Origin of the sequence: Naasia sp., from assembly GCF_025465545.1 — a bacterium.
Lineage (GTDB): Bacteria > Actinomycetota > Actinomycetes > Actinomycetales > Microbacteriaceae > Naasia.
The window spans coordinates 1-54,732 of record NZ_JAODMK010000012.1 but is presented as its reverse complement, the minus strand read 5'-3'; the positions used below and the strand labels follow the sequence as shown (position 1 = coordinate 54,732).

41 protein-coding genes are annotated in these 54,732 nt (G+C 68.5%); 18 read left to right on the top strand and 23 right to left on the bottom strand.

All coding sequences use genetic code 11. The features are described 5' to 3' along the window. Both JWR33_RS03745 and JWR33_RS03740 read right to left on the bottom strand, forming a co-directional pair. Window positions 1-534: acyltransferase family protein (locus tag JWR33_RS03745; RefSeq protein WP_297409591.1), on the bottom strand; the 534-nt coding region annotated here is incomplete at its 3' end. A 4-nt stretch (window positions 535-538) separates the two neighbouring features. Beyond that, window positions 539-1,948: a sugar transferase gene (locus JWR33_RS03740; protein WP_297409590.1), complete on the bottom strand. Its 1,410-nt coding sequence runs from the start codon at window positions 1,946-1,948 to the stop codon at window positions 539-541. Between the two features lie 301 nt (window positions 1,949-2,249). Here JWR33_RS03740 and JWR33_RS03735 point away from each other — a divergent pair, with 301 nt between their 5' ends. The 5 genes from JWR33_RS03735 to JWR33_RS03715 all read left to right on the top strand — a co-directional run bounded on the left by JWR33_RS03735 (window position 2,250) and on the right by JWR33_RS03715 (window position 10,362). Next, window positions 2,250-3,668, top strand: a complete 1,419-nt coding sequence (locus JWR33_RS03735; RefSeq protein WP_297409589.1) for an O-antigen ligase family protein — start codon at window positions 2,250-2,252, stop codon at window positions 3,666-3,668. 184 nt (window positions 3,669-3,852) lie between these two features. Continuing rightward, window positions 3,853-4,302 carry an adenylyltransferase/cytidyltransferase family protein gene (locus JWR33_RS03730; protein ID WP_297409587.1) on the top strand — a complete coding sequence of 150 codons (450 nt, stop codon included), beginning with the start codon at window positions 3,853-3,855 and terminating at the stop codon, window positions 4,300-4,302. A 426-nt stretch (window positions 4,303-4,728) separates the two neighbouring features. Continuing rightward, window positions 4,729-5,925 carry a DUF1972 domain-containing protein gene (locus JWR33_RS03725; protein ID WP_297409592.1) on the top strand — a complete coding sequence of 399 codons (1,197 nt, stop codon included), beginning with the start codon at window positions 4,729-4,731 and terminating at the stop codon, window positions 5,923-5,925. Window positions 5,926-5,960: 35 nt separating this feature from the next. Next, window positions 5,961-6,986, top strand: coding sequence for a DUF6492 family protein (locus JWR33_RS03720; protein ID WP_297409585.1), 1,026 nt, complete (start codon window positions 5,961-5,963; stop codon window positions 6,984-6,986). Between the two features lie 139 nt (window positions 6,987-7,125). Further along, on the top strand, window positions 7,126-10,362 hold the full coding sequence (locus tag JWR33_RS03715; protein ID WP_297409584.1) for a LamG-like jellyroll fold domain-containing protein: 3,237 nt from the start codon (window positions 7,126-7,128) through the stop codon (window positions 10,360-10,362). Between the two features lie 128 nt (window positions 10,363-10,490). Here JWR33_RS03715 and JWR33_RS03710 read toward each other — a convergent pair whose 3' ends face one another. Beyond that, window positions 10,491-12,605: an acyltransferase family protein gene (locus tag JWR33_RS03710; RefSeq protein ID WP_297409582.1), complete on the bottom strand. Its 2,115-nt coding sequence runs from the start codon at window positions 12,603-12,605 to the stop codon at window positions 10,491-10,493. Window positions 12,606-12,746: 141 nt separating this feature from the next. Here JWR33_RS03710 and JWR33_RS03705 point away from each other — a divergent pair, with 141 nt between their 5' ends. The 3 genes from JWR33_RS03705 to JWR33_RS03695 all read left to right on the top strand — a co-directional run bounded on the left by JWR33_RS03705 (window position 12,747) and on the right by JWR33_RS03695 (window position 19,610). After that, window positions 12,747-13,427 (top strand): hypothetical protein, encoded by a 681-nt coding sequence (locus JWR33_RS03705; protein WP_297409581.1) that lies wholly within the window; start codon window positions 12,747-12,749, stop codon window positions 13,425-13,427. A 133-nt stretch (window positions 13,428-13,560) separates the two neighbouring features. Continuing rightward, entirely contained in the window at window positions 13,561-18,657 is a 5,097-nt protein-coding gene (locus tag JWR33_RS03700; protein ID WP_297409580.1) for a PKD domain-containing protein, read from the top strand. Continuing rightward, a complete protein-coding gene (locus JWR33_RS03695) occupies window positions 18,654-19,610 on the top strand; it encodes a glycosyltransferase (protein ID WP_297409578.1) in 957 nt (318 codons plus the stop codon). The genes JWR33_RS03700 and JWR33_RS03695 overlap by 4 nt, the downstream gene beginning before the upstream one ends. Here JWR33_RS03695 and JWR33_RS03690 read toward each other — a convergent pair. Continuing rightward, window positions 19,583-20,755 (bottom strand): glycosyltransferase family 4 protein, encoded by a 1,173-nt coding sequence (locus JWR33_RS03690; protein ID WP_297409576.1) that lies wholly within the window; start codon window positions 20,753-20,755, stop codon window positions 19,583-19,585. The two genes, JWR33_RS03695 and JWR33_RS03690, sit on opposite strands and share 28 nt — an antisense overlap. Before the next feature lie 460 nt (window positions 20,756-21,215). Here JWR33_RS03690 and JWR33_RS03685 point away from each other — a divergent pair, with 460 nt between their 5' ends. After that, window positions 21,216-22,874 carry a hypothetical protein gene (locus JWR33_RS03685; RefSeq protein ID WP_297409575.1) on the top strand — a complete coding sequence of 553 codons (1,659 nt, stop codon included), beginning with the start codon at window positions 21,216-21,218 and terminating at the stop codon, window positions 22,872-22,874. Window positions 22,875-22,908: 34 nt separating this feature from the next. Here JWR33_RS03685 and JWR33_RS03680 read toward each other — a convergent pair whose 3' ends face one another. The 3 genes from JWR33_RS03680 to JWR33_RS03670 are packed head-to-tail and all read right to left on the bottom strand — an operon-like array spanning window position 22,909 to window position 27,783. Then, window positions 22,909-24,354 (bottom strand): polysaccharide biosynthesis tyrosine autokinase, encoded by a 1,446-nt coding sequence (locus JWR33_RS03680; protein WP_297409574.1) that lies wholly within the window; start codon window positions 24,352-24,354, stop codon window positions 22,909-22,911. Continuing rightward, entirely contained in the window at window positions 24,354-25,757 is a 1,404-nt protein-coding gene (locus JWR33_RS03675) for an O-antigen ligase family protein (RefSeq protein ID WP_297409572.1), read from the bottom strand. The genes JWR33_RS03680 and JWR33_RS03675 overlap by 1 nt, the downstream gene beginning before the upstream one ends. Beyond that, window positions 25,744-27,783, bottom strand: coding sequence for a glycosyltransferase (locus tag JWR33_RS03670; protein ID WP_297409571.1), 2,040 nt, complete (start codon window positions 27,781-27,783; stop codon window positions 25,744-25,746). Before JWR33_RS03670 ends, JWR33_RS03675 begins: the two co-directional genes overlap by 14 nt. Before the next feature lie 110 nt (window positions 27,784-27,893). On the opposite strand from JWR33_RS03670, the gene JWR33_RS03665 reads away from it, so the two are divergent. Continuing rightward, window positions 27,894-28,976 carry a polysaccharide pyruvyl transferase family protein gene (locus tag JWR33_RS03665; RefSeq protein ID WP_297409569.1) on the top strand — a complete coding sequence of 361 codons (1,083 nt, stop codon included), beginning with the start codon at window positions 27,894-27,896 and terminating at the stop codon, window positions 28,974-28,976. Here the strand turns inward: JWR33_RS03665 and JWR33_RS03660 are convergent. Both JWR33_RS03660 and JWR33_RS03655 read right to left on the bottom strand, forming a co-directional pair. Next, window positions 28,921-30,423 carry a lipopolysaccharide biosynthesis protein gene (locus tag JWR33_RS03660; protein ID WP_297409568.1) on the bottom strand — a complete coding sequence of 501 codons (1,503 nt, stop codon included), beginning with the start codon at window positions 30,421-30,423 and terminating at the stop codon, window positions 28,921-28,923. The genes JWR33_RS03665 and JWR33_RS03660 overlap by 56 nt on opposite strands. A gap of 272 nt (window positions 30,424-30,695) precedes the next feature. After that, on the bottom strand, window positions 30,696-31,490 hold the full coding sequence (locus JWR33_RS03655; protein WP_297409564.1) for a CDP-alcohol phosphatidyltransferase family protein: 795 nt from the start codon (window positions 31,488-31,490) through the stop codon (window positions 30,696-30,698). Between the two features lie 252 nt (window positions 31,491-31,742). On the opposite strand from JWR33_RS03655, the gene JWR33_RS03650 reads away from it, so the two are divergent. The 5 genes from JWR33_RS03650 (at window position 31,743) to JWR33_RS03630 (ending at window position 36,422) form a co-directional block, all read left to right on the top strand. Continuing rightward, a complete protein-coding gene (locus JWR33_RS03650; protein WP_297409563.1) occupies window positions 31,743-32,873 on the top strand; it encodes an acyltransferase in 1,131 nt (376 codons plus the stop codon). A gap of 87 nt (window positions 32,874-32,960) precedes the next feature. After that, window positions 32,961-33,161 (top strand): CopG family transcriptional regulator, encoded by a 201-nt coding sequence (locus JWR33_RS03645; protein WP_297409561.1) that lies wholly within the window; start codon window positions 32,961-32,963, stop codon window positions 33,159-33,161. A gap of 2 nt (window positions 33,162-33,163) precedes the next feature. Next, window positions 33,164-33,610, top strand: a complete 447-nt coding sequence (locus JWR33_RS03640) for a Fic family protein (RefSeq protein WP_297409559.1) — start codon at window positions 33,164-33,166, stop codon at window positions 33,608-33,610. Between the two features lie 62 nt (window positions 33,611-33,672). Beyond that, a complete protein-coding gene (locus JWR33_RS03635; protein WP_297409557.1) occupies window positions 33,673-34,788 on the top strand; it encodes an acyltransferase in 1,116 nt (371 codons plus the stop codon). Between the two features lie 146 nt (window positions 34,789-34,934). Continuing rightward, a complete protein-coding gene (locus JWR33_RS03630; RefSeq protein ID WP_297409555.1) occupies window positions 34,935-36,422 on the top strand; it encodes a hypothetical protein in 1,488 nt (495 codons plus the stop codon). A gap of 31 nt (window positions 36,423-36,453) precedes the next feature. Here JWR33_RS03630 and JWR33_RS03625 read toward each other — a convergent pair whose 3' ends face one another. From JWR33_RS03625 to JWR33_RS03585, 9 genes are all read right to left on the bottom strand, one after another. Continuing rightward, window positions 36,454-37,461, bottom strand: coding sequence for a glycosyltransferase (locus JWR33_RS03625; protein WP_297409553.1), 1,008 nt, complete (start codon window positions 37,459-37,461; stop codon window positions 36,454-36,456). Continuing rightward, a complete protein-coding gene (locus JWR33_RS03620) occupies window positions 37,458-38,279 on the bottom strand; it encodes a WecB/TagA/CpsF family glycosyltransferase (protein WP_297409551.1) in 822 nt (273 codons plus the stop codon). Before JWR33_RS03620 ends, JWR33_RS03625 begins: the two co-directional genes overlap by 4 nt. Window positions 38,280-38,368: 89 nt before the next feature. Continuing rightward, a complete protein-coding gene (locus tag JWR33_RS03615; RefSeq protein ID WP_297409549.1) occupies window positions 38,369-39,562 on the bottom strand; it encodes a hypothetical protein in 1,194 nt (397 codons plus the stop codon). An 8-nt stretch (window positions 39,563-39,570) separates the two neighbouring features. Next, the gene (locus tag JWR33_RS03610; RefSeq protein WP_297409547.1) at window positions 39,571-40,785 is read right to left on the bottom strand and encodes a polysaccharide pyruvyl transferase family protein; all 1,215 of its coding nucleotides are present in this window, start codon (window positions 40,783-40,785) and stop codon (window positions 39,571-39,573) included. A 186-nt stretch (window positions 40,786-40,971) separates the two neighbouring features. Continuing rightward, complete coding sequence (locus JWR33_RS03605; RefSeq protein ID WP_297409545.1) at window positions 40,972-42,477, bottom strand: sugar transferase; 1,506 nt, start codon at window positions 42,475-42,477, stop codon at window positions 40,972-40,974. 155 nt (window positions 42,478-42,632) lie between these two features. Further along, a complete protein-coding gene (locus JWR33_RS03600; RefSeq protein WP_297409543.1) occupies window positions 42,633-44,036 on the bottom strand; it encodes a bifunctional dTDP-4-dehydrorhamnose 3,5-epimerase family protein/NAD(P)-dependent oxidoreductase in 1,404 nt (467 codons plus the stop codon). Continuing rightward, window positions 44,036-45,034 (bottom strand): dTDP-glucose 4,6-dehydratase, encoded by a 999-nt coding sequence (rfbB, locus tag JWR33_RS03595; protein WP_297409541.1) that lies wholly within the window; start codon window positions 45,032-45,034, stop codon window positions 44,036-44,038. The genes JWR33_RS03600 and rfbB overlap by 1 nt, the downstream gene beginning before the upstream one ends. Continuing rightward, window positions 45,034-45,909, bottom strand: coding sequence for a glucose-1-phosphate thymidylyltransferase RfbA (gene rfbA / locus JWR33_RS03590; RefSeq protein WP_297409539.1), 876 nt, complete (start codon window positions 45,907-45,909; stop codon window positions 45,034-45,036). Before rfbA ends, rfbB begins: the two co-directional genes overlap by 1 nt. Window positions 45,910-45,977: 68 nt before the next feature. Next, window positions 45,978-47,513 carry a hypothetical protein gene (locus tag JWR33_RS03585; protein WP_297409537.1) on the bottom strand — a complete coding sequence of 512 codons (1,536 nt, stop codon included), beginning with the start codon at window positions 47,511-47,513 and terminating at the stop codon, window positions 45,978-45,980. Window positions 47,514-47,753: 240 nt separating this feature from the next. Here JWR33_RS03585 and JWR33_RS03580 point away from each other — a divergent pair, with 240 nt between their 5' ends. Next, window positions 47,754-49,025, top strand: a complete 1,272-nt coding sequence (locus tag JWR33_RS03580; RefSeq protein WP_297409535.1) for an O-antigen ligase family protein — start codon at window positions 47,754-47,756, stop codon at window positions 49,023-49,025. A 25-nt stretch (window positions 49,026-49,050) separates the two neighbouring features. On the opposite strand, the gene JWR33_RS03575 is transcribed toward JWR33_RS03580, so the two are convergent. Further along, window positions 49,051-49,722, bottom strand: coding sequence for a GDSL-type esterase/lipase family protein (locus JWR33_RS03575; RefSeq protein WP_297409533.1), 672 nt, complete (start codon window positions 49,720-49,722; stop codon window positions 49,051-49,053). Window positions 49,723-49,824: 102 nt separating this feature from the next. On the opposite strand from JWR33_RS03575, the gene JWR33_RS03570 reads away from it, so the two are divergent. Then, a complete protein-coding gene (locus JWR33_RS03570) occupies window positions 49,825-51,108 on the top strand; it encodes an acyltransferase (RefSeq protein ID WP_297409531.1) in 1,284 nt (427 codons plus the stop codon). Here JWR33_RS03570 and JWR33_RS03565 read toward each other — a convergent pair. Both JWR33_RS03565 and JWR33_RS03560 read right to left on the bottom strand, forming a co-directional pair. Then, on the bottom strand, window positions 51,087-51,857 hold the full coding sequence (locus tag JWR33_RS03565) for an ABC transporter ATP-binding protein (RefSeq protein ID WP_297409529.1): 771 nt from the start codon (window positions 51,855-51,857) through the stop codon (window positions 51,087-51,089). The two genes, JWR33_RS03570 and JWR33_RS03565, sit on opposite strands and share 22 nt — an antisense overlap. Next, complete coding sequence (locus JWR33_RS03560; RefSeq protein WP_297409528.1) at window positions 51,850-52,704, bottom strand: ABC transporter permease; 855 nt, start codon at window positions 52,702-52,704, stop codon at window positions 51,850-51,852. The genes JWR33_RS03565 and JWR33_RS03560 overlap by 8 nt, the downstream gene beginning before the upstream one ends. Before the next feature lie 156 nt (window positions 52,705-52,860). Here JWR33_RS03560 and JWR33_RS03555 point away from each other — a divergent pair, with 156 nt between their 5' ends. Then, a complete protein-coding gene (locus JWR33_RS03555; protein ID WP_297409526.1) occupies window positions 52,861-54,258 on the top strand; it encodes a bifunctional cytidylyltransferase/SDR family oxidoreductase in 1,398 nt (465 codons plus the stop codon). Window positions 54,259-54,297: 39 nt separating this feature from the next. On the opposite strand, the gene JWR33_RS03550 is transcribed toward JWR33_RS03555, so the two are convergent. Together JWR33_RS03550 and JWR33_RS03545 are read right to left on the bottom strand one after the other, a co-directional pair. Then, on the bottom strand, window positions 54,298-54,534 hold the full coding sequence (locus JWR33_RS03550; RefSeq protein WP_297409525.1) for a DUF6752 domain-containing protein: 237 nt from the start codon (window positions 54,532-54,534) through the stop codon (window positions 54,298-54,300). A gap of 9 nt (window positions 54,535-54,543) precedes the next feature. Next, the coding region (locus JWR33_RS03545; RefSeq protein ID WP_297409523.1) for a hypothetical protein at window positions 54,544-54,732 on the bottom strand (189 nt) is incomplete at its 5' end.

Below are 54,732 nucleotides of genomic sequence, written 5' to 3'. Positions count from 1 at the left end.
ACCGCTTCGGGCGACACCGTTACCCGCAAAGAAGAAAGCTGCGAAGAATAGGAAGTATTTAGGGAGCCCATCCGCCAGTGGAGTTGAGATAAGGAGGAGCGCGATGCAGATAGTCCCCGCGTTCACTCGCGAGACGAGAGGGGCGAGGAGGTAGTAGCAAAGAAGGAAGAAAATATACCAAAGGTACCCGGCCGCGACCCATGCCAGTGGGTCCCAAATAGGTCGTACTCCTTCTCCGAGCAGAAGAAAAAGGAGACACCATACGAGGTAGGGCCAAGCGATATTACGGACCTTACCCGAATAATACCTCCTTAGCCCCTTGGCAAGAGAAGGCGGAAGTAGCATGCCGGAAAGGAACATCAGGGTGGGCATCCGAAACGGCGCAAAGAACTGATTGAAGACGCGAAGTGCTTCAGGAGTGGGAATCGATGACTGGTGGGCCACGTCCTGCACATGTAAGAGGACCACCAGGAGTACCGCCCCCCCTCGAAGGAGGTCCATCCAGTGGACGCGCACGCGCTCCTCACCCGACATCACGCTAGATTGCGTCCGCGCCAGGGGCAACTACGGCTCGAGCGGTTTTCCATAGGATAATCAGGTCCCCGGTTATCGACCAGTTCTCCACGTAGTAGAGGTCAAGTCGAATCGCGTCTTCCCAGGAGAGGGAGGAGCGACCGCTAACCTGCCACAGCCCGCTCATTCCCGGTTTCAGCAGAAGTCGACGTTCGGCGGCAGTGTCGTAGAGAGCGACCTCGCCAGCGATCTGTGGACGGGGCCCCACCAAGCTCATGTCGCCCCAAACTACGTTGAGTAGCTGAGGCAGCTCATCCAGCGAGTACTTCCTCAGTACACGACCGATCGGGGTGATGCGCGGATCGTTCTGGATCTTGAACAGCGGCTTTTCGCTCGTGCCCTGGGCCGCGAGCAGTGCCGCCAGTTCCTTGTCGGCGTTCGGCCGCATGGAACGGAACTTCATCATGCCGAAGGGCTGGCCGTTCTGACCGATCCGCTCCTGCCGGTAAAAGACCGGTCCGGGGCTCGTCAGCTTCACGAGCGCGGCAAGGCCGAGCAGGATCGGGGACAGCAGGAGGACGAGGACTCCCGAAACGACGAGGTCGAAGACGCGCTTCGCCACCACCTTTCCGCCCTCGAATCGGGGCGTCTCGACATGCAGCAGCGGGAGCCCGGCTACAGGGCGCGTGTGGATGCGAGGACCCGCGATGTCCGTCAGGCTCGGGGCGACGACGATGTGCTGGCGGCCCGCCTCGAGGCTCCAGCTCAACTGTCGAACCCGGTATGGCGGCAACTCATCGCTGCTCGTGATCGCCACGGTGTCCGCGCCGGACTCGGCGACGATCGACACGATGTCATCCAGATCCGACCAGACCGGAACCGCCGAGCCGGCAAGGACCGCAGAGGGCGACGCATTCGGTATGCAGGCGCCCACGACCCGGTAGCCGGCGTCGGGCTGACGGGCGAGTTCCGTGGCGAGGTGCGCAGCACTCACTGCCGACCCCACGATCAGAACGTTGAACGAGTACCCTCCCGACCGGCGCTGGACGCGCAGCCACTGCCGCCACATCCAGCGCGAGGCGAAAATCACGATGAGACCCAGCGGAAGGGCCGTGAGGAAGTAGCCGCGTGCCAGGTCGATCTCCAACAGGTATGCGCCGATCGCGATCGCCCCGAACACCGAGAAGCTCGCCCGGACCACTCGCCGGTACTCCGTGAACTCCGTGCCAATGACTCGGTGGTCACGGGTCCCCGACCACTTGAGCGCCGCAAGCCATAGACAGGCGATGAGGATCGAGACGAAGGTGTAGTTCACCGCGAGCCGAGTGGTCCCGTCGACGGCCGCCTGGCCGGCATCGAAGCCGAACCAGATGAATTCGGTGCCGATGACGGCCCAGATCACAGCGAGCACGTCCGTGATTCGGAGGCGGTTCATGTAGGCCACTCGCCAGTCGTCGCGAGGAGGAACGCGGGCCGGTGGGCGCTTTCGGCGCTCACGATCGGTACGCGTATCCTGCACTGAACTGCTCCCCTGCTTCTTGTGGCGCCAGTGCCGTTGCGGTCTTGCTGCCTGTGACGCTAACGAGTGGGATGACTAGGAGCGGCCGATGTCACACAGAATTTACACAGTCGCCCTGTGGCAGCGGATTATGTTCCTTTCCTCACGCTAATACACCACGAGCCCCCGAACGAGGGTGTCCCTCACGACGGGGGCAGGACGCTCCTACGCTGGGGACATGCTGACGCGCCGCCCGTTCCTGCACGGGTACGCCGTGGTGGCCCTGTTCTCGCTGTTCGCCGGGGAGGCGCTGCGGAACACACTGAGCTGGTACGGGTTCGCGGTGTGGGACGCGGCGGTGCTCCTGGTGTCGATTGCGGTGTTCGTCGGGCTCCTGAGGGAACGGGCCTCGCAGGGGGGAGTTTCGAGACGCCCGTTGCGCGGACTCGTCAAGCCCCGTGCGGGCGCTGTGGCGCCCGCATTGGCGCTCGGCCTCTTCGTCGTGTGGTGCGCGCTGTCGCTGGGGTGGACGCACTATCTGCCGGCCACTCTCCTGGCGGTGTTTGCCGTGGTCACGACAATGTTTGCCGGGCTCACCATCCTGCTCGCGCTCGGGTGGGAAGGGTTCGTGCGGGCGCTGTCCATCGCGCTGGTCGCGATCCTCGCGATGTCCCTGCTGTTCGAGCTGTTCGTCTCGCTCATCGTCCGGCATCCCGTGCTGCCCGTCTTCCCGATCAACGTGGTGCCCGGCGAGAAGGTGCCCGACGCCTTCTACTGGAGTCGCGCGCTGCTCTTCGAAGGCGGACGCATCCAGGGAATCCTCGGCAACGCCAACCTCCTCGGCTTCGTGGCGCTGCTCGCGCTGATCGTGGTCGGATGCCAGATCGCCAGCAGAACCGTCACACGTCGCTACGGGTACGGCGCGCTGGCTCTTGCCGCCCTCATCTATTCGCTCAGCCAGTCGTCCACCGTGACGGTGGCCACCGCAGTGACCGTCGTCGTGCTGGTGCTGATGCTGCTCGCCCATCAACGGCGTCGGCCGGCACTGATCGGGGTCGGCACACTTCTCGTCCTCGGGGTCATCGGTGCGGTCGCGGCGTATCCCTTCTTATTGACGCTGCTGGGCAAGAGCGAAGACCTGACCGGGCGGCTCGACATCTGGAGCATCGTCGCGGGCCTGTTCGTGCAGCACCCGGTGCTCGGGTGGGGGTGGACCAGTTACTGGCAGCCGTGGGTGGAGCCGTTCTCGCATCTGGCCACCCGGAATGGCGTGGTGTATCTGCAGGCACACAACGCCTACCTCGATGTCGCGTTCCAGCTGGGGATCATCGGGCTGGCGATCTTCGTCGCGTTCCTCGCATCAACCGGCGTCGCGGTGGGGAGGCGGGGGGTTATCTCTCCGACCTGGTTTCGAGACGTTGCGGGCTCCTCGACCACCCGGGTAGGCGGTGCCGGCTCCTCGATCGCGGAGGGGAGCGCCGTCGCCGGCTCCGCCGCAGCTTCATGGGTGCTGGGCAAGGTGCTGCCCGGACTGCTGCTGGCCGCCCTTCTCACGCAGGCGCTGGCCGAGAGCCGGCTGCTGGTCGAGGGGAACTGGGCGCTGCTCGTCGTCATCGCCCTCAGCGCCAGCGGCGCGGGGAAGCTGACCGGGCGGTAACTCCACCCCCCGATTGGGTCGCAGACTTCCGAAATCGTGTCCGCTATCTTGAGGACACGGTTCGTTGCTGACTTACCCGCTGCACCCCGAGCGAACCGAACGCCCGCTTACCCGAGCACCCTCGTTTACCCGAACGGAGGTCTGGGCGTCAATGCAGCCATAGTGAAAGCTGTGGTCTTTCCCGATGACCCGAATCGGTTATGCCGCCGGTGCGTTCGACCTGTTCCATGTCGGCCACCTCAACATCCTCAAGCACGCCAAAAGCCAGTGCGATTACCTGATCGCCGGCGTCGTGAGCGACGAGATGCTCCGTGAGACGAAGGGCATCACGCCCGTCATCCCCCTCTCCGAGCGTCTCGAGATCGTGCGCAACATCCGCTTCGTCGATGAGGCGCGCGCCGAAGTCGTCCCGGACAAGCTCGACACATGGCGCGAAGTCCAGTTCAACGTCTTCTTCAAAGGCGACGACTGGCGCGGCACCGAGATGGGCGTCCGCCTCGAACGCGAGTTCGCCGCAGTAGGAGTCGAGGTCGTGTACTTCCCGTACACGATGTCGACCTCCAGCACCCAGCTGCGACGAGCGCTCGATGCGATCACCAACACCGCCGCAGCTCGCCAGGTCTCCAACGCCTGAGCCGCCCTCCCCGCAACACCTGACACACCTGACACACCTGACACACAGCACCTGACAAGTGCAGGCGCCCGGTCCCCACCCAGGACCGGGCGCCACACACCGGAGTCCCCCGCTCCGGCTTACCCGAACACCTGTACCCCCGAAACAGGAACCCACAGTGAAGACGCCTCTGGCGTCCCGGTCGCCCCGCCGGAACGCACCCCGCACCCTCTCCGTCAGCACCGCCCCCCAGGCGGGAACCCGATGAGCGAGCTCCGCGACGACTCGATCGAGCCCAGCCGGCACGACCGCCGCCTGCGCGCTGACCGCAACCTCGCCCGTCTGCGCGCCGTGGACCCGTTCGAGGAACTGCTGCGCGACGCCGCCGCGTTCAACGAGCCGCAGCCTGCCGCCCAGGCGGAGCCTCTCAAGCGCCTGCGCATCGCGATGGTGGGCACCCGCGGAGTTCCCGCCGCCTACGGCGGGTTCGAGACCGCGGTGGAAGAGATCGGGCAGCGCCTCGCTGCTCGCGGCCACGAGATCACCGTCTACTGTCGCACTGCCGACACGAACCGGCCGGCCGAGCATCTCGGCATGAAGCTCGTGCACCTTCCTGCGCTCAAGAAGAAGACTCTGGAGACGCTCAGCCACTCCGCCCTGTCAGCGCTGCACATGCTCTTCCACCGCCGTCAGGACATGGCCTTCGTCTTCAACGCGGCCAACGCCCCGTTCGTGCCGATCATCAAGGCGAAGGGCGTCCCCGTCGCGGTGCACGTGGACGGGCTCGAGTGGAAGCGCGGCAAGTGGGGCAAGTGGGGCCGCCGGTACTACCGGATGGCGGAGGAGTTCTCCGTGCAGACCGCCGACGCGCTGATCAGCGACGCGCGGGGCATCGCCGAGTACTACGAGACGGAGTTCGGAATCCCCACCGAGCTGCTCACCTACGGATCGTCGCAGCTCACCGACGTCGCCACCGACAAGCTCGCCAAGCACGGCCTCACCCCGGGCAAGTTCCATCTCGTGGTCGCTCGCTTCGAGCCGGAGAACCACGTGGATGTCATCATCCAGGGCTACTCCGCCTCGCGTGCCCGGTACCCGCTGGTCGTCGTCGGTTCCGCTCCCTATTCGGCCGAGTACACCGACCGCATCGCCCGGATGGCCGAGGCCGACCCGCGGATCAAGATGATCGGCGGCGTCTGGGATCAGGATGAGCTCAACCAGCTCTACGCCCACGCCCGCACCTACCTGCACGGTCACTCGGTGGGCGGCACCAACCCGTCGCTGCTGCGTGCCATGGGTGCCGGCACCGCCGTTGTGGCGTACGACGTCGTCTTCAACCGGGAGGTGACCGGGTCGGATGGTCTGTACTTCTCGGACGCGGCCTCGCTGATTCCGACTCTCGAGCGCATCGAATCCGCCGAGTGGAAGCACATCGCCGTGGGGGCCGCTCTGCAGCAGCGCGCCGAGGAGATGTACGACTGGGACAAGGTCGCACTCGGCTACGAGGAGCTCGCCATGCGTCTCGCCGAGGGAGAGAGCATCCATGGCATGTCCAACGGCCGCCGGCGCAAGCGGGGCTGGGAGTCCACCGCGCAGGAGATCCTGCCGCAGGCGGTGCCGGCCGGCGCTCGCGACGGCCGGTGAGAATGGACAGCACAAGTCAGACGGGAAGGGCGGACGTGAGGACAGGCCCTCCCACCTTCGTCAGCCTGGTGTACGAAGCCGAGTATCCCCTGCTGCTGCTGCAGGCTCGGTCGATGAGCAGATTCCTGCCCGAGCACCTCGTGGCAGAGCTCCTCGTCATCGACAACTCGGCGCGCGCGATGCCGGCGAGCGTGCGGGAGAAGCTCCTCTCCAGCTACGGGGCTCTCGCGCCCCGGGTGCGCATCCTCCGGCCAACCGAGATCAGCACCGTTCCTGCCGCGACCGGCTGGCGCAGCCAGCAGGTTCTCAAACTCGCGGTCGCCGAACTGGTTCGAAGCGACAGGTATGTCGTGCTCGACGCGAAGAACCACCTGGTCGCTCCTGCAGAGGCGTCCTACTTCTTCGCCTCCGACGGTCGACCGCGGCTTCGCGCCTACAGCTTCGCCAGCCACCCGCTTCGGCGGGACCTGGAGCGCGTCCTCGACTACCTCGGGCTCGACCCCGCTGCGCACGTCGAGCACTTCCCCGCAACGGTGACGCCGTTCCCCTTCGACACCGCCCTCGTCCGGGCGATGATGAGCGACATCGAACGCCGTGCCGGGCGGAGCTTCGCGCGCGAGTTCGTCCGTGCAGACCTCACCGAGTTCTTCCTCTACACCGGCTGGATCCTGTCTTCCGGCACGCCCATCGGCACCGTGTACGAGCTGCACGAGGACCCGAATCCCACGGTGTGGCCGCGCGGCGCTCACACGGCCGGCGTCAGGGCGGCTGTCGACGCCGCGGCAAGCGGACGCTCCCCGTTCTTCACCGTGCACCGGCGCGCCTTTCCCCTGTTGGACGCAGCCGCCAGGGGGCAGCTCGCCGACTTCTGGTCCGACCGCGGATTGTTCGACTCAGCCGACGACGCAGCTGTGTTCCTCCGCCGCTACGGCCGTCAGGTGGCGCGCAGCAGCAGGGCCCAGCGAGTCCGGGAACTCCCCCTGAAAGTGCTCTCGCTGCCTCGCAAAGTCCGGGAGCGACTGCTGCGAAGGAGGACCGCTTCTCCAGCCCGACAGGGCTAGATCACCCTCTGCATGGGCGGAGCGCGCCCCAATTCCGCCCTATCACCCCCATTTTCCTAGCGAAACCCCTCGGCCTTCCCCTACAGTCGCCGCCAACCGGCTTACCCGATCCGCCGTTCTTACCCGAAAAGGCTTACCCGTGGCCAAATCCAATTCTTTCCGTTTCCGCTCCCTGACTGTCGCGGCCGCCATCTCGGCGCTCGTGCTCGGCGCGATCTCCGGCGCGCCCGCTGTGGCGGATACCGCGCCCGCGTCAGGGACCCCGGAGACGGTGTCCAGCGACCCGTTGCCCACGGTTCAGATCGACGGCATCGTCTGGTCGCAGGTGATCGTGGGCAACACCGTCTATGCGGGTGGCAAGTTCGCCAACGCTCGCCCGGCCGGCGCCGCTGCAGGCACCAACCTGACGCCCAGGAGCAACCTGCTCGCATACAACCTGACCACGGGTGCACTCATCACCAGCTTCGCGCCGACCGTGAACGGCGAGGTGAAGTCGGTCGCCGCCTCGCCCGACGGCACCCGCCTGTACATCGGCGGACTGTTCACCGTGGTGAACGGCCTGAGCCGCAGCCGGGTGGCCGCGTTCAACATCGCCACCGGCGCCCTCGTCTCCAACTTCAGGCCCGTCGCGAACACCACCGTCGAGACCGTGAAGGCGACCAACTCGACCGTCTACCTGGGCGGCAACTTCACCGCGATCGGCAGCACCGGCCGCATCCGCAGCGCCGCGATCTCCGCGAGCACCGGTGCGGTCCTTCCCTTTGCGCCCGTCGCCGACAAGCGGGTTCGGGCCATCACCATCTCGCCGGACGGCAGCAAGGTCGTACTCGGCGGAAACTTCACCACCCTCAACGGCTCCGGCAACCCGGGCTACGGACTGGCCGCGGTGGACGCCGTCACGGGTGCCCTGCTGCCCTGGGCTGTCAACAGCAAGGTCCGCGACGCCGGCGACGACGCGGCCATCTGGAGCCTCAACTCGGACAGCGACAGCGTGTACGGCACCGGGTACCACTTCGGCGCCGGCGGCAACCTCGAGGGAACGTTCCGCTCCGACTGGTCGGGCAACCTGATCTGGGTCGAGGACTGCCACGGCGACACCTACTCGTCGGCGGTGAGCAACGGCGTCGTCTACATCGCGGGCCACCCGCACTACTGCGGCACGTCCGGCGGGTTCCCCCAGACGACCCCCACCTGGACCGTCCAGCGGGCGATGGCCTGGACGAAGGCCCTGTCCGGAAGGACCGCCAACAACAACACCCTCGGCTACGCGAGCTGGGTGGGCACCCCCCTTCCCTCGATGCTCAACTGGTGGCCGGACTTCATCACTGGCAAGGTCAGCGGTTCCGGCCAGGCCGCCTGGAGCGTCGCGGCGAACTCGCAGTACGTGGTGTACGGCGGGGAGTTCCCCGGCGTCAACAGCCGCGCCCAGCAGGGACTGGTCCGCTTCGCCGTCAAGTCGATCGCGCCGAACGACGATGGCCCCCGCCTGAAGGCAGCTGCCTTCGTGCCCACCCTGAAGTCGCCGGGTGCGGGAACGGTGGAGGTGTCCTGGCTGGCCAACTACGACCGCGACAACCAGGTCCTCAGCTATGACCTCATCCGCGACGGAAGCGTCCTTCGCACCGTCTCGCAGGCTTCTCGCATCTGGTGGGATCGCCCGCAGATGACCTATCTGGACACCGCAGTGGCGGCAGGAAGCACGCACACCTACCAGCTCCGAGCTACCGATCCATTCGGAAACACGGCGCTCGGCGACCCGGTGAGCATCACCGTGGCCACCGGCGCTGCGCTCAGCAACTATGCGAAGGCAGTCTTGAGTGACGGCGCCGCGCACTTCTGGCGCCTCAACGAGAAGAGTGGCACCGCCCTCACCGACACTGCGGGCACCAACGATGCTGTGGCAGGGTCCGGTGTCGTCCTCAACCGGCCGGGTGCGATCTCGGGCGACAGCAACACGGCGGCCACCTTCTCCGGTACGAGTGCCGGGGTGGCGGTGGCCCAGAGGTTGGTCCAGGCTCCCGACACCTTCTCGGTGGAGGCCTGGTTCTCCACGGTCAGCAAGACGGGCGGCAAGATCGTCGGCTTCGGCGAGAAGCTCTCCGGCGACTCCACGTTCTACGACCGTCACGTCTACCTGGACGGAACCGGCCGCATCTACTTCGGCGTCCTGAACCCGGCGAAGAGCACGGTTCAGAGCGCGTCCGGATTCAACGACGGCAAGTGGCACCACGTGGTCGCCACGCTCAGCTCCGCCGGGATGCGGCTCTACGTGGACGGCGCGCAAGCCGCATCGCGCACCGATGTCACCTATGGGCAGAACCTCGCCGGCTACTGGCGGATCGGCGGGGACAGCACCTGGACCGGCGCCAAGTACCTGGCTGGCGGCATCGACGAGGTCGCCGTCTACAACAAGGAGATCTCGGCGGCCACCGTGAATGCCCACTACGTGACGGGCAAGGGCAGCACGCCTCCTCCCGTGGTGAACCTTCCGCCCGCCGCCTCGTTCACCACCTCGGTGAGCGGCGCGTCGGTAGCGGTGGACGGTTCCGCTTCAACTGATGCCGACGGCACCATCACGAAGTACGCATGGGAATTCGGTGACGGCGGCACTGGGCTCGGCGCCACCACGGATCACACCTACGCCGCGTCGGGCACCTACACGGTGAAGCTCACCGTGACCGACGACAGCGCCGCGACCGGCAGCACCACGCAATCGGTGACGGTCACGGTGCCGCCTCCTCCTGCCGACGACGTGCTGGCGGCCGACGACTTCAACCGCACGACGAGCTCCGGCTGGGGCTCCGCTACACGAGGCGGCCCCTGGACATTCAACGCCGCCTCCACTCCGTACTCCACCGACGGCAGCACGGGCAACATCTCGACCTCGACGGCCGGCCGGACCCTGGAGGCGTACCTCCAGGGAGTCTCGTCCTCGAGCTCCGACGTCCAGGCGACCTTCACCCTCGGGGCGGTGCCTGCGGGCGGCAACGCGCAGGTGTCGGTCATCGCCCGCCGGGTGACCGGATCGGGGGACTACCGGGTGCGGGCCACGGTGACTCCCGCGGGGGCAGTCAGCCTCCAGCTGCAGGGGCCCGGGATGACCTCCCCCGCTGCGGCGAGCGGCATCACCTACACCAGCGATATGAAGCTCCGGATCCGGATCCAGGCGGAAGGGGTCAACCCCACTCTCCTCCGGGCGAAGATCTGGGTGGCAGGAACCGCTGAGCCGGCGAACTGGCTCACCTCCAAGTCGGACACGACGGCGGCTCTGCAGGTCGCGGGGTTCGTGGGGCTCATGAACTACCTCGGCGGTGGCGTCACCACCGTGCCGGCGGTCATCAGGTTCGATGACTTCACGGCGAACCAGCTCCCGTAGGGTCTGAGACGGCAGCCGCCTCTGTGGCGGCTGCCGTCTCTGTGCGTGGAAGCCGGCGGCGATGTCCGGTCGGGCACGGATTCCCTGCCCGGTGGGCCTGCCCGGGCGCCGGCCGGGCCGCGGTTCGGTCAGCCGGCCAGCGCGTCAGCCAGCGCCTCGTCGAGGAAGGGCGCCAGCGTCGTGATGTAGAGGGCGCTCACGTGGTGCCCGTCGCGATACACGAGGACATCTCCGATCACCGGAGCGCAGGTGTCCCGTGAGCAGAACCTGTCGGTGAGATCCAGCACGGCCACGTTCCCGTTCACCCGAGCGGCCTCCACCTCGGGATCAGGCACCAGGCCCTTGGCGCGCGTGAAGGAACAGGCGATGAGGTAGTCAGGGGTTCCCGCGACGCACCTCGGCGCGTCGGGGATCCCCGCGCTCACGGGCTGAGGAGTGTCGCGGATCGCGACGATCCGGGCGCCCGAGGACTGGACCGCCCGCCAGCTGGTGTCGATCTCGGAGACGTTTCGGGCGAGATCCGCGTCAGTCTTGGCCGCCCCACCCACGATGCTGCTGCGCATGGAGACCACGACGACGTCGTAGTGGCCGTCGACGAGCTGCTGCAGAGCCTGGTCGTTCCACTCGACGCATCGGGATACGACCCCGAGGCCGCCGGCAGGAATGGTGGAGAGGCCGCAGCCGGACCTGAGGTACGTGTCGAGGTGCCAGCCGTTCCGCAGGGCAAGGACCCGCATCGCGGACATCCACTGTGCGGCGTGCGAGTCGCCGACGAGCGCGTATCGCGGAGCCGCCGGGTCCTTGGAGCCGAAGGAGCAGACGATGACCTCGGTTCCCGAGCTGGACTGCTGGCACGGCGGGTCCCGCCGATCGCCGGTGTCGAGCGCCGCGACGATGGGATCCGGGTAGATCGCTCCTGTGCCCTGTTGCGCACACTTCACGGGATCGGCGAGCGCCGCCGCGCCGAAGCACGGGACCGTCAGTGGGTCAGGCAGGGCGTCGAGTACAGCCTGGGCTTGGCTGGCCTTCGCCGAGCTGACCGCCCACCCCGCGCCGCCGACGACGCTCACCAGCACCATCCCGGCAGCGGCGAGGGTGAAGATCCGCCGCCGGCTCACCGCCTTCTTCGGCTTGTCAGCCGTGCCGGGCCGGTCGATGCGGAACGGGTCCTCGATGAACCGCTTGCTGGCCCAGGCCAGCACGAGCGTGACGACGAGGATGAGTGCCTTGAGCGGATTGGAGAGGGGAAGCCCCAGTCCCAGCGGCAGCAGAACGATGAGCGGCCAGTGCCAGAGGTACACGGAGTAGGAGATGTCGCCCAGGAACTGCACCGGCCGGAGCGCGAACAGCGGGGCCGGGGAGGCGGGCCCGCGTCTTCCCCGCCCTGCGATCACCATCGCAGTGCCGAGGACCGGCACGAGAGCCAGATAGCCGGGGAACGCGGAGGCGTCAGTGTAGGTGAGTGCGGCGGCGAGGATCGCGGCCAGCCCCAGCCAGGTGACGGGGACACCCCACGCTCCCACTTTGGGCGCCTTCGCCAGCCAGATGGCGAGGAGGGTGCCCGCGCCGAACTCCCACACGCGAGTGCCGGTGTTGAAGTACGCGCTGGCCTGGTCCACGGCCGTGGACACAGCCGAGTAGGCGAGCGAGACCACCACGACGATCCCCACCAGGACCGCGAGCACGCGGCGCACCGGCCAGCCGCGCCGTGCGGCGAGGGTGCAGCCGAGAAGAAGGAAGACGGGCCAGACGAGGTAGAACTGCTCCTCCACCGACAGCGACCAGAAGTGCTGCGAGGGGATCACGTCGGCCGACGCGCCCAAGTAGTCCACCGCGTTGAAGAGAAGGGACCAGTTCTCCACGTAGAACGCACTGGCGACGATGTTCTTGCCGGTGTCGATCCAGTGCAGCTGCGGCGCCCAGACAAGTGTCGCGATGCCCGCTGCCAGGAGCACCGTCAACGACGCAGGGAGCAGCCGGCGAATGCGGCGGGCGTAGAAGTCGCTGAGGGTGAATCGCCCGCGCTCAAGAGAACGAATCACATGAGCACTGATCAGGTAGCCGGAGATAACGAAGAAGACGTCGACACCGACATAACCGCCCCGGAGATATGCGGGCCAGAGGTGATAGAGAACGACGAGGAGCACCGCGATCGCGCGGAGGGCCTGAATCTCGACCAGAAAGCCGCCATTCGGCGTCGCCGCTTCCGCACGGCGCGGCGAAGCAGCGAGTGTTCGGGTCACTCCGCAAGTGTAGGGAGCGGCCCTCTGGGAGGCATTCCCCCAATAGAAGGGGAACGAATGCTGCGCGATCCTCGCCCCGCGAACGAGCGGCGGAGACTATATTTGCTCTCCCGGAGCAACTATCCAGATTGCGAGCTCATCGTGACCGACGACGATCCAGCAACGCCTGAGCGGACGTCGCGACGCCGCACTTGGGTGATCGTCGGTGTCGCCGTCGTCGCCCTCCTCGCTCTCACCGGCTTCATCCTCAGCGCAGTTCTCGGCGGAGCGAAGCCCGGGCCCACCTCCAGCCCCAGTGGCGCCACGACCTCTTCACCGACGGCGACCGCGCTTGCCTCACCCACGGCCTCCCCCTCCGTGTCCCCGTCCCCGTCCGCGTCAGCGGCGCCCGCCCCGGATTCGACGCCCGTCGGCAAGCCGATGGAAGAGGTCCCTGCCCCGTTCGAGAGCACTCCGGCCGTCGAGCCGGGACTCACCGTGGCCGTCACCTCGATCAAGGCGATCAAGGGAACCGCAGACGCCCCCGGTGAGATCGCCGGCCCCGCTCTGCAGTTCGTCGTGGAATTCACGAACTCCACGAAGAAGAAGATGTCGCTGCAACAGGTCGCCGTGAATGCGGATTACGGAAAGGACCGCACTCCCGCAATCGAACTCGAGCAGGAGGAGAGCTCCATGGTCCCGGCCGAAGTGGGTGCCGGAAAGACCGTGAAGGGCTCGTACGTGTACAACGTTCCGCTCGAGGAGCGCGACCTCGTGCGGCTCCTGGTGTTCACCAGTGTCGACGCTCCGATCATCGCCTTCGAGGGCGAAGGCCCCCGCTGAACCCAGCCCTGCCGCACGATTCCGGGGATGGCCCCCTAACGCGGGGCTATCCGACCCCCGCGAATCCTCGCTTATACTTCGGGCTACTGGCGCTTTACCCGAAAGCAGCCGATACCCACCCGAAGGCTTACCCGTGGCCATTTCTGTTCCTGCGCGCGTTCGCGCGCTGACGTCGTTTCTGACCGCTTCCGTGGTCCTCGCAGCAGGGCTGTCCTTCGTGGCGCCCGCCTATGCGGACACCGCTCCCCTGGCGGGAGTGCCGGAGACGGTCGCCTCCGACGTTCTGCCCACCGTGCAGATCAACAAGTCCGGAATCGTCTGGACTCAGAAGATCGTCGGCAACACCGTCTACGTCGGAGGGTCGTTCACCAGCGCCCGCCCCGCCGGGGTCGGCGAGGGCGGAGCCGGTCAGGTCGCGCGAGCCAATCTCCTCGCCTACGACATCAGGACGGGCGTGCTGAACACCTCGTTCGCTCCCACCACCAACGGTGAGATCAAGACCATCGAGGTGTCCCCTGACAAGACCCGCCTCTACATCGGCGGAAACTTCACGCAGGTCAACGGCGTGGTCCGCAACCGCATCGCCGCCGTGAACATCGCGGACGGCTCGCTGATCACCACGTTCAAGCCTTCGGTCAACAAGATCGTGGACGCCATCGGTGTGCACGGCAGCACCGTCTACCTGGCCGGCGACTTCACGGCCATCGGGTCCTCGGCACGGCTGCGGGGCGGCGCGGTCTCGGCCACCAACGGAGCCCTGCTCCCGTTCGCTCCCGCCATGGACCGCCGTGCGCGCGCCATGGTCGTCAGCCCTGACGGAAGCAAGGTGGTCTTCGGGGGCCACTTCACGACCCTCAACAGCCAGGGTGGCCCGAATGTCGGCGATGACGCCGGCTACGGCCTCGGCGCCGTGGACTCGGTCACCGGTCAGAACCTGGCCTGGAGCGTCGCCAAGCGCGTGAAGAACGCTGGCGCCGACGCCGCCATCTGGAGCCTCAGCAGCGACTCCGACAGCATCTACGGCACCGGCTACCACTTCGGCGGCGGCGGCAACCTGGAGGGCACCTTCCGCGCCGACTGGAGCACCGGCGACCTGATCTGGGTCGAAGACTGCCACGGCGACACCTACAGCGCTGCGCAGGGCAATGGCGTGGTCTACATCGCCGGGCACCCCCACTACTGCGGCACGTCGGGCGGCTACCCCCAGACCGAGCCGTGGACCGTGCAGCGTGGTCTCGCCTGGTCCAAGGCGCCCTCCTCGAACGTCGCCAACGGCAACACGCTCGGCTACCCCAGCTGGGAAGGCACAACCATCCCGAGCCTGCTCACCTGGTACCCGGACTTCTACACCGGCCCCAGCGGCCAGGCTGCCTGGAGCGTCGCGGCGAACGACCAGTACGTGGTCTACGGCGGCGACTTCCCGGGAGTGAACCAGCGCGCGCAGATGGGCCTCGTCCGGTTCGCGGTCAAGAGCATCGCACCCAACAAGGACGCCCCTCGCCTCGCCGGCGCGGACTGGACCCCCACCGTGAGCTCCTACGCCAAGGGCACCGCCCGCATCGGCTGGCTCGCCAACTACGACCGCGACAACGAGCTCCTCACGTACGAGCTCCGCCGCGACGGGCAGCTCATCTACACGACCAGCGCCGGCTCCAAGGCCTGGTGGCAGCGACCGCACCTCGGCTACCTCGACACCGGCCTCGATGCCGGGAGCACCCACACCTACCAGGTGAAGGCGATCGACCCGTACCTCAACTCCAAGCTGAGCGCTGCGGTCAGCGTCACGATCTCCGCCACCGGCGAGGTCAGCGACTACGCGCAGGCTGTGCTCGACGACCACGCCAGCACCTTCTGGCGCCTCGGTGACCCGTCCGGCTCCACCTCGGTGGTCGACTGGGCCGGCTTCAACGACGGAACAGCCGGCAGCGGCGTCGGCTTCGGCCAGAGCGGCGCCATCAACGGCGACTCCAACGCTGCGGCGACCTTCTCCGGCGACGGGACCGGCCTCGTGGCCAGCACCACCCCCATCGACGGCCCGCAGACGTTCGCCCTGGAGAGCTGGTTCAACACGACCAGCACGACAGGCGGCAAGATCGTCGGCTTCGGCAACAGCAACACCGGCAACTCCAGCGCCTACGACCGACACATCTACATGGACGGCAGCGGCACCGTGTACTTCGGGGTGTACCCCGGGTTCACGGCCACCGTGCAGAGCAAGGCGGGTCTCAACGACGGCCAGTGGCACCAGGCGGTCGCCATGATGGACGCGTCCGGCATGCAGCTCTACATCGACGGTGCGCGAGTCGACCGGCGCAGCGACGTGACCTCGGCCCAGGGCTACTCGGGCTACTGGCGAGTCGGCGGTGACAGCGCGTGGAATGGCGACAACTACTTCGACGGCAAGATCGACGACGTCTCGATCTACGACGGAGCGCTGACCCGCGACCAGGTCCGTGAGCACTACACGCTCTCCGGCCGCACCCTTGCGGGCGCCGTCGTCCCGACCGATGCCTACGGCAGCACCGTCTATGCCGCACAGCCGGACCTCTACTACCGTCTGGGCGAGACCTCCGGCACGACCGCGGTGGACTCGAGCGGCAACGGCAACGACGGCACGTACGCCAACGGGGTCACGCACGGGGCCGCCGGCGCCGTGGTCGGCACCACCGACACTGCCGGCTCCTTCGACGGCAACGACGACACCGTCTACACCAACCGCCGGTTCAGCAACCCCACCACCTACTCGCTGGAGGGCTGGTTCAAGACGGACTCGACCTCGGGCGGAAAGCTGATCGGCTTCGGCGGCAACCAGACGGGGAACTCCGGCAGCCACGATCGCGACGTCTTCCTCAGGGCGGACGGCACCATCGTCTTCGGAACGTGGACGGGCGGAACAAATCTCGCCACAACGGCCCCGGGATACAACGACAACAAGTGGCACTACGTGGTCGCCACGCAGTCCTCCGCCGGCATGAAGCTCTACGTCGACGGCTCTCTGGCCGGCCAGAACGGCCAGACGGGCGCCGAGAACTCCGTCAATTACTGGCGCATCGGCGGCGACACCACGTGGGAGAGCTGGTTCTACCTCCGCGGCTCCATCGATGAGATCGCCGTCTACGGGTACGCGCTGAGCGCCTCCGACGTCCTCAGCCACTACAACGCCGGCAGCTCCGGCACTCCCGCGAATGTCGCCCCGACCGCCGCGTTCACCTCGACCTCGACCGGCCTCACCCTGTCGGTCGACGGAAGCGGCTCGACCGACTCCGACGGCACCGTGAGCTCCTACGCCTGGAACTTCGGGGACGGAGGCACGGCGACCGGGTCGACCGCGGGCCACACCTACACGACCGCGGGCGACCACATCGTGACCCTCACGGTGACGGACGACGACGGCGCGAGCGACAGCGTCACCCACACGGTCACGGTTGCCGCTGCCAACGCACCGCCGGTGGCAGCCTTCAGCTCCAGCTCGGCCGACCTGGTGGCCACCATGGACGCCAGCGGATCCAGCGACTCCGACGGCACCGTGGCCAGCTACTCCTGGAACTTCGGAGACAGCACCAGCGGAACCGGCGCAAAGACCGAGCACACGTACGCGGCGGCCGGTACCTACGACGTGATCCTCACGGTCACCGACGACAAGGGAGCGACCGATTCAGTCACCCATCCGGTGACAGTCACCGCCGCTCCCCCGGCCACCGGTGACCTGGCTCGCGACGCATTCGACCGCACCCTCTCCGCCGGTCTCGGCAACGCCGACCTCGGCGGGGCATGGACTGCGACAGGCTCCGCGACGAGGTACTCGGTCAACGGCACCGGCAACGTCACCTCGGTGGCGGGCAGCACGCTGACCGCCACCCTCGGCTCGGCCTCCTCGACCGACACCGAAGTGCAGGTGACTGCGTCGATGACGCAGGCAGCCACCGGTGGGAACCACTACATCGCCGTCATCGGCCGCCGGATCGGCGTCAATGACTACCGGGTTCGCCTCGCGATCGGCACAACTGGCGCCGTGACGATGCAGCTGCAGCGCAACGGCACGACGCTCACGAGCGGTGTGGTCGCCGGGCTGACGATGGCCCCGGCTGACAAGGTCCGGATCCGGCTGCAGGTCACCGGAACGTCCCCGACCACGATCCAGGCGAAGGTCTGGAAGGTGGGCGGCACGGAGCCGGCCGCCTGGCGCCTCACCACCACGGACAGCACTGACGGCTACCAGAGTGCGGGCGGAGTGGGTATCGCGACCTACCTCAACGGCGCTGCAACCGCATCGGTCACGACCCGGTTCGACGACTTCTGGGCAGGGCCGACCGCGTCTGCTCCCCCGGCGCCGACGAATGCCGCCCCGACCGCCGCCTTCTCCTTCACCACGACCGACCTGGCCGCCAGCTTCAACGGCTCCGGGTCGAGCGACGTCGACGGCACGGTGGACGGCTACGCGTGGACCTTCGGAGACGGCGGCGTCGGCACCGGCGCCACCCCGAACCACGACTATGGTTCGGCCGGCACCTACTCGGTGAAGCTCACCGTGACGGACAACAAGGGCGCGACGGACTCCATCACGAAGTCCGTCACCGTCGCCGCTCCGGTCACTCCTCCCGCCGGGCCCCTGGCCACTGACGACTTCGGTCGCGCCGTGACCGGCGGCTGGGGCACCGCCACCACCGGCGGCACCTGGACGCTGAAGGCCGGGGGGTCGTACTTCTCGGTCGACGGCGCGGGCAAGATCACGACCCCGGCAGCCGGCAAGACGATCGAGGCGTACCTCAACGGCGTCTCCTCGACGGCGACCGAGGTCAAGGTCAGCGTCGGCTTCGGACCGCTCCCGGTGGGCGGAAACGTCTACGCCGCTGTCGTCGGTCGGCGCACGGCAACCGAGGACTACCGGGTGCGTGTCACGCTCACGCCGGCGGGTCAGGTGCAGCTCGCGCTGTACCGCACCGGCGCGGCGGCGCTCAAGACCGTGACGCTGTCGAACCTCACGATGGCGGCGGACGAGCGACTGCAGGTCCGCTTCCAGGTCACGGGCAGCGGGGCGACCACCCTCAATGCCAAGGCGTGGAAGGTCGGCGCCACGGAGCCGGCCGCGTGGCAGGCGACCGCGACCGACAGCACCTCCTCGCTGCAGGTCGCGGGCGGGGTGGGCCTTGGCGCCTACTTCGGCGGTGGCGTAACGTCGCTGCCGAGCGTCGTCTCCTTCGATGACCTGCTCGTCACGGAGGTGAAGTGACCGCGGCGCGACTTCGCGGAACGGCCGGCTCGGGCTCCCCGCTCGTGGTGATCGCCGCACTGACCTACCGGCGGCCGGACGACCTGGCTCAGCTCCTGCCGAGCCTGGTCGCCCAGGCCGAGTCGGTGCCCGAGCAGGTCGAGATCCTCATCGTCGACAACGACCCCGAGGCGGGCGCCGAGGGCCAGGTGCGTGACTTCGGTCAGCAGGTGCGCTACCACCACGCGGCGATCCCAGGAATCGCAGCCGCCAGGAACGCCGCACTGGATGCGTCCGGCGATGCGGACATCCTCGTCTTCATCGACGACGACGAGCGGCCCGTCGAGGGCTGGCTGCGAGACCTGCTGTCCACCTGGAAGAAGTTCGAGTGCGCAGCAGTGGTGGGACCGGTCATCTCGGAGTTCGGTGCGGAACCCGAGGAGTGGGTTCGTGCAGGGCGATTCTTCGACCGGCGCCGACTCCCCACCGGAACCGTGACCGGTGTTGCCGCGACCAACAACCTCCTCCTCGAACTCTCCGCGGTCCGGCCCCTGGGTCTCCGCTTCGACGAGCGATTCGGCCTCACGGGCGGGTCGGACACGCTCTTCACGAAGCAGCTGCACGCGGCAGGCGGCACCATCGTCTGGTGCGACGAGGCGATCGTGCTCGACATCGTTCCCGCTGAGCGGGCCACACGGCAGTGGGTTCTGAGGCGCGCGTACCGTACCGGCAACAGCTGGATCCTCACCTCGCTCGCCCTCGAGGCCTCGGCGGCCGGCCGGCTCCGGGTCCGAGCGCGTCTGCTCGCCCAGGGTCTGGCCCGCCTTGCGGGAGGTGCGGGGAAGGCCCTCGCCGGGCTCCTGCTCCGCCGTCTCGACCTTCGCGCGCGCGGGATGCGCACCGCGGCTCGCGGTGCCGGCCTGGTGGCCGGAATCGCGGGCGGCGTCTACACGGAGTACCGGCGCTCGGCCTGACCCGACTCGCGGAGCAGCGGACGCCACACGGCTTCGAAGTCCTCGCGGTACCGATTCAGGGAGTAGCGCCTCTCGAACTCCTCGCGCGCCCGCCGGCCCATCGTTCGGGCATCTTCGCGGCTGAGGGAGTCCAGGACACGTCGCAGGGCCCGGGCGTCCCCCAACGGGAACAGCCTGCCGGTCACGCCGTCCTCGACGATGTCGCGAAGCCCTCCACCGTCGCTGCCGACGACCGCTCTGCCTCTGCTGAACGCTTCGATGGCGACCAGACCGAACGGCTCCGGGGAATCCGACGGGACCACGAGGAAGTCCGACTCATCGATCGCGGGCGTTGTTGAGGCGACCTCTCCGCGCACCTCCACCGACTCAGGAGCGAGAAGGCCTCCGACCATCGCCGGCACATCGACCGACTCACCGGCAGGGGGCGGGCCGCCCAGGATCGTGAGGAGACCGGGCGGCGGGCCGTCGTTCCAGGCGGCGAGCAGGGTGCCGTGCCCCTTCCAGGCGTTCCAGCGGCTCGCCATCACATAGCGCAGGCGCGCCTCCCCCGCCGGCAGGGGAACGGGCGGGAGTGGCGGATCTTCGACCGCGTTCACGATGACCCGCGACCGCCGCCCCAATGGCCCGCGGACCGACTCGGACACGGCCGTGGATATGCAGATCGCTGCGTGCGCCGACCGCCCCAACAACCCGAGAACCTGCCCCTCGACCCCGGACCAGATCTCCTGCACATGCACGAGCACGGGAGCGCACCCGGCGAGCCGGGCGACAGGCCCGGCGACCAGCAGCGCTGACGTCGCCAGGTAGACAGCCGGCGCACCCGAGCGTCGCAGCAGGGCGAAGAGGGTGAAGGACCGCGCTATCAGGCGCAGGAGCCCAAGAGGACTCTTCAGATAGCGACGCCGGAGCACCGGAAGCTGCTCAACCCGCCAGGAGATCCCGCGCGCGTCGAGCTGCGCGACCAGGCCGTGCTCGGCGAGAGGCACGTCATGCGGCAGCCACACCTCAGGTGTGAGTGCAGGAGGAAGGGTGTCCAGCACGTTGAGGAGCATGCGATCCGAGCCGTAGAGCTCAGTAGACGAGTGCAGGAACACGACCGTCGGGGTGACGCCGGTGCGCCCCGGATGCCTCACGCTGCGCTTCACACCGTCAACGGTATCCCCCGTCGGCCTCGCGGCGACGCCCGCCGCGGCGAGGGAAGAGCGCGCCCCAGTCTCCTTCTGTTCGGGGGACAGATGGTTGAGGGTTTCGTCGTCCTCTGCCTGTGGAGAACCGGTGCTGCCGGCTCAGCATTACGGGACCGGCCCTGGGGAGAACTCTCTGTCCCCCATCGCCGGGCGCCCTCGCAACACGCCCACTCCCCTGCCTGCCCCCCTTTCGAGGGGTGTTAGGTTGGCACCTGTTCGAGCGTCGGTCAACCCCTTTCTTCGGGCTTGACAGCGCTTCTCGCATCGACTGATGGACCGCACGGGTATGCGGTTTCTTCGTCATGCCTGACGACAAGGTTGGTACATGCACGCTCATCGGGGAAAAGCGTCTGTCGCAAGCATCCTGAGTCCTGGACGACGGGCCAAGGCGCTCGTCGGCGGCGCGACGGCCCTTGGGGTGGTCGGCGCGCTGTCACTGGCCGCGATCGTCTTTGCCGAGCCGCGATTCGTCGCCGTCTGCGCAGCGGAGACGTCGGAGTGCGCGACGTCGCCACTCGCCGCCGACGGGAGCCCCAGCGTGGAGCCGACCGTCGCCGTGCTCCCGCTGACCACGGCGTCGGGGAACCGCCTCCGGCTGGTCAACGAGAACGCGCGAGGGGCGACGGTCCTGAGCATTGTGGGCTTCTTCACGGGAGTCTCCGCCGATGCCGAGTACGACGACTATGTCGCCGCACCGGTGGACATGGATCTCACGGTCACGCTGAACGCGAACGAGAGCAAGCCGCTCCCCCTGCGGGGGGCACCTGAGCAGGTGCGCGCAGTGCTCGTGCAGCTCCATGGCTTGACCAGCGCGGGAGACAAGCACGGCGCCCGGTCCGTCCCCTCGGCGGAAGCGACGACGAGCGCGTCCCCCGAGGTCGATGCGGGAACGGCCACGCCGACCGCCGACGACGCGCCGGCCCCTTCGCAGGAGGAAGAGGCCACCACCGTCGTGTCGGTCACCACTTCACGTCAGGACATCTCCACCGAGGAGCTCCGGGACGCCCTGACCAAGCATGTGCAGGCCACTCCTTCCCCGGCTGGTCCGTCCGCCGCTCCGGTCGCCAGCGTGGTGGACACGATCGTGGACGACGTGGCCGACGAGGTCGCCAATGGCAGCGGGAACAATGGCGCCGCCCCCGCGCCTGCTCCCTCGCCCACCGGCACCGCCGCGGAGGAGGCTCCCCGCCCCAAGCCGACGAAGACCAGCACTGCTGCCCCTCAGCCCCGTCCCGCGGTCCAGCCGCCGTCGCCGGAGGCCGAGCCGGCTCCGGCACCGGCTCCCCCTCCAGTGACGGTCCCCGCCCCCGCGCCGGAGCCCACCGAGAGCAACCCCAGCAACGACGCCTTGAAGGTCGTGCAGGGCAACATCACCATCACCAAGGCCGGCACGGTGCTGGACTCTGTGGACCTGCACGGCAGGGTCATCGTGAAAGCCGCGGACGTCACGATCCGGAACTCCATCATCCGTGGCGCCGACGGCGGGGAACGCGGCGCTCTGGTCAACGCGCTCGCCGGGGCCCCCCGGTTGAAGATCCTCGACACCGAGATCGCCGCGACCGTCCCCAACTACTACGTGAACGGCATCATGGGGTTCAACTTCGAACTCCGCCGAGTCAACATCCACAGCGTCATCGACCAGGTCCACCTGACCGGGGGAAACGTGACCATCGACGACTCCTGGCTGCACGGCAACTTGCACTATTCGCCGGACCCGAACCACTCGGACAACAAGAGCCACGACGACAACGTGCAGATTCAGGCCGGCAGCAACATCCGGATCACCAACAGCATCCTGTCCGGGTCGCACAATGCCGCCATCATGATCACTCAGGGTTCCGGCGTTGTCTCCGACGTGCTGGTATCCGGCAACAGGTTCGCCGACGGGGGGTGCACGGTGAACATCGCGCAGGGCCCTCGCGGCCCTCTGAGCGGCATCACACTCAAGGACAACGTCTTCGAACTCACGATGCAGTTCCGTCGATGCGCCCTCGTGATCGACTCGGATGGGACCACGCCGACGCTCGACAACGACAAGTTCACGGACGGGTCCTCCATCGGGATCACCCGGCATTGACTGTGGCGCTGCCCGCATGACGGCAGCGCCCCAGTCAGGAGCCTGAGATGCGCAGCGCGCCTCCGGCCCTCGCCTTGATCCGGGCGGCTCGGCCGATCTTCGGCTTCTTCGCGGTGGCCTCCGCGTAGTGGTAGCTGTGGCCGTACCCTCCGAAGCCGGCCGCGTCCGGGCCTTTGGCGGGCAGCATGGTGACCAGAATTCCCAGGACTCGGGCGTCGACAGCGTCGACGACGTCGATCGCCGCTTTCAGCATGGTGCTGTTCGTGCGCCGCGCCGCCGCCACCACGATCGCCCCGTCGGTGAGCCGGCTGAGCACTGCCGCGTCACTGACAGGCAGCAGCGGCGGCGCGTCGAAGAGGACGACTTCGAAGCGGTCGAGGAGCTTGCTCACCAGGTCGGCCATGGCCTCCGACTGGAGCAGCTCGCTCGGGTTCGGGGGAATCGGGCCGGCCGGGAGGACGGCCATGCCGTGCGCTCCCCATTCCTGCAGGACCTCATCCAGCTCGAACCGACCGATGAGGACATCCGTCAGGCCTACCGCACCCTCGAGATCCAGGGCGGTCGAGAGTCGCGGCTTGCGAAGGTCCGCCTCCACGATCACGGTGGAGAGGCCCGCCTCGGCCATCGCGATGCCCAGGTTGGCTGCGGAGGTCGTCTTTCCCTCGTTCTCCACCGAGGAGGTCATCACAACGCTGCGAACCCCTCGACCGCCGTCGAGGAACTGCAGATTCGTCCGCAGCGACCGGAAGGATTCCGCGCGCGGACCGCGGGGGTCATGCTGGACGACGAGCGGATTGGTCTTCGAGTCGCGGTCATAGGTGATCCCCCCGAGCACGGGCAGCTCCGTGACCAGCCGGATATCCTCGAGCGTCCGGATGCGGGTGTCGAGGACCTCGCGGGCAACCGCGATGGCCAGGGCGAGTGCGAGACCCACGAGCAGGCCGAGCGCGATGTTGACCGCGGTGCGCGGCACGACCGGAGAGGTGGATGGGACGGCCGGCTGCAACACGGTGATCTTGACCTGAGGGGCAGTGCCCGCGGTGGTCGGGCTGAGCTCCGGGACTACCGCGACGAGACTCCTGGTCACCGAGTTCGCGATCTTCGCCGCCAGCGCAGGAGACGGATCGACCGCCGAGATCTCGAGCAGGACCGTGTTCAGGGGCGCGGACGCGGACAGCTTGCCGGCCAGTGCGGCAGGTGTCATCTGGAGGCCCAGCTCCTCGATGACCGGGGCGAGCACGATCGCCTTCGTCACCACGTCGGCGTAGCTCTGCACCACCTGCTGGGTGTATGTGCTTCCCTGACTCAGTTCGGACACGGTGTTCGCCGACTGAGTCGTCACGAACACGGAAGCCGTCGATTGATAAAGCGGGGTCTGAATAGCGGAGTAGCCGGCGCCGGCGCCGGCCGCGAGAACGGATAGGCCGATCAGGATCAACACGTTTCGCCGCAGAATGCGGGGGAAGTCGCTGAATTGCACTAGGGAAGCCTCTCGGTTTTCGTTCTGACCCGGGCTGCTGATGCGTCCAGATTAAGTCGCTCGGGCAGGCGACCATCGGGAGGGAGCAGAACTGACTCCAACGGTGATTCTTCCGGCAATTGTTCCTGTTTCTCAGCCCCCGTTCGGGGCCTCACCATAGCGGCGATTCCCGCTCCGAGAAGGACTTCCCAGAACGCGCCCATCGAACTCCAGACGTGCAGCGCCAGGAAGAACCCGGACAGGGTGGTGAGAAGCAGAACGACGGCGAGCGCCTGCCCCTCGCCGCCCCGAGTGACAAAGCGAACGGCGATCCAGAGGACGCCGAAGAACAGAGCAAGTCCGATGATCCCGCCCTGAATGACGAGCAGCATGAGCTCAGAGTCCACGGTGTTGGCCACGTCGAGCGCCGGGCCATTGTGGTTGAGGAACAGTTCGCCGGCGGGGACCTCGCCCACGCCGTAACCGAAGAAGTGGGTGGAGATGATCCGGGGAATCAAGGCGTAGAGGGCGAAGCGGTATTGCGTGCTCGCGTCCGCCCCGGCCCGCTGGTCGACGACGGGCGACCACACGAGGACGGTCAGCGCGAGGAAGACGGCGACTCCAGCCAGGTAGAGCCAGCCTGTTGCCGCTGCCCCCAGCAGCGAGCGTCCCCGACGAGAGGAGGGCAGGAGCAGGCCGATGAGCAGAGCGGCGACCGCCAAGCCGAGCGGACCGACGCTGCCGGTGGCGAAGATGCCGGCGATCAGCACAACCGCCTCAACGACTCCGAGCAGCGATCGCCGCCGAAGTGAGAGAGGAAGGGCCGCGGCCAGCAGGGCCGCGAGGATCAGCGGGTGCTCGGTCGCGACCAGCGCCCGGATTCCCCCGCCCGGCAGCGAATCCACGTTCACGGTCTGGAATTTGCGCAGGGCCAGTTCGGAGACGTTTCCCGGAAACAGGAACCCTCCGCGGAGGTATTCGACCACGGCGAGGACGGCGGTGAGCAGGGCGAAGATGCGGAGCAGGTTGAGGAAGAGCGGAAGAAGAGAATCCCGCAGCAGCAATGCGCCCGCCATGATCGCGACCGGCGGAACGAGCAGGTACTCACGGATCACGCCGGGCAGCACACCGAGCGGGGCGGTGAGCACGTCGGGCAGGGAGTACACGAAATACGCGGCGGCGACGAGAAGCGCGGGGAACAGGATGGCCGAGGCCAGCCGGATGCCGGCTCCTTCCCTTCTCAGCAGAGCGAGGACCGAGTAGAGCCACAGCGCCCCGAACATCAGGTAGGACAGCTGAAGCGCGGCGCCCACCAGGTACGGGAAGAAGGTTCCGGCGAGGAGCGCTGCCAGGGCCACAACCCTCAGGCCGTCCATCAGCCACTCGGAGCGCCGACTCGGGAACCCCACGTCAGATCGAGCCATGGTCGCGTCCCTCCCCCGCCACGGTGCCCACGCGGTTCGGGCGCCAGGCTAGAGCCCGGAGGAGTGCAAGTCGGACCTGACGCGGGTCCGGCCCGCGCTTTTCCCCCTGCACTGGGGGGTGGACCGCCCCTCGGCGCCACGCGCGCCGCCCCTTGACGGCCTCCCGGTAGACGTCCACGTGCTGTGCGCCGATCGTCGGCCACTCGCGCCCGGCGAGCGGGGCCGCCTCTGACCCCCGGCCCGCAACCGCGACCCGCGCTGCCGCGAGAACCTCCGAGGTGAGCGGCGGCGCATACGGCAGCACCCACTCCGCCCCGACCTCGTCCTGAAGCCAGCGGACCACCACGTCATCCGGCATCAGCACCGGCCGGTCGAGCGACAGGGCGAGGAGTGCGGAACCGGAGTTGTGGACGGCCCTATACGGGAGCACGACCAGCTCGGCCTCCCCCAACTCGCGCGCGAGGGCCGCGTCGTCCGCATAGCCGAGGGAGAGCACCACCCGCGGGTCTGCCTCGGCGAGGGCGCGGAGGTGAGGCTCCCGCCTGCCCGCCTTTCCCACGACGTGCAGGGAGGCCCTCGGATCCTCGAGGCCTGCGAAAGCGGCGAGGAGCTCGTCCACTCCCTTGTAGCCGCGGATGAGACCGAAATGGAGGATGCGACCCGGCACCCTGTCCGGGCGGGGGTGCGCAGCGAACCACGAGCGGTAGTCCCCGTGCTTGATGGTCGAGACAGGAGCGTCCACCGGGACCGGGGTGAAGGGGTTGAGTCGGATCCACCTCGCCGTCAGGCGGTCGAGGGCTGCGACGAGCAGCTGCTCGGTCCGTCGCCCCTCCTCGTGGCTGGCCAGGTTGTGCACGGTCCGCACCACGACGGCGCGGGTCAGTGCGATCCGCACGAGGAGCAGCGCGAACAGCACCGGTCGAAGGCGGGCAGCGAGGGGTCTCTCGCTGCGGATGAGCCGCTCCGGCCAGTGCACATGCAGCACGTCGTACCTGCCGAGCAGGGCGTAGGCCCAGGAGAAGTACCGCACGTCGGCGGCGGCGGAGACCGAGGACGCGAGTTCGATCAGGTAGGGGTTCGTCTCCCGGCCCACGCCAGGGAAGGACTGAAGCACCACGAGTCGCCGGCCCGCGGCGCGAGCACGGCGCAGCAGCTTCAGGCCGGCCAGTGTGCCGCGCACTGCGGCGCCGGTCAGCGGAAGGGCATGGGCGAGGAAGTCCCTGCGCCCGCCGCGTTGCGCCACCGCACGGGCGTATCGGAAGCTCCGCCGGGCCCAGTTGCGCTGCTGGGCGTGGTTCAGATGACGGGCGGCGAAGAGCAGCCGGTTCCGGCAGTTGTAGTAGACGTAGGTCGGAGACTTGCCGCGGGAGTGCTGAGTGCCGCCCACCGAGTGCACGACGGTGAGATCCTCCCGCACCGCGAGCCTGCCCCCGGCGGCGACGAACCGCCAGGAGAGGTCGACGTCCTCCCAGTACAGGAAGTAGTCGTCGTCGAAGCCCCCTGACCGGTCCCACAGTTCCGTATGCACGGCCAGGCAGGCTCCGGAGAGCCAACCGTCGGGCTCATCGCTGCGCACGCCCGGACGCGTTGACGTCCGTCCCTCATCCACGAGCACCGTGCCGCCCGAGAACCAGACTGCACCCGTGTCCCGGACCACCCTCGGGCTGAGCGCGGTGAGGGGCTCCTGACGGCACGACCGCACCAGCTCCTCAAGAACCGCGCTCTCCAGCCTGAGATCCGGATTGGCGAGCACGACCACGTCGCAGCCGAGCGCCTGCGCAGACGCCACACCCGCATTCATCGCCGCTCCGAAGCCCTCGTTGGTCTCGTTGACCAGCAGGTCCCATCCGTGCCGCGCGCAGAGTTCGGTGATCGCCGCGGTGGCGTCCGCGCTCTTGCGGTTGTCGACGACGACGAGGCTTCCTCCCAGTCGGTCGAAGGGAACGGAGGCGTAATTGCGGTCGATCAGATCCGCCGAGTCGTAGTTGACGACGACGACGGCGAAAGCCCGGCGGGTGCCGCTCATCGAGCAACTCCCCGTGCTGAGCGGTCGATCGTCGACGATCGGGGCTCCTCGAGGGGTCGGCTAGGCTCGGTCGCGCTCTGTGCCGAGGGCACGAGAAAAGGGGGGCAATCGTGCGCGTGCTGGTGCTGTGGGCGGATGACCGATCCGCCAATCTGGGAGTCCGAGCGCTGGCTCGAGGAGCGGAATCGCTGGCGCGGGCCGCGCTCGGCGAGGACATCAGCATCGATTTCCAGGACCTTGGCCCGAATGCCGCCGGATTCTCCCCCTCTATGGGACTGATCAGGCGCGATGCGATCTCCCGCCGTGGCCCGGTCACCGAATGGCTCCGGCAGTACGACCTCGTCATCGACACGGGAGCCGGCGACAGCTTCGCGGACATCTATGGACCGCGAAGGATCACCCGGATGATGTACGTCCAGCACGCGGCGCGCAAGCTGAAGATCCCGGTGGTCATGTCCCCGCAGACGATCGGCCCATTCTCGACTCGACGCTTCCGCGTGGGCGCCCGGTACACGCTGCGACGGGCCGCCTTCGTCGCCGCTCGCGACACGGCGAGCGCGGCCTACGCCGCCAAGCTCGGACGGCCGGTGGACACGACGGCCACGGACATCGTGTTCGCGCTGCCCCAACCCGCTCGAGCCGAGCCGCGGGACGTCCTGCTGAACATCTCGGGACTGCTCTGGAACTCGTCCCGTCACGGCGACCCGGAGCACTACCGGCGCGAAGTCCGGAACCTGATCGACGGCCTGCGGAGTCGGGGACGCACCGTGACGCTGCTCGCGCACGTGATCGACAACCGGAGCGCCGACAACGACGTGCCGGTCGTCCGCGCGCTGGGCGAGGAACTCGGGCTCGAGGTTCTGGTGCCCGCGTCCCTGGACGAGGTGAGGGAGATGGTGTCGGCCGCCCGACTGGTGGTCGGTTCGCGCATGCACGCCTGCCTGAACGCCATCTCCACCGGCACACCGGCGATCGCCTGGGCGTACTCGCGCAAGTTCGCTCCGCTGCTCACCGATATCGGCTGGGCGCACACCGTGGATCTGCGGGAGGATTCCTCGCCCTCGACCGTGACGCTCGGCGTGATCGACCAGGTCGGCGAGGAGGAGCTGGTGAGACAGGTTCACGAGACGCTCGCGGTCACGACTCGACTGCTGCAGCCGACGATCGCGGCAGTGGCTCGCCTTCGGCGCTGACACCCACCTCGGACTCCACCTCGGGAACGACGTCCACGTTCTTCGAGCGGCGGAGCAGCTTGCCCATCCGCACGACTGTCGACACGTCCCGCCGGAAGCCCGGCCAGGCGAGGGTGACCAGTGCCCACGCGACCAGCCACCCGGCGATGCCGAGGAGCAGGCTCGGCACGTGGTCACGGGCGAGCAGCGACGCGCCCCAGGCCGCCGCCGCGCAGACGCCGTAGCCGCTCACGGCACGAACCACATTGAAGAACATGCCCCGGACAGGGACGTCGGAGACCCGACGGATCCACAGCAGTCCGAGGAACCAGGTGACGACACTCGCCCCGGCGTAGGAGGTGGCGACCCCGGTCATCCCCCAGAAGGAGCCGATGATGACGGCCCCGATCACGATGGGCCGCGACGCGAGCTGCCAATAGAGCTGGGAGCGCGTCAGTCCCTTCGCCAGGAAGGTCCAGTATGTGGCGTAGCCCGCGGTCTGGAAGACGCCGGCGACGGCGAGGATCTGGAACAGCGGAGCCACCGAGGCCCACTTGTCCCCGAGCACCAGGTCGACGAGAGGCACCGCGACGGCCGCGGTGAGCGAGAAGATCGTGAGGACCAGGTGCAGCATCGCGGTCTGGCCGGCAAGCAGGTAAGCCCCGAACCGGTCCCTCTGCGTCTGCAGCTTGGAGAGCACCGGCAGCGCCACACGCGTGCTGGGAGCGTTGATCTGGCTCAACGGCAGAGCGAGCAGCTGGTACGCCCGGTTGTAGTAGCCGAGCGGGGTGGCACCGAGCGTCGTGCCGATCACGAGCGTGTCGATGTTCTTGCTCGCATAGCCGAGCGCCTGAGCGCCGATCACCTCGAGGCCGAACTTGAGGAACCGGCGGACGGGGACGTCCCGGCGATATCGTCCCGGTCTCCAGCGGGCGAACACGCACACCACGGTCAAGGTGCTGAGCGAGAGCACGACCTGCTGCCCCGCCAGGGACCAATAACCGAAGCCGGACAGGGCCATCACGACTCCCGTCGCCAGCCCGAAGAGCTGACCGAGGATGTCCGAGACGACCAGACGCCCGAAGCTCAGGTCGCGGTTCATGTCCGCGCGCAGCTGCGTGGCGATCCCGTTGAACAGGAAGGTCACCGCGAGCACGAGGGTCAGGCCCACCAGGCGAGAATCCCCGAACAGTGCAGCCACCAGGGGCGATCCGAGCATCAGCGCCACGGTCAGGGTGAGGCCGATCCCGCTGTTGATCCAGAAGAGATTCGTGCGCTCCTCGATGGACAGCGTCTTCGCCTGTACTGCCGCGGTCGACAAGCCGAAGTCGCGCACGACCTCGCCGATGCCGATGATCACGAGGACCATCGCGACGAGGCCATAGTCGGACGGGGCGAGCAGGCGCGCAAGGATGACGACGCCGACCGACTGCAGGAGGACACGGGCGAGCTGCCCGCTGATCGTCACAACCGCGCTGCGTGAGGCGGTCCGTGCCAATCCTCCGTGCGTCACCACCGACTGCCCCACTTCGCCCCGCGACCCGGACGGCCGAAGGGACCGTTCCAACCAGTGCGACAGGACCCTCTATTGGGCATGGCAATAGCCAATTGGGGCGCCTCGGCTTCGATTGAGGACGGCTTCGGGTAAGCCATCCGCGGAATCGCCAGTATATTCGAGCAGTTCTGCGGCGTCCCTCCCCCGATGACGGGTCAAAGCGACCCCTCGATGGAGGGAAAAGGTCAGGATCGAGCGGCGCCCCGATGGTCGATTCTCGTCATGTCCCTAAACCATTTCGGCAGAGCGAGCGCGGTGTACCCCAGGTTGGCGACGAACAGCAGCGCGTAGGCGGCGAAGAATACCTGCGGCGCCCCGAGGAGCACGAAGACGAGGCACAGCAGGCCGTAGTCGGTCGGCACGACAAGCAGCGACCGAAGCAGTGTGCTTCCGCCGGAGGGGTACTTCGATTTCTTGCTCCCGGAATACACGGCCTTCAGCTGATCATTGAGGATCATGGCGAAGAAGCTGACGGCGCCGACGATCGCGTACCCGATGGGCACGAGCAGCAGCAGATCCGACGGCAGCGAAAAGAAGCGGTATGCGGAGATCAGGACTGCGAGATGAAGGCTGGAGATCTTGATGCAGTCCACAACGTGGTCGAGCCACTCCCCTGCCGGGCCTCCCCCGCCGCGGAGCCGGGCCACCTGACCGTCAGCGGAGTCGAAGGCGTAGCCCACTGCGAGGCTGAGCGCCACGGCGATGCCGAGGAACAGCGTCGGCGGAACGATTGCGATCGCCAGAATGGCTGCGAAGGTGAAGCTGGCGCTGATCGCCGTCACCATGTTGGGGGTGAGCCCCAGCAAGTAGGCCCCCGCAGCCAGAAAGCGGCCCAGCTTGCGGTTGATGTAGACCGAGTAGGCGGGAGCGCCCGGGGCGGCGGCCTTCTGGGCGACCGCAAGCGTGCGCAGCGTCTCACCGTAACCGGGGCGAGCGGAAGACCCGGCCGCAGGCGCATAGGTCTGCTTCAGAGAATTCATTCCGCCCCCTTCGTAATCTTCGCGCAAAGCGAAAGCCGAACTGCGTCCGCGCTCAATGGATGTTAGACGGCCGACGACGGGAGACGCACCGTCAGCCCCTCTCACTGGGGGCTGGAATCGCCGAGTTCCCGCCCCGCGATCTGCCGGATCGAGCCCCGATTGCGGGGTACCGCCGCCCTGGGATGGCGCTTCCTGCCGCCCTATACTCGGTCGCGACGCCCGGCCCACCCACCTCGAAAAGGCGCCTCACCCATGCCGACTCTGCTGCCGCCCATCCGCCTTTCGGCGCGCTCACGGCAGACTCTCGGCGAGATCTACGACCCACGGCGAAATGGGCTCAACCTGCTGCGGCTGCTGCTTTCCGCAGGGGTGATCTTCTGGCATTCCGTGCCGCTCACCGGCCGCACGGTGCCGTGGTGGCCCGCTCATCAACTGCTGGGTGAATTCTGGGTCGACGGATTCTTCGCCATATCGGGGTACCTGATTCTCGGCAGCTGGATCTCGAAGCCGCGAATCGGCCGGTTCCTGCTCGCCCGGGTGCTGCGCATCGCCCCCGGCTACTGGGCGTGCCTCCTCGTCACCATCCTGGTCCTCGCTCCTCTCGGGATCTGGCTCAGCGGCTCCACCCTGCCGCCCGACTACGGTTCCTCGTCCGTCCAGTACTTCCTGAACAATTTCTTCCTTCGCATCAACCAGTACGGCATCGCAGGCACCCCGATCAACGTCCCGGACCCGGGGGTCTGGAACGGCTCCCTCTGGACGCTCTTCTGGGAGTTCTGCTGCTATCTCGGTGTCCTCGGACTCGGCGTGGCCGGGCTCTTCCGGCGTCGGTGGACGGTTCTGGCTGTCTTCGCCGGGATGCTTCTGGTGGGGATCCTGAGCAGCTCGGTCGTGCACAACTACTACGCGACGCGGATGGGCCGGTTCGGTCTCATGTTCGCCGCCGGCGCACTGGTGTACCGATACCGGCACCGCATCCCGGTCAGCGGCCCGCTGATCGCAGGGGCAGGCGCGGTCATCCTCCTGTCCGCCCTCCTGCCCAACTACCGACTGGTGGCCGCACTGCCGATCGCCTATCTCCTGCTCTGCGTGGGCGCCCTGATCAAGCGGAAGAGCCTGGGGCTGCACAACGACATCTCCTACGGCGCCTACGTCTACGCCTTCCCGGTGCAGCAGATCCTGGCCGGCACTGCGCTCGTCGCGCTCCCCTCCGTCGCCTTCGGTCTCCTCTCGGCCGCCCTGACTGCTCCCCTGGCGATCGCGAGCTGGTTCCTCATCGAGAAGCCGGGGAAGAACCTGGCGCACCGCTGGCGCCGCGCCCCGTCCGGGCCGGCGAGCGTCCTCCCGGTGAGCGAAGCGCCCTCGCCGACCCCGTCGTCCTGACCCCGAACTGGGGGCAATGCCGAGCATGAACACACCGCGCAGTGTCGATGCCCGGGAGACTCCCGCCCTTAACGTCGACTCGTGGCCATGACACTGCGACTGAGCGAAGAGCGGGAGCGCCTCCTCGAGGACCTCGCAGAGAAGCTGCAGCTCAGCAAGAACAGCGCCGCGTCGGCCGCGATCGAGCTGGCGGCCCCTCGCCCCAGCCACCCCGAGTTCGTCGCCGCCTCCACCGCTCGTCAGCTGGTTCGCTACGCTGACCTGATGACCCGACTCGCCAACGCATAGCGGTGTCCGCCGGGACACCACAGCCGGTCGACGCAGCCCAGTACCAGTACCTCAGCGTCGACGACGTCGTGCAGATCATCGAGATCTTCACGGCCGCTCCCCTGCGCGAATCCGTCCGCGACATGGGCCTGCTGATGGCCGCCGTCGAGCGACCGGCGATGCGCTACGGCGGGCGCGACGTGTACCCCAACCTGCCCGCAAAGTCCGCGGCCCTGATGGAGAGCCTCGCCCGCTACAACTCCCTCTTCGACGGCAACAAGCGCCTCGCCTGGCTCGCCACCAACGTGTTCCTCGAACTGAACCACGCGGCCATGCATTTCAGTGACAACGAGACCTTCAGCCTGCTGCGCGAGGTGGCCCAGGGCTATCTCTCGACCCAGGAGCTGGCTCAACGCATCGGTCAGCGGCTCGGTCCCTGGCCGCCTCCCGCCGCGCAACCGCCCCGGTAGCCTGTTGAACGGACATGCGAGCGCGGCAGCATCCGTCGGGCAGGTCGCAGCGAGGGGGCATCGTGTCGGGAAGCGTTGAACCACCGCGGGCGATCGGGCGCTATGCGCACGTGGACGCACTGCGGGCGCTCGCGGTCTCGATCGTCGTGGTGTCCCACGCCGGCCTCGGCGCCATCGTTCCGGGCGGAACCGGCGTCACCCTCTTCTTCTCCATCTCCGGCTTCATCATCACCGTGCTGCTGCTCCGGGAGCGCGACACGACGGGAGGATTCTCCGCCGGCTCCTTCTACTTCCGGCGGGCGATGAAGATCGGGCCGCCGTTCCTCGTCGTGATCGCCATCCCCACGCTGGTCCTGTCCCTCTGGCACGCGATCGACTGGCCGGCCTTCCTCGCGCAGATCTTCTTCGTCTACAACTGGGTGGCCATCGACTCGCAGCCCGCCGTGCTTCCCGGCAGCGGCGTGGTCTGGAGCCTGGCGATCGAAGAGCAGTTCTACATCGTCTTCGCCATCATCTGGCTGTTGATGGTGCGGAGCCGCTCCTACCTCCGCGGCATCACTCTGCTCGCGGTGGCGGCCATCGTTCTCTCGGTGGGCGCCCGGTTCGCCCTGTTCTTCTCCGGGGCATCGGAGGACCGCATCTATCAGGGCACCGACACGCGCATGGAGGGGCTGGCCTGGGGCATCCTCGCCGCGGTCGTGTTCGCCTGGTGGTCCCGAGCGCCGACCCCGCCCCGGTCGCGCCTGCTGTTCGGCTCGCCCTGGGTTCTGGTGTCGGCAGCCGCGGTTCTGCTCGTCAGCCTGCTGATCCGGGACGAGGCGTTCCGCTCCACGGGCCGCTACACCCTGCAGAGCGTCGCCACCTGCGCCGTGATCCTCTACGGCTTCTCGGTGAACAGCTCCCGGCTCAAGCAGGTCACCCTGCGCATGTTCGCCTACGCGCCCGTGCAGCTGATCGGCCATGCCAGCTACAGCATCTACCTGATCCACCTGCCGCTCTACGAGCTGCTCACTCCGCTCTTCAGCGGCCTGCCGGTCGCCGTGCGCACCCCGCTCGAGATCCTTCTCGGCGTGGGCGCCGGAATCCTGATCTATCTGCTGGTGGAGAAGCCGGCGCTGGCCCTCAGGAATCGCATCACCGCGGCGCGTACCCCGACGGCCGAGCAGATCGCGGTTTGACCCCGGCGCCACTCGGCCACAGCGGCGATCGCCCCCCGAGTCCCGGCGAGCATCGTCACCGTTGCAGGGTCGCCTATCCTGGACCCGTCCGGCCCGATCGTGTGCCCGGGTGTCGTCCTGACCGACCCGAAACGCCGAGGAACCCCGTGCGTCGATCCCTGCGGTACAACATCGTCGCCAACGTCCTCGGCGGCGGCGTCAACATGGTGGGTCAGCTGGTCGCACTCCCGCTCGCGCTGATCATCGCGGGCCCCCAGGCCTACGGCGTGTGGGTCGCCCTGTTCGCGATCGTTCAGCTCTCCGCCCTCTTCGACCTCGGGCTCGCTCCCGCGCTGATCCGACGCGTCGCCGAGCTCTCCGCTCGCGAGAACGAGGAGGAGCGCCTCCGGGCGGTGACCGCGACGAGCTTCCTCACGAACGGCGCCCTGTCCCTCGCCGCGGGGACGATCACAGCCCTCGCTGCCCTCGCGATCTCTGTGGGCGCCAGCGAGGGCGCGGTGTCCGGAAGCGACAGCGCGGCCCTCGCCGGCATCGCCGTCGCCGCGGCCGTGCTTGGCGTGATCTTCCGCCAGTTCGAGGCGGTCATCCGCGGGATCCAGCGCTTCGACGTGGAGCGCCTGCACCAGACGATCGCCATCCTGGGCCGCATCGCCGCACTCGGAGTGCTCCTGGTGGCGGACGGCGGGATCGTCGCGGTTGCCCTCGTCGAGGCCTTCACCTTCCTCCTGTCCCCCCTCCTCTCGGGCATCCGGATGCGCCGATTCGCGCCGTTCTTCTCCTGGTCTCCGCGCCGATACGACCGCCGAGAGGCGCGCGCGCTGCTCCGTTTCGGAGTCAGCTGGTTCAGCCTCGCGTCAGCCACTCAGCTGGCGGCCTTCCTGCCCACCTTCCTGGCGGCTCTCCTTGCCGGACCGTCGAGCGCCACCGCCGTGGGCGCCGGACTCCGGGTCGCCCAGGCTCTGCGACAGACGATGGCATGGCTCCTCGATCCGCTGCTGCCGAACCTGATGACCTTGGACGGAGGCCGGCGTGAGCGATTGACGGTGCGGGGAACACTGGCTCTCGCCATTCTCGGCGCAGCCGTGATCGTTCCGCTCATCCTCGAGGCGCCCGCCCTCATGCAGCTGTGGCTCGGCGAACGGGCTCCCTGGGCGCAGGCGGCCTCCTACTTCCAGGCATTCGGCCTGGCCGCGCTCCTGACCGTCGTGCACCTCACGGTGGCTGTCGTCGTGCAGGCCCAGAACCGGCCTGCGTACTTCGCTCTGGCCACCTGGGTGTCGGCGTCCGGCACCCTGGCCCTCCTCGCCGCGGCGTTTCTGGTGGCGCCCGAGCTGGGCCCGGCGAGCATCGTCGCAGTGGCAATCGTGTCCGAGGCGCTCTTCCTCATCCGCGTCGTCACGGCCATCCCGGGGCCGGTCTTCCGTCTGGTGCTGAAGGAGGTGGCCGTCGCCGCGCTCGCGGCCCTCGTCGCGATCGGCGTCTGGGCTCTCGCCCGTCCGCTCCTGCAGGTGGCCCCCCTCGTCGACGTCGCACTGGCGGGGGTCATCTACGTCGCCGCGTTCGCCGGCGCGTATCTGGGACTGCGGAGACTCACCGGAGGGCCGGGACCGGCAGCGGCTCTGTCCTCGTCATGAGCCGGGGGCAGCAGGAGCGAAGGGGGCGCCTTCAGACGGCGGGACCCCTGCGCCCGTCGGCGCCTGGGGAGGCCGCCTGCACGCGCATCCGCAGCGCTTCGAGAGACACCTGCTGCGCGTGCATCCGCTCGTCCCGCAGAGCGAGCATGGCCTGCAGGTAGAAGTCCCGGCGGGCGAGTACGGTCCGAACGCCCGCGAGGATGCCGGGGCCATCGGCGGGGACGTGCGGGGCCGCATCGCCGAAGTACTCCCGGAGCACCGCGGTGTCCGTGGTCACGAGGGGACGTCCTGCGGAGAGCGCCTCGTACCCTGACCGCTGCATGGTGTGCTCCTCTGTTGTGGCCGCCAGCACGACCCCGGCAGTCGTGAGCAGGCGCTGGAACACGGCATCGTCGACGAATCCGGGGAAGAGGACGTTGGCGGGCGCCTGGCGGACGAGGGAGTCCGGAGCTCGGCCCGTGAGAACCCAGCGCAGGTCAGGGGAGGCGCTCGCCGCGGCGAGGATCTCCTGAAGGGGCTCGTCGTGGGCATAGGCGACCGGGACGAGGACGAAGGAATCCTCCTCCAGGCCGGCGGGCAGGGCGGCTTCGCGGACAACCCGCGTGATCGGCTCTATCAGGTCATGCAGGACCAGCGTCTCGATGCCGCGCGCGCGCGTGATGCGGGCAAGCGCCTCGTTCGTCACGATGACCGTCCCGGAAGGCGCCAGCAGGCGCATGAGCAGACGAGACGCCCAGCGCCACTTGGGATCGGCGAAGACGCCCGTGTGCAGATCGGCGATCACCCTCGCACCCGCCGCCCGTGCGTAGAGCAGGACGGGCAGCAGCGCGAGGATCGGCGGCTGCATCACGAGCACCACTCGTGGCCGGCGGGCGTGCAGCAGCCGTCCGGTTGCAGCCCACTGTCTGGCATAGCGCACCGGCAGCAGCCGGCTGTCGGACCGGATGAAGGCGGCCTCGATGCCCAGATACTTCGCGAGGCCCTGGGTGCGCCCGTTCTGCCCTATCCAGGCGACGAAGAGGGCGTCGGGGGCCGTCACCGCAAGCTGGCGACCAGGGAGGTCGCCAGCAGCCCGAGGAAGCCGGGACCCTTGACGAGGTAGCGCGACGCGAGACGACGGGGCTCCTGGGCAAGGCGCCAGGTCCACTCGGCACCCAGCTTCTGCACCCAGCGGGGGGCGCGCACCCGCCGGCCCGCAGCGAAGTCGACGGCTGCCCCGGCGCCGACATAGACGCCGGGAGGGAGTTGGTCCCGCCACTCGAGGTACCACTCCTCCTGCTTGGGCGAGCCGAGGCACATGAAGACGATGTCGGGACGGAAGGCTGCCAGCTCGCTCACCACGGCCTTCGCCCGCGGATCGCGGGCCGAGGACACGAATGGGAACGCGAAGCCCTCGATGACGCTGTTCCGCGCGCGGTCGGCCAGCGCGGCGGCCGCCCTCTCGGCGGTCCCGGCGCCACCACCGAAGACCGCGATCCGCCAGTTGCGGGCTCCTGCCGAGCGTGCGACGTCATCGATCAGGTCCGCTCCCGTGTTGCGGAACACCGACGGCATGCCGAGAAGCCGCAGTGCCGCGACAAGCGGCTGCCCATCGATCAGGCGCAGCGAAGCGATCGAGTACGCACGATCCAAGACTGGGTCTCGCCGCAGGTTGAGGGCCTGATCCACATTGGCGGTGACGACGAGGTGAGGCTCGTCGGTGACGAGCAATCGCTCGATCTCGTTGAGCAGCACGAAGGGCGAATCAGCGAACATCTCATGACCCAGCAGGTATGCCCGGCCGTCGCGGACCTGGAGGGGGATCCTCGTCCCCGCGTCTGCGGCGCCTTCGAGCACTTCCAGATTTTTCAGTGTCACTGAGCAGTGCCTCCGTTAGCGGTGTAGCTGTGAACCTAATCGCGGGCATCCCGCTTCTGCGGTAGGGGCTGGCGTGTCCCCCGAATGGGCTACTTCCTCATCGGCCGCTCGAGTCCCATCGCCGGCTCTGGGGAGTGCCTGCTGCGAAGCAGGACGACGAGGGTCCCGCCGGCCAGGACTGCGTAGCCCACCGAGGCTGCGACTGCGGCGCCGACGGCGCCGAGCCCGGCAAGGGGCAGCAGCAGACCGATGTCGGCGAGCAGTGCGGCGGTCGTGATCACCAACCGGGAACGATAGCGGCGCATTCGGATGAGGTATGCGCCCAGCACATACCCCCACGCCTTGAGCACACCTCCGACGATCAGGACGAGAGCAGCAGGGACGGCGGCCCGGTACTCGTCGCCGAAGACGGCGGGCACCGCCCAGCCGAAGCCGACGGCACAGGCGACCGCTCCGAGCGCGAGAAGGCCAAGGGCGCGGATGGCCAGAATCGCAGGCGGCCTCCCCGGGGCCGCCATGACGGCGTCCCGGAACGGCTTGGCCGCGGTGGTGAAGATCTCGGCGAGGGTGACCGCGACGGCGTAGTAGCCGAGCTGCGCGGGACCGATGAGAGGGAGCAGGAGGAGCTGATCGAGGTTGACCAGCAGCGACCCTGAGGCGCTTCCGGCGAAGGCCCATCCGACTCCCTGCCGGCCGCTGAAGCTCCGGGCAGGGGCGGAGAGGCCGCGGGAGGCGACGGCGAGGTAGAGCGCACCCGCGAGCTGAGGCAGCACCAGCGCAGCGAGGGCCGAGAGCACGGTGAGGTTGCCCGTGCCGAACAGGACGAGCGTGAGGAGGAGCCGGCCGAAAGAGCTGACCCACTTCTCGATGGCCACCGTGACCACCGTGCCGCTCGCGAGGGCAACGCCTCGGAAGTGACTGGCCGCGGCGAGGGCGCCCGCACCGACGATCAGGAGCGCGACCTCGGCGGCCGGGAACGACCGCTGGTGCGAGATCGCGATGACCGCGACCCCCGCGATCGCGAAGGCCACGAGAACGTTGCCCCACACGACCGCGGAGCGACGACGGCGGGACCACTCCATCCAGTGCACGGTGGAGGCGTCGGCGACTCCGAGTGCGAGAAGCGACGCGGCGATCACCAGGAGGGCCTGATCATTCGCGAACGTCCCTCGGCCGGCCGGAGCGAGGGCGCGTGCCAGCAGCGGGGCGACGAGCAGCGCGCTGAGCGGCACTGCGACGCTGCCCGCCGCATTGAACAGGTGCGGAAGGGACGACGAGCTCATCGCCATGGCTAGGGAAGCCAGTTCCGGGGCACCGCCAGCGCCGCCGCGACGCCACCTGCCAGTTCGCGCCTCAGCGCCGCCCCTGTGTCGCGCGCCGTGTGGACGAGGGAGGCGAGCGAGTCGTCCGAGAAGGCGTCGGTCCAGCGCGTCACGTACCTCTCCATCCCGTACCACTCGAACTGCCCGCAGAACTTGTCCAGGTAGTCGAGCCCGATGGTCGGCACCCCGGAGCTCAAAGACGCGACAGCGGCGTGCATGCGCGCCGAAACCACCAGCTCGGTGGTCGCGAGAACCGCCTTCGCCTCGGGGGCGGATCGGGGCAGCACCGCCAGCACGTTCCTGTCGGCGAGCGAGGACTCCACCCGGGCGATCAGGTGGGGGTCACCCGGCCGCGGGCGCACGTCGTGAGCCAGGAGGATGACGAAGTACCCGGCGTCGAGCAGCACTCGGGCGCAGGCGCGGAAGTAGGCGACGTCGTCACCAGCCCGCCCCCCGGCCAGCCCGGCCAGATGGCGATTCGGCACCAGGGCGGCAACAGGCAGCTGGTTCTCGTTTCGCCGCCGCACCAGGGCGAGGAAGTCCCGCACCTGCTGCGAGACCAGGGGACGAAGGAGGATCGCGACATCGGGCGCGCTGTCCACCTCACGCCCCGGGGCGGTCTTCCTCAAGCGCGACGCGGAGAGGCGATCCCTGGCCACGAGCCGGACGCGGGGGTCGAGGCTGCGGATCAGCCGGGCGATCCCCGGCGGGACCGTCTCCCGCATGCTGAAGTTGACCAGGGACGCGACGCCGCCCGCACGTGCCGCGAGGTTGAGTGCTGAGATGCGCACCGAGACCCCTCTCACACCGTACGCGCCGTCCATGGAGTCGGCCCCGATCATGATGATGCCCCCGGGGGCAGCCTCTGCGAGGTGGCGCGGGCGCCACACCGTCCCCCCCAGCGCCAGACGCCCCGTCTCGCTGTAGGTCGGCCGCTCCGTCACGGCCGCCCACGGTGCCGCGGGGCCCGGCGCAAGCAGGTTCCAGGTGTGCCCGCCCCTCTCCAGCTCCTCCTCCGCGCCCGCAACGAGCGCCTGATCGCCGAGCGAGCCGAACTCGCCCGTGATCACCAGACCCAGTGCAGCGTCCCTGTGAGCCGCCCGGGGCGCACGAGGGCCGCGCACGGACTGCGCGTGGATGGCAGCAGACGCAGCCACCGCGGTGGCGGTGCGAACGAACCCCACGCCTACTCCTGTCCTGCCGTCGAGGGCCGGTAGCCCGATGAGCGCGGACTCTGCAGAGGACCGCTGAACGGTCCGCCGCGACCAGCGCGCAGGCGAAGCGCCGACGCGGGACAGGAGACCGAACCCTTCGATCCTATGGGCGCGGAGCAACCGGACCGTCCGCAGGCGCAGGGAGACGAACGAGGCTCAGTAGGCTCCGCGATTCAGAACCACGGCGCCGACGGTGCGGACGAGGAGGATCAAATCGTTGGCGAGCGACCAGTTCTCCACGTAGTAGAGGTCGAGCCGCACTCCCTCGTCCCAGGAGAGGTCCGACCGGCCGCTGATCTGCCAGGGTCCGGTGATTCCGGGCTTCACGAGCAGCCGCCGGCGCACGGTGGGCTCGTACTTCGCCGCCTCCTCCACCAGGGGCGGCCGCGGACCCACCATCGACATCTCGCCCGCGAGCACGTTGAACAGCTGCGGCAGCTCGTCCATGCTGTAGCGCCGCATCCACCGGCCCACCCGCGTCACGCGCGGATCGTCCTTCATCTTGAACAGCGGGCCCGCGGCCTCGTTGCTGTCTTCGAGCTCCTTGCGGCGCTCCTCCGCGTCGACGCCCATCGAACGGAACTTGTGCATCCGGAAGACCCGGCCGTTCAGTCCGACGCGCTCCTGGTGGAAGAAGATGGGCCCTCGACTGTCGGCGGCTACGAGCAGCGCGAGCACGAGCAGCACCGGCGACAGCAGCGTGACGGCGATCGCAGCCGCGGACCAGTCGAAGACCGCCTTCAGCACGCGCTTCCACCCCTCGTAGCGCGGCACTTCCACATGCAGGACGGGGAGGCCCGCAACGGGCCGGGTGTGGATCCGTGGGCCGGCGATCGCGGTGAGTGCGGGAGCGACGGCCACATCGATCCCCGATGCCTCCAGCGACCAGCTGATGTTGCGAACCACGCTCGGCGGCAGATGGTCGGAGCTGGTGAGCATGACGATATCGACGCCGAGCGACTTCGCCACGTCGGCCACGTCATCGAGCTCCCCGACCACGGGGATACCGTGCACCTTTTTGGGCATCTGCCCGTCCGCCGGTTCCGCGAGGCAGGCGGCGACCGGAAGGTAGCCGGCTGCGGGGAATCGCTTGAACTGCTCGAGCAGGTAGCCGACGCTGGTGCCGGAGCCGACCACGAGCACGGAGGATGAGGACCGGCCCGCGACCCGCTCGCGCACCAGCTTCTGCCGCCATGCCCAGCGCGAGAGGACGAGCAGGACCACCCCGAGCGGGAAGGCGGTGATCACGTAGCCGCGGGCCGGCTCGAAGCGGAAGAGGAGGGCGACGATGGCTGCCACTCCGAACAGGAGCATGCCGGCGTCGAGCACCCGCTTGTACTCCATCGGCCCGATCCCGATCACGCGCGGGTCTCTCGTGTCGTAGACGACCAGGACGACCAGCCAGCCGGCGACGAGGACGAGGGACACCAGCCAGTAGTTGGGCTCGAACGGTGCGCTGCCGCCGTTGATCCGCAGCCTCTGGCTGTCAACGCCGAACCACAGCAACTGCGATCCGAGGATGGTGGCGAGGATCACGAGCAGATCGGTGGCGAGCAACCGGCGGGCGTACTGGCGCGTCCAGCCCGGCTGGCGCGGCGAAGCGGGCGGAGCGATCTCCTGGATTCCTCGCCCGCCGGCGGGCGTCGCGCGTGAAACTCTCACGTAGCCAGGCCCTCCGGCCACCGTTTGTCCAATGAGGCCGGTGGCGCCGCCCCAGGGAGAACTCCCCCGCCCCAGCCTAAGGGCGCCTTGGGCGACGGGACGCAATCGCCTCCCGCGGGCCGGGTGTCGGTTGCGTCAAGCGAACGTGGCTCGTCTCAGGGCGCGGACAGGTACGCGCGCAGCGCCTCGTCCGCGTCCCGCGGAGTGAACCCGGTCGCCTGCAGCTTCGCCAGGTCGAGCGTGCTGCAGAGCGGCCGCGGAGCGGCGCTCTTTCCGCGAAAGTACTCCTCGGTGCTCACCCCGGTCACGGCCTTCGGATCCGAACCGGTCAGTTCGAAGACCCGTGCGGCGATCTGCGCCCACGACTGGGGTTCGCCCCCGTTGGAGAGGTTGTATGTGCCGTAGCCGGCGCCGGTCGACAGCAGATGGGAGATGCCGGCGGCGATGTCGTCTGCGAAGGTGAGCCGGCCCACCTGGTCGTCCACGACGGAGGGCGAGGTTCCGCGCCCGGCGAGCGAGGCCATCGTGCGGACGAAGTTGACGCCATCGCCGATCACCCAGCTGGTGCGCACGATGTAGTGCCGCGGCACGGTCGCGACCAGCGCGTCCCCCGCCGCCTTCGTCTGGCCGTAGACGCCGAGCGGCGTGAACGGCTCGTCCTCCGGATGCGGGTCCTGGGTTCCGTCGAAGACGTAGTCGCTCGAGACGTGCACGAGGGTCAGGGCGTTCTCGGCGGCGGCGCGGGCGAGGTGACCGACTCCGGTCACGTTGGCCGCCCAGGCGTCCGCGCGTCCCCTCTCCGTCTCGGCGACGTCGACCTTCGTATAGGCGGCCGCGTTGATCACCGTGGAATAGTCGCTCCAGCGGACGCGCGCATACGACCTCGGGTCCGCCAGATCGAACTCAGCCCGGGTGCGGAAGTCCGCTGCGGGAAGCGCGCGCCGCAGCGCCAGCCCCAGCTGGCCGCCGGCGCCGAGCACGAGGATGCGCCGCGGCGCCATGGGCGTCACGTCCGCCAGCCTCGGATGGGCCCGGTCCTTGTCGGAGAGCTCCGCATCGGCAAGGGGCACGGGCCACGCCACGCCGACCGTCTCGTCCGCAAGGTTCAGGAAGGTGTACTGCGCCTGCCCGTCTGCGCTCCAGTGGTCGTTGACCAGGTAGCTGTAGACGGTGTCAGGCTCGAGGGTCTGGAAGGCGTTGCCCACGCCACGGGGCACGAAGACCGCGGACGAGGCGTCGAGCTCGGCGGTCACGACCTCCCCGAACGACTCTCCGTCGCGCAGGTCCACCCAGGCGCCGAAGATGCGTCCGGCACCGACCGAGACGAGCTTGTCCCACGGTTCCGCATGGATCCCCCGGGTGGTGCCGACCTTCTCATTGAACGACACGTTGTTCTGCACCGGCCGGAAGTCGGGCAGGCCGAGGCCGACCATCTTGGCCCGCTGCCAGTTCTCCTTGAACCAGCCGCGGGCGTCGCCGTGCACCGGCAGATCGAGTACGAGCAGCCCAGGGATGCGCGTCTCGTGCACCGACAGCTGCTTGCCGTACTCGATCGGCACTACTGCCCCTTCGCGGCGTAGAAGGCCTCGGTGGCGTCCTTGCTGGGCGCCCACCAGGCCTCATTGCTCGCGTACCAGTCGATGGTGGCTCGCAACCCGGCCTCGAAGTCGCGGTACTTGGGCGTCCAGCCCAGCTCGCGGCGCAGCTTGCTGGAGTCGATCGCGTACCGCAGATCGTGGCCGGCACGGTCCGTGACGTGCTCGTAGTCGTCGGCGGGCTTGCCGAGGATCGTGAGAATCAGCTCCACCACGTCCTTGTTGCTCTTCTCGCCGTCGGCGCCGATCAGGTAGGTCTCGCCGATCCGGCCCTTCGCGAGGATGGTGAGGACCGCCGAGGAGTGGTCATTGGCGTGGATCCAGTCGCGCACGTTCTGGCCCGCGCCGTAGAGGCGGGGACGCTGCCCGCGCAGGACATTCGTGATCTGGCGGGGGATGAACTTCTCGACGTGCTGGTACGGGCCGTAGTTGTTGGAGCAGTTGGAGATCGTGGCCTGCAGGCCGAAGGAGCGGACCCATGCGCGGACGAGGAGGTCGCTGCCCGCCTTGGTGGAGGAGTAGGGGCTCGACGGGTTGTACGGCGTCGACTCCGTGAAGCGTGCAGGATCGTCGAGCTCGAGGTCGCCGTAGACCTCGTCGGTGGAGATGTGGTGGTAGCGGGTGCCGTGCCTGCGGACCGCCTCCAGGAGCGTGTAGGTGCCGACGATGTTGGTGTCGAGGAACGGCCGCGGGTCGTCGAGAGAGTTGTCGTTGTGCGACTCCGCCGCGAAGTGCACGACCGCGTCGGTTCGGGAGACCAGGTCGTCGACGAGCGGAGCATCGGTGATGTCGCCCTGCACGAAGGTGACGCGCTCGGCGGGCAGCCCCTCGAGCGAGGCCAGGTTGCCGGCGTAGGTCAGCTTGTCCAGCACGACGACCGAGTGGTCTGTGGTGTCGATCACGTGGTGCACGAAATTGGAGCCGATGAACCCGGCTCCGCCGGTGACGAGCAGTTCGGCCATCAGTGCTCCTTGCCTCTCGCGAGCAGACCCAGCAGATAGCTTCCGTAGCCGGACTTGGCCAGGGCCTCCCCGCGCTCGCGCAGCTCGTCGTCGGTGAGGAATCCCTGTCGCCAGGCGATCTCTTCAGGGGCACCGATCTTGAGCCCCTGGCGGCGCTCGATGGTGCGCACGTACTCGCTCGCGTCGGTCATCGAGTCGAACGTGCCGGTGTCGAGCCACGCGGTGCCGCGCGGCAGCACCTCGACCCGGAGCTTGCCCCTCGAGAGGTACTCGGAGTTGACGTCGGTGATCTCGTACTCGCCGCGCGCGGAAGGCGCCAGGCCGGCGGCGATTCCGAGAACGTCGTTGTCGTAGAAGTAGAGGCCGGGAACCGCGTAGTTGCTCTTCGGGTTCGCGGGCTTCTCCTCGAGGCTCAGCGCCCTGCCCTCGTCGTCGAACTCCACGACGCCGTAAGCCGTGGGATCGGCCACCCAGTACGCGAAGACAGCTCCCCCGTCGATGTGCTTGAACCGGCGCAGCTGCGAGCCGAGGCCGGAGCCGTAGAAGATGTTGTCGCCCAGCACGAGCGCGACCGAGTCGGAACCGACGAAGCCGGCACCGATCACGAAGGCCTGAGCGAGGCCGTTCGGGTCCTGCTGCACCGCGAACGAGATGGAGACACCGAACTGCGAGCCGTCGCCGAGCAGGCGCTCGAAAGCCGCCGCGTCATGCGGCGTCGTGATGATGAGGATGTCCCGGATGCCGGCAGACAGCAGTGTCGACAGCGGGTAGTAGATCATCGGCTTGTCGTAGATGGGGACGAGCTGCTTGGACACCCCCAGGGTGATGGGGTGCAGTCGGCTTCCAGTGCCGCCAGCCAGGATGATGCCACGCATGCACCCACCCTGGCCCACTCGGGCCGTTGCGCGCAAAGTCCCCGAGGAGGGGGAACGGCCCGGGCCGACTAGATCGACGAGTCGGCCGGGACCTCGACCGGACGATCACGGCGGCCCTCGGCGTGCGCGAGGCGACCCCGGCCGAGCCACGGACCCTCCGGCTGGTCGGCCAGGAGGACGATCCCGATGATGAAGACGCTCGCCACCTGCGGACCGAACATCGACTCGGCGATCAGTGAACTCGCGCTCCAGGCCGCGAGGAGAGCGATGCTGCGGACACCCCACGCGTTGCCCATCCTCACCAGGAGGTAGAGGAAGAGCACAGCGCCGACGATTCCGATCTGGAACGCCATCGCTCCGATGCCGCTCTCCCCGCCGCTCTCCAGCCAGCCGGGCTCCTCCGCGAAGGCTCCCGGGTTGGGCAGATTCTGCGAGAGGTTGCCGCCGTTTCCGAGCCCGAACCCCAGAGGATGAGAAATAGCCCGGGAGACCCCCTCGATGAGGCCGGTCATGTGCACGGTGGTGCTGTCGCCGCCGATGAGCTTCGCGGGATCGGTGAACAGCACCGGGAGCGCGGACAGGCCACGCAGGAGCACGATGTAGGAGACCACGGCCAGGAACGAGACGAGCCAGGTCAGCGGCGTGACGAGAGCCCGCCAGCCGCCTCGGATGAGCTTGAGGAGGAGCGCGGCAAAGATGAACGCCAGGATCATCAGCAGGCCGTTCTTCGCGCTCGCGGCCAGGATCACCACACCGTCCGCCACGAGCGCGGCCGCGCACCAGAGCCGCTCACGCCTGCTCAGTCGATCGGCTGCCGCGAGCAGACAGACGGCGAGGCCCGCGGCCATATATCCCGCGTTGACCGGCTCCAGGATGAAGCCTCCCACCCGGCCCACCTCGACTCCGAGCACGTAGGTGGTCGTGGAAAGCGAGCTGAGGGCTCCGATGTCCTCAGCGTGGAAGAAGCTCCGCCAGGCGGTCGTGCCGACGGCCGTCTCGATGACCGAGCCGAGCAGCAGGAACGCGCTGAGCGCCCCGGAGAGACGGAAGGCGAGGCGGAGGCGCTCCGCGGCGGGGACACGCTCGAACGCGGCGACGAGGGCGATCATCAGCAGCACCGGGAGGAGGAAGTTGCGACCGTAGGCGAGGGTCGCGGGGATGAACGCACGGAGGCTGACCATGACGCTCAACACGAACAGCACCACAGCGATCAGGAGCGCCCGACGGGGCAGGAGGTACCGCCAGATCGCCGGCGCCGTGACGACGACCATCCCGAGCGCGGCAGCGGTCTTCATCTCAGTGACCTCCAGGCCGGCTCCGCCACCGAAAACCGCCAGCCAGAGCCCGACCGCCGCGCCCTGGAAGCAGGCGAGCGCAAGCCAGAAGACCAGGAATACCCTGATCCGCCAGAGCGCGAGGAGGGCGGAGATCACGGCCACCGCGACCAGCACCAGGTAGCCGGGGATCGTGGAGTCCGTCAGGGAGATCAGCGCAGTGGAGACGCCGTAGAGCAGGAATGCGACGACGACCGCTGCCGCCTCCGGCAACCAGGAGCGCCGCTCCGGTGCGGCTGCTCGGTCGGCAACGGCTGACGAAGTGATCACTCGGCATCCCAATCTGCTGGGGGCGGCCTCGACTCCGTTTTCGCCCGCGCCGTGAAAGAACGGGTTGAGCCTATGCGCAGGACCGCCCCGTTCCCGGCAGTTCAGTCGCCGAGCCGCGGTGAGCGGGCGCGCGGTCGCGATCGATCGGCCGTCTCGAGTCGCCGCAACGCTCCTGCTCCCCTGCGCCCCACCCTGCGCCTCCTGGCCGGGCTGCTCTGAACGTGCCGGTACCGTAGGCCCATGAGCGAGGCGACGCGCAGGCTGCGGCTCCCCGCGCCCCTGGTGGCAGCCGCCGCATCGCCGCAGTTCGCCTCGGCGGTGACGGTCTCGGCGATCGCGACCGTGATGCTCGGCTTCGCCGTCCGCAGCACGATGGGCTGGGCCGGCTACATCGCCGCGGTGGCCACCCTCGTCGTGCTGCAGACGGCGGTGCTCGTGGGGCGGCGCGGGCGGCTCGAGTGGCGCGGGCTCCTGCCCATCTCCCTGCTCGTATTCGTCGGCTGGTGCGCCGCGTCGATCCTCTGGAGTCAGTACCAGTGGTCGACGGTGGGCGGAGTGGCCCTGCAGCTCGCCCTCGCCTTCCTCGCGGTGGGCACGGCGCTCACCCGCGACCTCATCCAGGTGGTGCGCGCCTTCGGGGACGTCTTCCGGGCCGTGCTCGGCCTCTCCCTCGTGGTCGAGGTGCTCTCCGGCGTGCTCCTCGACACGCCCTTCCCGTTCCTCGGCGTCCAGGGACGAGTGGGGCTCGGGGGACCCATCCAGGGCGTGCTCGGCTCCCGCAACATGCTCGGCCTCGTGGCGCTCCTCGCCGCGGTCACCTTCGCGATCGAGTACGCGACCCGGTCGGTCCCCCGCGTGGTCGCGGCCACCTCGCTCGTCGCCGCCGGCGCGATGGTGTTCCTCTCCCGCTCGCCGGTGACCGCGGGGGTGCTGATCGTCGCGGGCATCGCCACGGTCGGCCTGCTCGGCCTGCGGCGAGTGCGCGCGGAGAGCAGACGGTACTACCAGGCCGGACTGCTGGTGCTGTCCCTCGCGCTCGCAGTCGTCGCCTACCTCGGGCGCAACCGTCTCATCGAGAGCCTCAACGCGGGCACCGAGTTCGAGACCCGCTACCGGCTCTGGCACAGCGTGCTGAACTTCATCCCTCTGCATCCGCTCGAGGGGTTCGGCTGGGTGGGCTACTGGCGCCGGAACCTCGCGCCGTTCTTCGCGATCGGCTCACGGTCCACCGGGGAGTCCGCCCTCAACGCCTTCCTCGACGTGTGGTTCCAGACGGGCCTCATCGGCCTGGTCGCGTTCCTCGCGCTGGTGCTGCTCGCGCTCGTGCGGGCCTGGCTCACCGCGTCCAACCGCCGCAGCGTCGTGCACCTCTGGCCCGCGCTCGTCCTCGTCGTGCTGGTCGCGACGGCGGCCGCCGAGAGCGCGCTGCTCGTCGAGTACTCCTGGTTCACCCTCGTGGTCTGCACGGTGAAGGCCGCCCAAGAGCTGAGCTGGCGGCGCGCGCTCGAGTGAGCGGTGCGGGGAGAGCGGGACCCGCTCAGCCGCGTGCGTGTGACGCCTCCCGGCTGACGACCTGGGTGATGACCTCACCCACCTTGGCGTAGGTGGTGAGAGTGCCATGGGTGCCGTCGGGTGAGGCGCCGGCCTTCCAGCCGTCGCCGTCCCGCTCCGGGATCCACGGGTCGACCCAGCTCCAGCCTCGCTCCTGTGCCAACTGCTGAAGGTGCTCGTTGAGCCTCGTGGCCCGCTCGGGGGCAGGCAGGGAAGGGGGAATGGCACAGAGCACGACCACTCCGACGCTCGCCTTCTCGCTGACCTTCTCGATGTTCGCCACCGTGTCCTCCGGGTCGACCCCCTGCAGCACGTCGTTGGTGCCCGCCATGATGACCAGCGCATCCGCGACGAACGGACGCAGGTTCGCCGCCATCGCCCCGGTCTCCGCCGCATCCCGGCGCCAGCCTCCGGCGAGGACGATGTCCGGCCCCAGGTACTCCACCCAGGACCCAGGATCCTGAGGCAGGCTGTCGGTGCCGCTTCCCACCGAGAGGGAGTCGCCGACGACGCCGACACTGATGCGCGCGCTGGCGGTGGACGCCGGCGTGACGGTCGGCAGCGGCGCCGCGACAGTCCCGGCCGCGCAGCCGGCGACGACGAACACCGCGACGATCAGGAGCAACCCCGCGGCGGCGTGACGCTGGCCGGTTCGCATGCGGCCACGCTAGGCGATGGAGCGAGGCCGGTCCTCCGGTTTACCTGTGCGACGGGGGCGCGGGGGCCGATGCCGCGCCGCGATGTCGGCCAGAATGCTTCAGTGCGCCTCTTTCGAACCGGTGTTGCGAGGGCTGGGGCCGCAAAGCCTTCCGGCGGGCGGATCGGGCGGCTCCGATCCCTTGACGGCCTGCGCGGGGTCGCCGCCGTCGTCGTCGTCCTGCATCACTCGCTCCTGACGGCCCCCACCCTCGCGGACGCGTACTTCACGCCGGGTCAGAATCAGCCGGTCCTCTCCCCCGCCTGGCTCCTGTCCTACACGCCGCTCCACCTCTTCTGGGCGGGAGGAGAAGCGGTCTTCCTCTTCTTCGTGCTGAGCGGCATGGTGCTCGTGCTGCCCGTGCTGCAGAACGCCCGGTTCGACTGGTTCAGCTACTACCCGCGCCGCGTGGTGCGGCTCTACGGCCCGGTCGCCGGGGCGGTAGCGCTCGGCCTGCTCACCTTCCTGATCGTGCCCCGCTTCGACGACCGCGAGCTCGGCGACTGGGTCATCGCCCGGCCTGACTCCTACGACCTCCACCGGGTCCTGAAGGACCTGGTGCTGATCAACGGCACGTCGGGGGCGGTGAGTCCGCTCTGGTCCCTCAAATGGGAAGTCCTGTTCTCGCTGCTGCTCCCGCTCTACGCGCTCTTCGCGATGGTCGGTCGCCGTTTCGTGGCGGTCAAGGCGGCTGTGCTGCTGGCGATGCTCCTGATCGGCCAGTTCTACTCCGAGGCGGTCTTCTACCTGACCATGTTCGCGATCGGAGGTCTGCTCGCAGCGCACTGGCGCGATCTGGCGGGTTCGCTGTCCCGGTTCGCCGGGGCGCACCGCTGGTTCTGGCCCCTCGCGCTCGTGTCCGGCCTCCTCCTGACATCGGTGCGGTGGCTCGCCGTGGGATTCGGGCTTCCCGACCACGTTGCCGGCAAGCAGATCTGGATCGCCGTGGTCGGGGTCACACTGCTGGTGCTCTGCGCCGGCATGTGGCCGCCGCTCGTGCGTGCGCTGGAGTCACGGCTCGCACAGTGGCTCGGCGTGCTCTCGTTCAGCCTGTACTTGGTGCACGAGCCGATCGTGCTCGCAACCCGATTCGCGTTCGCCCGGCTCGACGTGCCCTCCCCCGTCTCGATGCTCGTCGCCATCCCGATCGCGTTCGGGGTCGCTGTGCTGTTCTCGAAGCTCGTCGAGAAGCCGTTCCACGCCTTCTCCCGGATCGCGGGACGCCGAGCCGAGGCGCTGCTGCTGGCTGCACTGCAGGAGGACCGAGAGCTCGCGCTACGGGACGCGAGGACTGCACGACACCCGGCCGGGCAGCAGCCGGGAGATCAGCCGCGCGAGTTCTCCTGATACGCGTCGGTGACCTCTCTCGGATCGCCGTTCATGCGGAGCACGCCCTTCTCGATCCAGATCACCCGGGTGCAGCTGTCGAGGATCGACTTGATCGAGTGGCTCACGTGCATGACGGTGCCCGCCGATGCTCGCATCTCGCGGATGCGCTCCTCGCTCTTCTGCCGGAAGCCGCGATCGCCCACCGCGAGCGCCTCGTCGACGAGCAGCAGCGCGTGGTCCTTGGACGCCGCGATCGCGAATCTCAGACGCGCGGACATGCCGGCCGAGTAGGTGCGCATCGGCAGATCGATGAACTCCTCCAACTCGGCGAACTTCACGATGCCGTCGAAGCGCTCCCGGATCTCCTGTGGCGTGAAGCCGAGGGCCAGCCCTCCGAGGCGGACGTTCTTGTCGCCCGAGAGCTCGTTGAGGAGCGCCGCGTTCACGCCGAGCAGCGCGGGACGCGCCTCCGCGTAGACGACGCCGGACGTGGCGGGGGTGAGCCCAGCGATGGTGCGAAGCAGAGTCGACTTGCCGGAGCCGTTGCTGCCGATGACGCCGACGCTCTCACCCTCGAATGCGGTGAAGGTGATCCCCTTGAGGGCGTGCACTTCACGGAGCCCCTTGTGGCCGCGTGAGATGAGGCCGCCCTCGCTGCCCGCCGCCGGCTTGCCGGAGGCGAAGGTCCGGTACTTCACGTGGAGGTCGTCCACGATGATCGTGGGCCTGCGGCCCTCCTCGAGCATCGCCCGCTCGAGTTCATTCACGCCCGTACCTCGACTCCGCCTGCCAGAAGAAGAGGACCCCGAACAGGAAGACGAGGATGGACCAGATGGCGGCGTACGCCCAGAGATCCGGCTGGTGGTCGATCCCGGGAATCAGCGCCTCACGGGAGAGGTGGATGAACTCGTATGCCGGGTTGAGCCTCGCAATGGCGAGCACGGTGGGATAGGGCTGCAACACCTGGTCGATCTGGAAGAACACCCCGCTCGAGTAGAAGAGGAGCCGGTTGACGAAGGGGATCACCTGCTGGATGTCCCGCAGGTGGACGCTCAGCCGGGCGGCGATCATGGCCACGCCGCCGTTGAACAGGGTCATGAGCGCCATCACCGGGAAGATCATCAGCCAGCTCACGGTGATGGGCACCTGGAAGACCAGCAGCAGGCCGGCGAGCACCACCAGGATGGGCCCGAGCTTGTAGATCTGCTTGAACAGCGCCGAGACAGGCAGCAGGATGCGCGGGAAGCTCAGGCTGCGCACGAGCTTCTCGTTGCTCGTGATGGCTTTCGAGCCGTCCGAGAGGCTCTGTGAGAAGTACTCGAAGATGAAGACGCCGACGAGCAGGAACGGCACGAAGTCGGGCGGCCGGTTGCTGCCGAGCAGGAGCCCGAACACCACTCCGTAGACCACCGCGTTGAGCAGCGGACGGATGACCACCCAGGCGATGCCGAGCCGATTGCGCTCGTTCTCGGACTGGATCCGGTAGTTCGCGAGGGTGATCGCGAACGAGCGACGCCGCCACGTTTCAGCGAGGTAGCTCCCGAGCCCGGGCCGCGCCCCGACGGGGGCGAGCCCGAAGCGGTCCGCGAGGGCGGCCAAGTCCGGATTCGTCACACACCGCTCCTCGTCGTAGTGCAGTCGGCCGCGGGCGCTTTCGCCGCCGACCCGACCGCCAACGATAACAGCAGGCACGCGGCATCCCGCGGCGGCGGCGCCCACAGAAGGCCGCCCGCGTAGACTTCCGTGCGACCAGATTGGACAGAGCAGTCGATGACCGTTGATGCCCCTCAGACCCTCCGCACCGTCGTCGTCGTCCTCGCCGGAGGTGTGGGCGTCCGCGCCGGCCTCGGCATGCCCAAGCAGCTTGCGCGCATCGCGGGCAAGCCGATCATCGAGCACACCATCGCGGCGATCGACAGCTCCCCGGATGTCGACGAGATCATCGTGATGATGGAGCCGCACCACATGGAGCCGGTGCGCAAGCTGATCGCCGACGGGAGCTATCCCAAGCTGACCAACGTGTACGAGGGGGGGACGACCCGCAACGACACGACTCAGCTCGCGCTGGAGAAGCTGGGCGACGAGGAGCTGAAGGTGCTCTTCCATGACGCTGTGCGCCCGTTCGTGTCGCACCAGATCCTTCGCGACTGCATCGATGCCCTGGACGAATACGGGGCGGTGGACACCGCCATCCCGTCGGCGGACACGATCATCGAGGTGCGCGAGGAGAACGTCATCGTGGACGTTCCGCCGCGGAGCAAGCTGCGGCGCGGTCAGACCCCGCAGGGGTTCCGGCTCTCGACCATCCGCCGGGCGTATGAGAAGGCGTCGGCGGACCCCGGCTTCACCGCGACCGACGACTGCACCGTGGTGCTCCGCTATGCGCCCAACGTGCCGATCGCGGTCGTGCCCGGCTCCGACGAGAACATGAAGATCACCGAGGCGATCGACGTGTTCATCGCGGACAAGCTCTTCCAGCTGAAGACCGCCGATCCGGCCGGCTACAGCGCGGAGGCCCGGGAGGAAGCCCTCGAGGCGAAGACTCTCGTGGTCTTCGGCGGCAGCGATGGCATCGGCCGCGGCATCTCCGAGGCCGCCGAGCGCTACGGCGCAGTGGTCTTCCCGTTCAGCCGCTCCACCACCGGCACGCACATCCAGGAGCGCGACGATGTCGTCGCCGCGCTCAAGTTGGCGTTCGAGGCGACGGGCCGGATCGACTACGTCGTCAACGCGGCGGGCGTGCTCGAGATGGGCAACCTGGAGGACTTCTCGCATGAGGCGGTCCGCAACACGATCGACATCAACCTGATGGGGCCGATCATCATCGCCCAGGAGTCCCTCCCCTATCTGAAGGAGAGCAAAGGCCAGCTCCTCTTCTTCACCTCGAGCTCCTACACCCGGGGCCGAGCCAACTACGGCATGTACTCGGCGACGAAGGCGGCGACGGTCAACCTGACCCAGTCGCTCGCCGAGGAGTGGGCCGACTACGGCATCCGGGTGAACTGCATCAACCCGGAGCGCACCAAGACGACGATGCGGCTGCAGGCCTTCGGCGAGGAGCCGGAAGGCACGCTGCTGAGCGCGGAGCAGGTGGCTCTGGCGTCCATCGACACCCTCATCTCCGGCACGACCGGGCAGATCGTCGACGTCCGCCGGCGGACCTCCTAGGCAGACAGCCCTTCCCGCGCGGCCCAGGCCGGGAACCGCTCAGGAAGTGCGGTCGCGCTCGAGACGCTCGAAGACGAGGTCGTAGAGCTCAGCCACGCGGCGGCTGTCGGCCCGGAGCTCGTCGATCTCCTTGCGGAGCTCCTTCACCTCGTTCTCGTAGGCGAGCACCCGCTCCATCATCCCGCCCGACTCCTCGCCGGCGTGCACGAGGAACTTGACCACCTCTGCCGTGCGAGGGGCGATGCGGTAGAGGATGCGGCCGAGGAAGTTCTCCATGTCGAGTCCCTATTCTCCGGCCCGCCGGGGCCTGATCAGTACGGTCGCGGTGCTGCGGATCCCGAAGTCGGTGCTCCGCCGTCCCCTGCGCAGCACCTCGACCTCGAGGTCCTGTGCGGCGGCCTCCCGCCGGAGCCCGGCGAGGGGCAGGTGCCAGGTCTCGGGATTGTCTCCCCTGTACCAGCGCACCGAGTAGTC

Coding starts and splice junctions, on each gene's coding strand:
- JWR33_RS03740 (WP_297409590.1), bottom strand. CDS start 1,948: ATGAACCGCCTCCGAATCACGGACGTGCTCGCTGTGATCTGGGCCGTC.
- JWR33_RS03735 (WP_297409589.1), top strand. CDS start 2,250: ATGCTGACGCGCCGCCCGTTCCTGCACGGGTACGCCGTGGTGGCCCTG.
- JWR33_RS03730 (WP_297409587.1), top strand. CDS start 3,853: ATGACCCGAATCGGTTATGCCGCCGGTGCGTTCGACCTGTTCCATGTC.
- JWR33_RS03725 (WP_297409592.1), top strand. CDS start 4,729: ATGGTGGGCACCCGCGGAGTTCCCGCCGCCTACGGCGGGTTCGAGACC.
- JWR33_RS03675 (WP_297409572.1), bottom strand. CDS start 25,757: ATGGCTCGATCTGACGTGGGGTTCCCGAGTCGGCGCTCCGAGTGGCTG.
- JWR33_RS03670 (WP_297409571.1), bottom strand. CDS start 27,783: ATGAGCGGCACCCGCCGGGCTTTCGCCGTCGTCGTCGTCAACTACGAC.
- JWR33_RS03655 (WP_297409564.1), bottom strand. CDS start 31,490: ATGAATTCTCTGAAGCAGACCTATGCGCCTGCGGCCGGGTCTTCCGCT.
- JWR33_RS03650 (WP_297409563.1), top strand. CDS start 31,743: ATGCCGACTCTGCTGCCGCCCATCCGCCTTTCGGCGCGCTCACGGCAG.
- JWR33_RS03645 (WP_297409561.1), top strand. CDS start 32,961: ATGACACTGCGACTGAGCGAAGAGCGGGAGCGCCTCCTCGAGGACCTC.
- JWR33_RS03615 (WP_297409549.1), bottom strand. CDS start 39,562: ATGAGCTCGTCGTCCCTTCCGCACCTGTTCAATGCGGCGGGCAGCGTC.
- rfbB (WP_297409541.1), bottom strand. CDS start 45,034: ATGGCCGAACTGCTCGTCACCGGCGGAGCCGGGTTCATCGGCTCCAAT.
- rfbA (WP_297409539.1), bottom strand. CDS start 45,909: ATGCGTGGCATCATCCTGGCTGGCGGCACTGGAAGCCGACTGCACCCC.
- JWR33_RS03580 (WP_297409535.1), top strand. CDS start 47,754: ATGAGCGAGGCGACGCGCAGGCTGCGGCTCCCCGCGCCCCTGGTGGCA.
- JWR33_RS03575 (WP_297409533.1), bottom strand. CDS start 49,722: ATGCGAACCGGCCAGCGTCACGCCGCCGCGGGGTTGCTCCTGATCGTC.
- JWR33_RS03555 (WP_297409526.1), top strand. CDS start 52,861: ATGACCGTTGATGCCCCTCAGACCCTCCGCACCGTCGTCGTCGTCCTC.
- JWR33_RS03550 (WP_297409525.1), bottom strand. CDS start 54,534: ATGGAGAACTTCCTCGGCCGCATCCTCTACCGCATCGCCCCTCGCACG.